Annotated in this window: 45 protein-coding genes (2 of these 45 only partly in view); 29 read left to right on the forward strand and 16 right to left on the reverse strand. The window is 45.3% G+C overall.

Features of this window, described 5'->3' with window-relative positions; genetic code table 11:
- On the forward strand, nt 1–478 hold the 3' portion of the coding sequence (locus ACFQ21_RS16430; protein WP_377580368.1) for a LysE family translocator. The gene continues 152 nt to the left of window position 1, outside the view; only the last 478 of its 630 coding nucleotides appear in the window; its start codon lies off the left edge, out of view; it ends in the stop codon at nt 476–478.
- 259 nt (nt 479–737) lie between these two features.
- Here the strand turns inward: ACFQ21_RS16430 and ACFQ21_RS16435 are convergent, their stop codons facing one another.
- Genes ACFQ21_RS16435 through ACFQ21_RS16445 form a run of 3 tightly spaced genes read right to left on the reverse strand, consistent with a single transcriptional unit; the run spans nt 738 to nt 3,596 of the window.
- Nucleotides 738–1,781, reverse strand: a complete 1,044-nt coding sequence (locus tag ACFQ21_RS16435) for a vWA domain-containing protein (protein ID WP_377580369.1) — start codon at nt 1,779–1,781, stop codon at nt 738–740.
- Nucleotides 1,774–2,697 carry a hypothetical protein gene (locus tag ACFQ21_RS16440; RefSeq protein ID WP_377580370.1) on the reverse strand — a complete coding sequence of 308 codons (924 nt, stop codon included), beginning with the start codon at nt 2,695–2,697 and terminating at the stop codon, nt 1,774–1,776. The genes ACFQ21_RS16435 and ACFQ21_RS16440 overlap by 8 nt, the downstream gene beginning before the upstream one ends.
- A 20-nt stretch (nt 2,698–2,717) precedes the next feature.
- Entirely contained in the window at nt 2,718–3,596 is an 879-nt protein-coding gene (locus tag ACFQ21_RS16445) for a DUF58 domain-containing protein (RefSeq protein WP_377580371.1), read from the reverse strand.
- A 240-nt stretch (nt 3,597–3,836) separates the two neighbouring features.
- Between ACFQ21_RS16445 and ACFQ21_RS16450 the strand changes: the two genes are divergently transcribed.
- Complete coding sequence (locus ACFQ21_RS16450) at nt 3,837–4,217, forward strand: DUF4296 domain-containing protein (protein WP_377580372.1); 381 nt, start codon at nt 3,837–3,839, stop codon at nt 4,215–4,217.
- Nucleotides 4,214–6,577 (forward strand): endonuclease MutS2, encoded by a 2,364-nt coding sequence (locus ACFQ21_RS16455; RefSeq protein ID WP_377580373.1) that lies wholly within the window; start codon nt 4,214–4,216, stop codon nt 6,575–6,577. The genes ACFQ21_RS16450 and ACFQ21_RS16455 overlap by 4 nt, the downstream gene beginning before the upstream one ends.
- 250 nt (nt 6,578–6,827) lie before the next feature.
- Here the strand turns inward: ACFQ21_RS16455 and ACFQ21_RS16460 are convergent, their stop codons facing one another.
- The 6 genes from ACFQ21_RS16460 to ACFQ21_RS16485 form a co-directional block, all read right to left on the reverse strand.
- The gene (locus tag ACFQ21_RS16460; RefSeq protein ID WP_377580374.1) at nt 6,828–7,331 is read right to left on the reverse strand and encodes a hypothetical protein; all 504 of its coding nucleotides are present in this window, start codon (nt 7,329–7,331) and stop codon (nt 6,828–6,830) included.
- 115 nt (nt 7,332–7,446) lie between these two features.
- A complete protein-coding gene (locus tag ACFQ21_RS16465) occupies nt 7,447–8,112 on the reverse strand; it encodes an ABC transporter ATP-binding protein (protein ID WP_377580375.1) in 666 nt (221 codons plus the stop codon).
- A gap of 78 nt (nt 8,113–8,190) precedes the next feature.
- The gene (gene lpxA / locus ACFQ21_RS16470) at nt 8,191–8,979 is read right to left on the reverse strand and encodes an acyl-ACP--UDP-N-acetylglucosamine O-acyltransferase (RefSeq protein ID WP_377580376.1); all 789 of its coding nucleotides are present in this window, start codon (nt 8,977–8,979) and stop codon (nt 8,191–8,193) included.
- Nucleotides 8,976–10,373: a bifunctional UDP-3-O-[3-hydroxymyristoyl] N-acetylglucosamine deacetylase/3-hydroxyacyl-ACP dehydratase gene (locus ACFQ21_RS16475; RefSeq protein WP_377580377.1), complete on the reverse strand. Its 1,398-nt coding sequence runs from the start codon at nt 10,371–10,373 to the stop codon at nt 8,976–8,978. Before ACFQ21_RS16475 ends, lpxA begins: the two co-directional genes overlap by 4 nt.
- A 124-nt stretch (nt 10,374–10,497) precedes the next feature.
- Nucleotides 10,498–11,544, reverse strand: coding sequence for a UDP-3-O-(3-hydroxymyristoyl)glucosamine N-acyltransferase (gene lpxD / locus ACFQ21_RS16480; protein WP_377580378.1), 1,047 nt, complete (start codon nt 11,542–11,544; stop codon nt 10,498–10,500).
- Nucleotides 11,545–11,672: 128 nt separating this feature from the next.
- Nucleotides 11,673–12,899 carry an HD domain-containing protein gene (locus ACFQ21_RS16485; protein ID WP_377580379.1) on the reverse strand — a complete coding sequence of 409 codons (1,227 nt, stop codon included), beginning with the start codon at nt 12,897–12,899 and terminating at the stop codon, nt 11,673–11,675.
- Between the two features lie 148 nt (nt 12,900–13,047).
- Here ACFQ21_RS16485 and porX point away from each other — a divergent pair, with 148 nt between their 5' ends.
- From porX to ACFQ21_RS16505, 4 genes are all read left to right on the forward strand, one after another.
- Nucleotides 13,048–14,607 (forward strand): T9SS response regulator signal transducer PorX, encoded by a 1,560-nt coding sequence (porX, locus tag ACFQ21_RS16490; protein ID WP_377580380.1) that lies wholly within the window; start codon nt 13,048–13,050, stop codon nt 14,605–14,607.
- A complete protein-coding gene (gene tsaE, locus ACFQ21_RS16495) occupies nt 14,604–15,062 on the forward strand; it encodes a tRNA (adenosine(37)-N6)-threonylcarbamoyltransferase complex ATPase subunit type 1 TsaE (protein ID WP_377580381.1) in 459 nt (152 codons plus the stop codon). The genes porX and tsaE overlap by 4 nt, the downstream gene beginning before the upstream one ends.
- Nucleotides 15,034–16,257 (forward strand): alanine dehydrogenase, encoded by a 1,224-nt coding sequence (locus ACFQ21_RS16500; protein ID WP_377580382.1) that lies wholly within the window; start codon nt 15,034–15,036, stop codon nt 16,255–16,257. Before tsaE ends, ACFQ21_RS16500 begins: the two co-directional genes overlap by 29 nt.
- A 139-nt stretch (nt 16,258–16,396) precedes the next feature.
- Nucleotides 16,397–17,143 carry a hypothetical protein gene (locus ACFQ21_RS16505; protein ID WP_377580383.1) on the forward strand — a complete coding sequence of 249 codons (747 nt, stop codon included), beginning with the start codon at nt 16,397–16,399 and terminating at the stop codon, nt 17,141–17,143.
- Here the strand turns inward: ACFQ21_RS16505 and ACFQ21_RS16510 are convergent.
- Both ACFQ21_RS16510 and ACFQ21_RS16515 read right to left on the reverse strand, forming a co-directional pair.
- Nucleotides 17,140–19,791 (reverse strand): valine--tRNA ligase, encoded by a 2,652-nt coding sequence (locus ACFQ21_RS16510; RefSeq protein WP_377580384.1) that lies wholly within the window; start codon nt 19,789–19,791, stop codon nt 17,140–17,142. The genes ACFQ21_RS16505 and ACFQ21_RS16510 overlap by 4 nt on opposite strands.
- Before the next feature lie 268 nt (nt 19,792–20,059).
- Nucleotides 20,060–21,424, reverse strand: coding sequence for a methyltransferase RsmF C-terminal domain-like protein (locus ACFQ21_RS16515; RefSeq protein WP_377580385.1), 1,365 nt, complete (start codon nt 21,422–21,424; stop codon nt 20,060–20,062).
- Between the two features lie 90 nt (nt 21,425–21,514).
- On the opposite strand from ACFQ21_RS16515, the gene fahA reads away from it, so the two are divergent.
- The 14 genes from fahA (at nt 21,515) to ACFQ21_RS16585 (ending at nt 41,523) form a co-directional block, all read left to right on the forward strand.
- A complete protein-coding gene (fahA, locus tag ACFQ21_RS16520) occupies nt 21,515–22,786 on the forward strand; it encodes a fumarylacetoacetase (protein WP_377580386.1) in 1,272 nt (423 codons plus the stop codon).
- A gap of 28 nt (nt 22,787–22,814) precedes the next feature.
- Nucleotides 22,815–23,291 carry a hypothetical protein gene (locus ACFQ21_RS16525; protein ID WP_377580387.1) on the forward strand — a complete coding sequence of 159 codons (477 nt, stop codon included), beginning with the start codon at nt 22,815–22,817 and terminating at the stop codon, nt 23,289–23,291.
- A complete protein-coding gene (locus ACFQ21_RS16530; protein WP_377580388.1) occupies nt 23,291–24,166 on the forward strand; it encodes a flavin reductase family protein in 876 nt (291 codons plus the stop codon). Before ACFQ21_RS16525 ends, ACFQ21_RS16530 begins: the two co-directional genes overlap by 1 nt.
- Nucleotides 24,167–24,290: 124 nt before the next feature.
- Nucleotides 24,291–25,802, forward strand: a complete 1,512-nt coding sequence (locus ACFQ21_RS16535; RefSeq protein WP_377580389.1) for a choice-of-anchor I family protein — start codon at nt 24,291–24,293, stop codon at nt 25,800–25,802.
- A gap of 276 nt (nt 25,803–26,078) precedes the next feature.
- Complete coding sequence (locus ACFQ21_RS16540) at nt 26,079–26,813, forward strand: (Fe-S)-binding protein (protein ID WP_377580390.1); 735 nt, start codon at nt 26,079–26,081, stop codon at nt 26,811–26,813.
- Nucleotides 26,813–28,204, forward strand: a complete 1,392-nt coding sequence (locus ACFQ21_RS16545; protein ID WP_377580391.1) for a lactate utilization protein B — start codon at nt 26,813–26,815, stop codon at nt 28,202–28,204. The genes ACFQ21_RS16540 and ACFQ21_RS16545 overlap by 1 nt, the downstream gene beginning before the upstream one ends.
- Nucleotides 28,188–28,778 (forward strand): LutC/YkgG family protein, encoded by a 591-nt coding sequence (locus ACFQ21_RS16550; protein ID WP_377580392.1) that lies wholly within the window; start codon nt 28,188–28,190, stop codon nt 28,776–28,778. The genes ACFQ21_RS16545 and ACFQ21_RS16550 overlap by 17 nt, the downstream gene beginning before the upstream one ends.
- Nucleotides 28,779–28,975: 197 nt before the next feature.
- Nucleotides 28,976–29,290 carry an L-rhamnose mutarotase gene (rhaM, locus tag ACFQ21_RS16555; RefSeq protein ID WP_377580393.1) on the forward strand — a complete coding sequence of 105 codons (315 nt, stop codon included), beginning with the start codon at nt 28,976–28,978 and terminating at the stop codon, nt 29,288–29,290.
- Nucleotides 29,291–29,296: 6 nt separating this feature from the next.
- Complete coding sequence (locus tag ACFQ21_RS16560; RefSeq protein WP_377580394.1) at nt 29,297–30,841, forward strand: sialate O-acetylesterase; 1,545 nt, start codon at nt 29,297–29,299, stop codon at nt 30,839–30,841.
- Between the two features lie 30 nt (nt 30,842–30,871).
- On the forward strand, nt 30,872–33,811 hold the full coding sequence (locus tag ACFQ21_RS16565) for a glycosyl hydrolase (RefSeq protein ID WP_377580395.1): 2,940 nt from the start codon (nt 30,872–30,874) through the stop codon (nt 33,809–33,811).
- Nucleotides 33,812–33,931: 120 nt separating this feature from the next.
- Entirely contained in the window at nt 33,932–37,267 is a 3,336-nt protein-coding gene (locus ACFQ21_RS16570) for a SusC/RagA family TonB-linked outer membrane protein (RefSeq protein ID WP_377580396.1), read from the forward strand.
- Between the two features lie 29 nt (nt 37,268–37,296).
- Nucleotides 37,297–39,138, forward strand: a complete 1,842-nt coding sequence (locus ACFQ21_RS16575; protein WP_377580397.1) for a RagB/SusD family nutrient uptake outer membrane protein — start codon at nt 37,297–37,299, stop codon at nt 39,136–39,138.
- Nucleotides 39,139–39,271: 133 nt separating this feature from the next.
- Nucleotides 39,272–39,601 (forward strand): outer membrane protein assembly factor BamB family protein, encoded by a 330-nt coding sequence (locus ACFQ21_RS16580; RefSeq protein ID WP_377580398.1) that lies wholly within the window; start codon nt 39,272–39,274, stop codon nt 39,599–39,601.
- Nucleotides 39,602–40,395: 794 nt separating this feature from the next.
- Nucleotides 40,396–41,523, forward strand: a complete 1,128-nt coding sequence (locus ACFQ21_RS16585) for a GAF domain-containing protein (RefSeq protein ID WP_377580399.1) — start codon at nt 40,396–40,398, stop codon at nt 41,521–41,523.
- Between the two features lie 110 nt (nt 41,524–41,633).
- Here the strand turns inward: ACFQ21_RS16585 and ACFQ21_RS16590 are convergent, their stop codons facing one another.
- Nucleotides 41,634–43,499, reverse strand: a complete 1,866-nt coding sequence (locus tag ACFQ21_RS16590) for a RagB/SusD family nutrient uptake outer membrane protein (RefSeq protein ID WP_377580400.1) — start codon at nt 43,497–43,499, stop codon at nt 41,634–41,636.
- A gap of 54 nt (nt 43,500–43,553) precedes the next feature.
- The gene (locus tag ACFQ21_RS16595) at nt 43,554–46,766 is read right to left on the reverse strand and encodes a SusC/RagA family TonB-linked outer membrane protein (protein ID WP_377580401.1); all 3,213 of its coding nucleotides are present in this window, start codon (nt 46,764–46,766) and stop codon (nt 43,554–43,556) included.
- A 244-nt stretch (nt 46,767–47,010) separates the two neighbouring features.
- Between ACFQ21_RS16595 and ACFQ21_RS16600 the strand changes: the two genes are divergently transcribed.
- Nucleotides 47,011–47,283 carry a hypothetical protein gene (locus tag ACFQ21_RS16600; RefSeq protein ID WP_377580402.1) on the forward strand — a complete coding sequence of 91 codons (273 nt, stop codon included), beginning with the start codon at nt 47,011–47,013 and terminating at the stop codon, nt 47,281–47,283.
- 142 nt (nt 47,284–47,425) lie between these two features.
- On the opposite strand, the gene ACFQ21_RS16605 is transcribed toward ACFQ21_RS16600, so the two are convergent.
- Both ACFQ21_RS16605 and ruvC read right to left on the reverse strand, forming a co-directional pair.
- Nucleotides 47,426–48,271, reverse strand: coding sequence for a Calx-beta domain-containing protein (locus ACFQ21_RS16605; RefSeq protein WP_377580403.1), 846 nt, complete (start codon nt 48,269–48,271; stop codon nt 47,426–47,428).
- 236 nt (nt 48,272–48,507) lie between these two features.
- On the reverse strand, nt 48,508–49,104 hold the full coding sequence (gene ruvC / locus ACFQ21_RS16610; protein WP_377582029.1) for a crossover junction endodeoxyribonuclease RuvC: 597 nt from the start codon (nt 49,102–49,104) through the stop codon (nt 48,508–48,510).
- A gap of 2 nt (nt 49,105–49,106) precedes the next feature.
- Here ruvC and ACFQ21_RS16615 point away from each other — a divergent pair, with 2 nt between their 5' ends.
- The 7 genes from ACFQ21_RS16615 (at nt 49,107) to ACFQ21_RS16645 (ending at nt 56,031) form a co-directional block, all read left to right on the forward strand.
- On the forward strand, nt 49,107–50,207 hold the full coding sequence (locus tag ACFQ21_RS16615; protein WP_377580404.1) for a glycosyltransferase: 1,101 nt from the start codon (nt 49,107–49,109) through the stop codon (nt 50,205–50,207).
- Between the two features lie 82 nt (nt 50,208–50,289).
- A complete protein-coding gene (locus ACFQ21_RS16620) occupies nt 50,290–51,516 on the forward strand; it encodes a PP2C family protein-serine/threonine phosphatase (protein ID WP_377580405.1) in 1,227 nt (408 codons plus the stop codon).
- Nucleotides 51,513–52,166 (forward strand): polysaccharide deacetylase family protein, encoded by a 654-nt coding sequence (locus ACFQ21_RS16625; protein ID WP_377580406.1) that lies wholly within the window; start codon nt 51,513–51,515, stop codon nt 52,164–52,166. Before ACFQ21_RS16620 ends, ACFQ21_RS16625 begins: the two co-directional genes overlap by 4 nt.
- Complete coding sequence (locus ACFQ21_RS16630) at nt 52,163–53,239, forward strand: glycosyltransferase (RefSeq protein WP_377580407.1); 1,077 nt, start codon at nt 52,163–52,165, stop codon at nt 53,237–53,239. The genes ACFQ21_RS16625 and ACFQ21_RS16630 overlap by 4 nt, the downstream gene beginning before the upstream one ends.
- Complete coding sequence (locus ACFQ21_RS16635; protein ID WP_377580408.1) at nt 53,236–53,583, forward strand: diacylglycerol kinase family protein; 348 nt, start codon at nt 53,236–53,238, stop codon at nt 53,581–53,583. Before ACFQ21_RS16630 ends, ACFQ21_RS16635 begins: the two co-directional genes overlap by 4 nt.
- 235 nt (nt 53,584–53,818) lie before the next feature.
- Nucleotides 53,819–54,619 (forward strand): hypothetical protein, encoded by an 801-nt coding sequence (locus ACFQ21_RS16640; protein WP_377580409.1) that lies wholly within the window; start codon nt 53,819–53,821, stop codon nt 54,617–54,619.
- Between the two features lie 56 nt (nt 54,620–54,675).
- Nucleotides 54,676–56,031 carry a neutral/alkaline non-lysosomal ceramidase N-terminal domain-containing protein gene (locus ACFQ21_RS16645; protein WP_377580410.1) on the forward strand — a complete coding sequence of 452 codons (1,356 nt, stop codon included), beginning with the start codon at nt 54,676–54,678 and terminating at the stop codon, nt 56,029–56,031.
- A 201-nt stretch (nt 56,032–56,232) separates the two neighbouring features.
- Here the strand turns inward: ACFQ21_RS16645 and ACFQ21_RS16650 are convergent, their stop codons facing one another.
- Nucleotides 56,233–57,671 carry the 3' portion of a hypothetical protein gene (locus ACFQ21_RS16650; protein ID WP_377580411.1) on the reverse strand. It continues 1,261 nt past the right edge of the window, so the window shows 1,439 of its 2,700 coding nt (coding positions 1,262–2,700); the start codon falls outside the window, past its right edge; the stop codon is at nt 56,233–56,235.

A 57,671-nucleotide genomic window follows, 5' to 3' on the forward strand; every position in this document is an offset into this window, starting at 1 on the left:
TATATTCGTTTCGTATCTCGGTCTTGTCCAGTTCATGGAGACTGAAAATTTCAGACACTACCTTGCATACGGTGGTGGTATAGTATTACTCTTGTTCGGACTATATTACTTATTGATCAAGAGTAAAAAACTGGCGCACTACGATCCAAAAAAAATAGAAGCCCGCAGCTGGCTGCGACTGGCAGCAAAAGGATTTATCATCAACGGACTTAGTCCCATGGTACTCTTCTTCTGGATTGCCACGGTAGGTGTAGCTACTACACAGCTGAATTACAACACCAACCACGAAGCATTTGTATTCTTCGCTTCCATTGTAGGCACCGTATTCATCACCGACCTGATCAAAGCAAAACTAGCCGACAAACTACGCCTGCTCATGACCCCCGTGGTAATCCGCATCATGAATATAGTGTTAGGCATCGTGTTGGTGATCTTCGCCGGAAGACTGATTCTTTTTCCTGATAACATTCCACATTGAGAGCAGGGCTGCTGGCTTCAAGCTGCTGGCTGCTGGAGGATTTCGTTTAGGCCAGGATTACGGCATGAAGATGATAGCGCGAAAATAGCTGCGAGCTTCGAGCTGCGAGAAATACAAAAGGCTACAGGTGGCTGGCTGCTGGAGGATTTCGTCTATAGATACTATATCTTATATAAACTATAGCTATAGCAATCGCCTTAGTTACGCAAACGCTGCTATACCCAAAACAAACTGGCCGCTAGAGGCTAGCTGCTCTTTCTCAGTCTTGCAGGACGTTGGTAATAAAAGTAGACTTCAGCAAGAGCCAAAGCAGGAAAAGCCCCATCGCCCACTGCAGGTATATAACGTAATAGTCGGAGGTGTCTTTGAAGCGGGTTTCTTTGATTTCGGCTTTTTCGTACTTGTTGATGCGGGCAAATACTTGTTCAAGGGCTTGATTGTCGGTGGCGCGGAAGAATTGTCCGCCACCTATATCGGCCATCTTGCGCATGGTGGTTTCGTCAATGGTATTCTCAATCATCTGCGGACGGCCAAAGAAATCTTTGCCATACGGAACCATACCTTCTTTACCCACAACGATAGTATATATCTTGATGCCGTATGCACTGGCGAGTTCAGCCGCGGTGATCGGGTCAATGTTACCCGATGTATTCTCGCCATCACTCAACAGTATACATACTTTTGATTTTGTTTCGGATTCGCTCATGCGATTGGTAACAACAGCCATGGCGCTTCCTATAGCAGTACCTTTTGCTTCAATCATTTCGAATGATATATCATCGAGGTAGGAGCGAAGCAGCTCATAGTCGGTTGTGAGTGGTGATAATGAAAAAGCATCTCCGGCAAATACAACGAGTCCGATCCGATCCTGCACGCGACCGTTAATAAAATTACGCGCCACTTCTTTTGCGGCTTCAAGACGATTGGGAGTAAAGTCTTCAATCATCATTGACTGCGATATATCCAGCGCAATCATGATATCGATACCCTCTGTCCACTGCTCTACTTTTTCATTTGTTTTTTGTGGTCGCGCAAGTCCCATTAATATCAGGGCGAGCACCAGCATCAACAAAATCTCCGGCAGTAACCTTATCAGATTGATAGGCGATACATGAAGATCTTTCTGTGTGATGGCAATCGGTAACTTCTGGTTAAATCTATACCGCAGTAGCCACCGTACGATAAACAAAATCGGCACAGCAATGATGAGGTATAAAAATAGCGGGTGTTCCCAGGTAAACGAGCGCAGTGTAGAAGGTGTAAACCAATCCAGCGAGTACCAGGCTGTAAGATCCTTATCCATGTTTTACCTCCTGTAATTTGGTTTGGAAGCGTTGATCGGCCACGGCTTTGAGACTCTCCAACGGTTCGATCACATTCACGCTGTGTCCATAGATAGCTCCGTCAATGGTCTGGAGATTTCGGATAAGCGTTTCATCCTGGAAGAAATTCCGCGCCTCGCGTGTTGTCAGTTTGGTATAGGGGCGTGCTTCGAGTTGCTCCATATATAGTTTCCAGTGCGCCAGGGCCGTCTCCGTTGTAACGGCAGAAAAAGCCTGGCGAAGATTGCCGACTTCGCGCGTATAGCTTTCAACAAACTTACGGTGCGCTTCAAGCATACTCTTGATGCGGAAGTACCTGCGTATACGTTTGCCGAACACAAAGAACACAATAAGGGCAATCACCAATATAGAAACTGCCACAATCGTAAATATAGGCCAGTTAAATTGTCCGGGTACATCGTGATATGCTACACTTAACTTCATTGGTAACTTATCAATGGCAATGGTATCGACACTGAAATTTACCAGTTGAGTAACGAGAATAGTATCTTGTTCTGACTGAAAGGTTGTGCTGTCTTTTTCATTGATCTGAAATACCGGTAGACTCAGGTATTGCTCGCGATCGATTTCAAATGTAGTCACGTAGTATATTACACTATCGTAGCTGATGCCATCTTCTGTATCCGTAGCAAAGTAATCTTTACTTTCAAATTCAAATGGAGTATAGGTATGCGAAGAATCCGGGAACACCATGTTGAGTTTCTGCGGATAGCGTGCAGTAAGGTAGAACCGTACCGGCTTGCCTATATATAAACTGTCTTCAACAAATCCTGCTGTTACTTTTACTTCTGCCTTCGGTTTTTCCTGCGCGCATGCAACGTTCGGTACCAATGTACAGCATACAAGCAGTAAACTATAGATTACTGAAATCCTCATCGTCTTTACAAAACTACCGTTCATGTTGTCTTCATGGATTTGTTCCGTACTTTAAATAATCGCAGCAACTTCGGTACATAGTCTTCATCGGTATCGAGCGAGATAAAATTTACTTCATGCTTGCGACTGAACTTCTGCAGTTCATCTTTGCGCATATCATGCCGCTTGCTGATCTTCTGTCTGAAATCTCCAAACGAAGTATTGATCCACAGTGTTCGCTGACTTTCCTTATCAACCACTGGAATTATACCCAGCTTGGGCAAACGTGTTTCGCGCTTGTCGCTGATGTGGATCACTACAAGATCGTGCCTTTTGGCCAGCGCACGTAAATTGTCGGTATACCCTTCATCAATAAAATCAGAGATCAGAATAACAACACTTCTTCTGCGAATAGCATTGAGCGCAAAAGATATAGCTTTGGATAAATTCGTTTTAAGCGACTTGGGTTTCAGGTTCGCGAGCGTGCTGATAATTTCATACGCCTGTGAGTGTCCTTTGATCGGCTTGATAAATTTCTCACGTATATCCGAGAAACAGATCAGTCCAACGTGGCTGGACTCTTTTACTGCCGAGAGTGTAAGCACGCCACAAATCTCTTTGCCAATATCGGCCTTTGTTTTACCGGGGCTCCCTATATCTTCGGAGGCACTCACATCGAGTATAAAGAATACCGTTTGTTCCTTCTCTTCCCGGTAGGTCTTCACAAATGTACCGTGACCTTTCGCAGAGACATTCCAATGTATCGTGCGCACATCGTCACCATACTGATACGGCCTTACATCATCGAACTCCAGACCTGTGCCTTTAAAAACAGAATGGAAATCTCCCTGCATCTGGCTGTTGATGGCCTTGCGTATCTGGATCTCGTATCTCCGTAGTTTTTTTAACAGGTCCTTCATTCCTTATCGTGAATCTGTATCCGTTAATAGTTAATTGTTATCCGTTAATCGTTAATGGTTATCCGTATTGTAAGGAACGGATAACCATTAACCAATAACGAATAACGGTACTCCGTGGCAAAGTTATTGTTACACGTTAAAGAGGTTCACGAATAAACGCGAACCCATTAGCGATAGCTCCAAAAATAGAACAATTATGATTATTTTGCCCCACCTAAAGCAGGGGATGGCCATTAAAAGATGTTGAGAGGTTTAAAATATTATACAGTTGCTTCCGTGCTGGTATTGATCCTGGCAGGTGTATTTTCTTCATGTTCAAAAAAAGAGAAACCACCGGAAGGCATCCTCGGCAAGGAGGAAATGGTTAAGACCATACAGGAAGTATTGCTGGCCGAAGAGAAAGTGAACCGGCTGCGGCTTTCCACCGATTCGTCAAAGAAAGTATTTACCGCTATACGTGGAAAAGTTTTCGAGAAGGCCGGTGTGCCCGATTCTGTTTTTAATAACTCCGTGAACTATTACATGGATCACCCCAAAGAACTGGAACAAATTTATACAGCGCTTGTTGACTCTTTAAATCTTAAAGAACAAAAAGCATCCGTCCGTCCGACACCAAAATGATTTACCCAAACGAGTTTGAAGATAAGTTAGGCTTTGTGCAGATACGTCAGAAGCTGAAAGGTTATTGCCTTTCGGATGCCGGAGCCGCCTGGGTTGACCGTATGCGTTTTAGCACCGAGGTCGACTTTATAAGAATTCTGTTGAAGCAGAGTCTTGAATTTTTGCAGATACTGGAGAAAGGCGAACCCTTTCCGTCACGGTATTTTTTTGATCCTGCCGAATGGATCCAGAAGATAACACTGGAAGGAAACTGGCTTGAAGCCGATGAGTTTCTGAATCTGGCGTATTCGCTGGAGACGATTATAGCGTGCAAGACTTTTCTGAACAAGGCGCGCGAAATATACCCGGAACTATATAAACTGGCTGAACCTGTAGCAGTAACCAGTGCGTTGGCTCAATCTGTTTTTGTAAAGATTGATGACAAGGCGCAGGTGCGCGACTCGGCAAGCCCTGACCTGGGCCGTATACGAAAGCGACTTCGCGAAGAACAAACACGCCTTCGTAAAATTGCTGACCAGATATTTCGCACGGCCGTGGAGGAGAAGTGGGTGCCCGAAGGAGCACTACCGACTATTCGCGAAGGGCGTGTCGTGATACCGATACAAGCTGAACACAAGCGCAAGCTGAAAGGATTTATACTCGATGAATCCGCTACCGGCCAAACTGTTTTTATGGAACCAACGGAGATGCTGGACGCCAACAACGAGATACGCGACCTTGAACACTCCGAGAAACGCGAAGTAGTTCGTATACTCAAAGAGCTTACGGACGAATTCAGACAACAGCTCCCGGTGCTTCGCACCGCATTTCAGTTTCTGGCACAGATCGATTTTATACGCGCCAAAGCGAAGTTCTCACAGGAGATCAATGCCGAACATCCGGTGATTGAAAAGCAACCGGAGATGGTATGGTATAATGCGAAGCACCCGTTGCTGTACCTGAGTTTGAAAGGCAAACGTGAAATTGTGCCGCTCAATATAGAGCTTGATCAGCAGGATCGCTTACTACTGGTTTCCGGACCGAATGCCGGAGGTAAATCGGTTTGTCTCAAAACGGTTGGACTACTGCAATACATGGTGCAGTGCGGCTTGCTGATACCGGTATCGGAGCGATCGCGTGTCGGTATATTTCAGAATATACTCTTGGATATTGGCGATCAGCAGTCCATCGAAAATGACTTGAGTACCTATAGCAGTCACCTGCGGAATATGAAGACCTTCATCGAGCACGCCAATAGTAAATCGCTGGTGCTGATGGATGAATTGGGGTCAGGTACCGATCCGAACTTTGGTGGTGCTATAGCCCAGGCTATATTGGAAGAACTGCTGCGCAAGCACGTGTGGGGTTTAGCCACCACGCACTACTATAATTTGAAATTATTTGCCGGTCAACGACAAGGTATACGCAACGCAGCGATGCGCTTTGACGATATGAACCTGGTGCCACTATATATACTCGACATTGGTAAACCCGGAAGTTCATTTGCGCTGGAGATTGCCCGTAAAATAGGACTGCCTCAACAAACTTTGCAGGAAGCTGAAAAGCTGGTAGGTAAAGATCTTGCCGGGTTCGAGAAGCTGGTGCGTTCACTCGAAAAAGAAAAACAACTGCTGAGTGAGAAAACCAAAAAGCTTGAGCGACAGGAGGGAGAGATGAAGCAGGCACTCGCCAAGTATCAGACACTCTCTACCGATATTGAGACACGTAAGAAGGAGATCATTAACAAGGCAAAAGAAGAAGCTTCGAACCTGTTGAAAGATACCAACCGTGAAATTGAAAAAACAATTCGTCATATACGGGCGAACCAGGCGCACAAACTGGAGACACAGAAGGTGCGCAAGAATCTTCAGAACCTCACACAGCGTGTAGAGCCTGTAGTGAAAGAAGAGAAGCGTTCACCGGATGAATTGAAAGAAGGCGATCGCGTGCGCATCATCGGGCAGGACAGCAGCGGTGTTATACTAAGTATACAAGGTAAAAATGCTACGGTGCAGTTTGGTGAGTTGAAGTCGGTGGCGAAGGTTGATAAGCTTGAGAAGATCACCGGTGCCATCGAAAAGGAAATGGCTTCACGTCTGCGCACATCAGGTATAAATGTATACGAGAAGCGCTCCAACTTCAGCGACACACTGGATGTACGCGGCAAACGTGTTGACGAAGTAATTCCCTTGCTCGATCAGTTTATGGACACGGCTATACTTTTAGGACAAGGTGAGTTAAAGATCCTTCACGGTAAAGGAGAAGGCGTGCTGCGCAAAGTAGTTCGCGACCATCTGAAACGCTATAAAGAAGTAGCCTCGATGAATGATGAACATGTGGAGCGAGGCGGAGACGGCATTACAATTGTCGTTTTGAAATAGCTGCGGGTTGCCAGCTTCAAGCCACGAGGGAAAGTGGCTGGCTACAGGTTTGTTTGGTGGTTGGGTACGTTCCCGTAGCTAATTGATTTGAAATACATATAGTTTATGAAAGATGCAGGCACTGAGTATATATATAGTTGTCTTCAGTGGTCATCTGTGCAGTATTGATCTGTATAAATCTGCCAGTTCTGCGGGCAAAAAAAAAGCCCTCCATGCGGAGAGCCTTTCTTATTATACTATATATAATCGCTTACTTTGTAAATACAAATTCCCAGGCTCCTTCAACAGATTCTGTTCTGCCTACAACATATCCTGCACCCGCGTATGTAAACTGCACGGTAAGAGTTTTAGCATCCGCTGATAAAGCATACGTGATCGTAACATCGTCAGAACCATCAAGCTGTTTGTCGAGGCGAACGATGCTGCTGGTAACTGGTGAACCGAATTTCCAGGATCCGCCAGAAGGCCAAGGGCTGGCCGTTACTTGTTTGCTGGATGTAACAGCATAGCTATACGTTCCACCGGCACTATAATTACCAGAGAAGGTAAGTTTCAGGGCAGAGCCATCGAAACGATCATCGCCTGATCCGGCAAACTGTACAGATGATTCCGTCAGTGTCCAGGTACCCTTCAATTTATCCAACTGGGTTTCTTCTTCCGTCTTTTCATTACCATCATCGCCTCCGCAGTTTGCTAACAGGATAGCTGCGCTAACGAGCACTGCGAGTGATAAAAGTCTTGCTAAATGTTTCATGTTAAAATTGTTATAGTTACGAATATGAGCGTAAAATTCTTAAAATCAAAAACTCGTTTCCGGGAGTTTCATTCGTTATAAGTCTTAATCGTTTCTGCTCTTCGCTAGTAACCACTCACTTATACATCATGATATCGATTTTCTGAGCAGTGGAGGGATATTCCTGCGGTTGGTTGCTGGCTACGATTACTGTACAATGTTTGGGCAGCGCGTTCAATTCTTTCAAGTACCAGTCAAACGCCTGGTGGTCGAGGTTGGTGCCGGGTTCATCCAGAAACACGAGATCAGCCTCTGTAAAAAACGCCAGTGCCAGTTTAACACGCTGACGCATCCCCGAAGAAAAATTGGATATATACTTGTGCCGGGCCGGTGTAAGATACATGCGTTCGATCATCTCTGCGATGGAGAGATGATTCCTGCTTCGCTTCAATTTAAAATGAAACTCAAGTTGCTCTTCGAGTGTGAACTCTTCAATCAGGTCCATATAGGGCGTTGCAATTGCTATATGGTTGAATATAGTTTCGGGGTGAATCTCCGTTCCACCATGCGTATAGCGAAGTGTTCCTTTACTCGGAGGCATCTGTCCCCACAGCACTTGTAGCAACGTAGATTTACCAGAGCCGTTGGCGCCTGTTATAGCATATATATTTCCCGGATCGAACGAATAGTTTAGTCCGCGAAAGATCCATTCGCGGTTGAAACGTTTTCCCAGATTTTCAACATGAATCGTGAGCGACTGCGTGGCGATTGAAGATGTGTTCGTTGCCGGAGATTGTGTCATCGCTCGTATAGGCTTGTCTCAAAGAAAAACAGCGTTACAGACTTGTGTGTATAAACATCAGCCTGTAACGCCTGTCGTTTAGTCATTGCCACCGTATCCCTTCATTATACCGCGCTCAGAGTTGCGTATAAAGTCAAGGATATAATCACGCTCGGTGCTTGGAGCGATTTCTTTTTCAACCAGGTCTATCGCTTTGGAATTGTTCAGTCCCTTCAGAAAAATGAAGCGGTATATTTCCTGGATCTCGTTGATCTTTTCAGAAGTAAAACCACGTCTGCGTAAACCAACGGTGTTGATACCCGCATACGAAAGAGGCTCGCGCGCTGCCTTGGTATAGGGCGGTACATCTTTACGAACCAATGAGCCTCCACCGATATAGGCGTGCGCTCCGATCTTCGAGAACTGCTGCACAGCGCAGGCACCACCAAAGATGGCGAAGTCATCAATCACTACGTGACCCGCCAACTGCACCGTGTTGCCGAGTATACAATGATTCCCTACAATGCAGTCGTGCCCCAGGTGGGCATACGCCATGATGAGACAATCGGTACCTACTACGGTTTTATACTTGTCTACCGTTCCACGGTTAATGGTTACGCATTCGCGGATGGTGCTGCGATCACCAATCTCGGTAGTTGTTTTTTCGCCTTTGAATTTCAGGTCCTGCGGTATACCGGAGATAACAGCTCCCGGAAATATCTTGCAGTCTTTTCCAATGCGTGCACCGTCCATGATCACAGCGTTCGGACCAATCCAGGTTCCGTCACCGATCTCAACATCTTCGTGAACTGTGGCAAAAGGCTCGATGATAACATTGTTACCAATTTTGGCCTTGGGATGTACGTTGGCTAATGGATATAGGCTCATGAATCTTTACGGACTATGCTGGCAGTCATTGTTCCCTCACATACAAGCGTGTTCCCTACGAAGCCACGTCCGTACATCTTGGCAATACCTCGTTTAATAGGCGCTACCAGATCGCATTGAATAACGATCGTATCGCCCGGTAATACCATTTTTCTGAATTTGAAATTTTCTATACCCAGGAAGTATGTCCAGTAATTTTCCGGATCAGGAACGGTATTCAATACCAGTATACCACCGATCTGTGCCATAGCTTCGATCTCCAGTACGCCTGGGAAAACCGGGTTGCCCGGGAAGTGTCCCTGGAAGAATGGTTCGTTTATCGTCACATTCTTCACACCGGCCACGGTTTCATTGTCCAGATAAATGATCTTGTCGATGAGCAAAAACGGGTAGCGGTGTTTCAGGATAGTAGATATCTTGTTGATATCCATTACAGGAGGCAGGTTCGGATTATACCGTGGTCTGCCTTTTTTGTCGGCTTCCTGCATCGCCTTCTTCAGCTTCTTCGCGAATGCTACGTTGGCTGCGTGACCAGGTCTTGCTGCAAGCACCTGCGCTTTCAACGGACGACCTGCCAGTGTCAAATCACCAACAATGTCCAGCAACTTGTGTCGTGCCGGTTCATTCTTGTAGCGAAGCTCAATGTTATTCAATATGCCTTCCTGCTTAACCGCAACTTTTGGTTTGCCGAGCATCTTGGCAATGTTATCCAGTTCATCATCCTGCACGATACGATCAACAATAACAATCGCATTGTTCAGATCGCCACCGCGAATCAGGTTGTTCTTGTACAGCATTTCAAGTTCATGCAGGAAGCAGAACGTTCTGCATGAAGCTATTTCTTTTTCAAACTGACGGATGTCGGTGATGGAAGCATGCTGACTGCCCAGTACAGGCGAATTGTAATCGATCATTACCGTTACGCGGTAATCATCCAGTGGAAGCGCAGCAATCTCTACATTGCGTGCTGCTTCACGATAGAAGAGAGGCTCCTGTACTTCGAAGAAATCGCGCAGTGCGTTTTGTTCTTCGGTACCTGCCCCTTTCAATACTTCTACAAACTGAATGGAGCTTCCATCCATGATCGGACACTCGGGGCCGTCAAGTTGTATCAGTACGTTATCTATTTCGAGGCCGGTAAGGGCTGCGAGTGTATGTTCTATCGTGCTTACTTTAGCACCGCTTTGTTCGATGGTTGTACCGCGCGACACATCGGTAACATTATCACAGTCGGCATCGATGATCGGTGAACCCGGCAGATCGATGCGCTGAAATTTCACGCCGTGGTTTGGCTTCGCTGGCAGAAACGTCATGTTTGTTTGAACGCCTGTGTGCAAGCCAACCCCTGAAAGGGTCACGGACTTTTGAATTGTTTGCTGTTTAATATTAAGCATGGTCTGGAAAAGTGGGCAAAGTTAATTCCATTATCCAGATATTCCAATTTTGGAATATAATAGCCGTTCTTCACCGGATTTCGGCGAAAAGAAGCAAACGTATCAAGATGGAAGTGGTTGATTTCTACTGTTCTACCTTCGACATGACCTTTTTCTCGAGTTCACGAAGACGCTCGTTAAGGTCTGGTAATTTCTTGAAGACAGCGTATGATTTGAAATACTCCTTAACATCGAAGGCCGGGGAACCTATCATTTTCATACCTTCATCTTTGATTGATTTAGATATACCAGCCTGAGCACCGAAGCTTGTGTTGTTAGCGATGATAAGATGTCCTGCGAGACCAACCTGTCCTGCAAGAACACAATTGTCTCCAATCTTGGTAGAGCCTGATACACCGGTCTGTGCAGCGATCACCGTATTCTTACCGATCTCTACGTTGTGCGCGATCTGAATCAGGTTATCGAGTTTAACACCCTGGTGGATGATGGTGGAGTCACCAAACAACGTGGCACAATCAATAACGGTATTGGCACCAATGGTAATGTTGTCTTCGAGAATAACATTACCAAGTTGAGGTATCGTTTTATAGGTGCCATCTTCCTGCGGAGCAAAACCAAATCCATCGCTTCCCAGCACAGCTCCCGAGTGAAGTACACAATTGTTACCGATGCGGGTACCCGAATAGATCTTTACACCGGCATGTATAATTGAATTGCTTCCAATCACTACATCATCGCCTATATACACATGTGGATGTATCTTTACATTATCACCGATCTTTACTTTACTGCCGATATAGGAGAAAGCACCGCGATAAATATTATTACCGGTTACGGAGTTTTCGCCAATATAGCTCGGTTGTTCAATGCCTGTTTTCTGGAAGTTGATCATTTTATGATACTCCTCCAGTAAAGAAGTAAAGCCGATATATGGATCATCTACCAATATAAGATTCGTAGAGATCTCTTTACGGGGCACGAAATCTTTCTTTACAATAACAACAGACGCCTGCGTAGTATAGATATACTGTTCGTATTTAGGATTCGATAAAAATGCCAGTTGTCCTTTTCTGGCATCCTGAATCTTCGCGAGCATATTTATCTTCTCATTGCCATCTCCCTGCACCTGGCCACCCAGCATGGCAGCTATCTGATTTATAGTAAATTCCATGTGTCTCGTTTAGTCGTGGTGGTTTATTGGTTAATCGTCAGTAGTCTCCGTTTTTGCCGGGTCAGAATGTTATGCGTAAACTTTCTGTGCAAACAAGTAACGGTTCAGCCGGTAACAAATAACGAATCTCACAAAGATACATTTTTGGGCCAGCACAGATAGTTTTTTTTCACGATTTTGCTAATGGCTTTGATGTTCGGAAGATCCGATGCATGCGCGATGTCCAGCAGCTCGCCACTCTTCATCAGTATATTGATCTGTTGTCCTTCGGTATAGGCCTCGTTGGTAACGGTGCCGTAGGAGTATAAATAGGATGTCTCAGCCCGCAGTGTTTTATACTCGCTGGCAATACCCTCGCGTATTTTTTCGATGGCACTTTTGTCGATCGGCTCCTGGCTCAGACGAATCTGAAAGAGATTACGCGTGAGTAACATTTCAGATAACAGCGAGAGTATTTCATCCGGGTGGTTACGCCAGCATTTCATCGCTCCCCATATATCATTGTCATCGAGTTGTCCGAATAACCGAAGAAGCTTGTCGCCTTCCTGGAAGTCGGCCAGCGTATAGTCATGTTGCAGGAAAGAAGATAGCGCTTCGCTCGCATATAGGTTCTCACCGGCATGCATCAGCGTCTGTGCTCTGCGAATGGTATTTACCAGCATACGTTCGGCACTTACCGATACCTTGTGCAGATATACCTGCCAGTACATAAACCTGCGCGCATTCAGAAAATTCTCGATGTTAAGTATACCTTTCTCTTCTACCACCAGTTCATCGTTATGTATACGCAGCATCGCGATGATGCGCTCTACACCAATGTTACCTTCATGCACACCGGTAAAGAAGCAATCCCGCTTCAGGTAATCAAGACGATCTATATCCAGCTGACTCGAAACCAGTTGATGAAAGAACTTACGGCTATAGCTGTTCCTGAAAATTTTCAGCGTAAGATCAAGTGCACCGTTAAAGGCTTCGTTGAGATTTTCCATGAAGAGGTACGAGAGACTCTCATGCTTTACACCCGGCAGTAATGAATACTCCAGCGCATGCGAGAAAGGGCCGTGCCCTATATCATGTAGTAATACCGCAAGTTGGGCGGCCTCAAATTCTTCGGCAGATATATCGGCACCTTTACTGCGCAGGGTGTCCAATACTTTGCCCATCAGGTGCATAGCCCCTAAAGCATGCTGAAAGCGCGAGTGATGTGCCGCCGGATAAACAAACTCTGTCAAGCCGAGCTGTTTGATATGGCGCAATCGTTGAAAATAGGGGTGAGAGATTATATCGAAAACAAGTTCGCTGGGTATAGTAATAAATCCGTATACCGGATCGTTAATTATCTTCTTCTTATTCATGAGCGTGCACTCCGCGGTTGTCAGTATTTACCCGTTGGTATAAAAAATTAGTTATTACCCGCTAGTTTATAAAAAACATACAACGAATAACGATTAACGGATAACCTGTAACGGTATAATCCGTAACTTCCGAAAAAATATTCAGATCATGCAAAGATATAGCATTTTGTGGGCGGACGATGAGATTGATTTACTGAAACCACACATCCTTTTCCTGGAGCAACGCGGATACGATATAACACCGGTAAACAATGCTTCGGATGCCGTGGAGATGAGCGATGAAAAACACTTTGACGTTGTTTTCCTGGACGAGCACATGCCGGGCATGTCGGGACTGGAAGCACTGAGTATCATAAAGACCAACAAGCCGAATCTTCCCGTGGTAATGATCACGAAGAATGAGGAGGAACATATCATGGAAGAAGCGATCGGTTCCAAGATTGCCGATTACCTGATCAAGCCGCTTAATCCGAGCCAGATATTACTCTCTGTAAAAAAGATACTGGATAACAAACGCCTCGTGATTGAGAAGACAAACCTGAACTATCAGCAGGAGTTTCGCAAGATCAGCATGGCCTTTATGGATGAAATGAACCACGAGCAGTGGGCTGATATCTATAAGAAACTTGTTCATTGGGAACTTCAGATGGATCAACCCGATAACCAGGAGATGGGCGATGTACTCGATATGCAGAAGACCGAAGCGAACGCTAACTTTTCCAAGTTCATTACGCGTAATTATGAGTCGTGGCTTAACAACCCGAACGCAGATAAACCTTTACTCTCGCATCAGCTCATGAAGCGTAAGGTATTTCCCGAGCTTGGCGGTAAACCTATATTCTTTGTATTGATAGATAACCTGCGTGTTGATCAGTGGAAAGTGATTGAGCCGATCATTGCCGAATATTTTACGATTGATAAAGAGGAAACATATTACTCCATTCTTCCTACAACAACCGCGTATGCGCGCAATGCTATATTTTCAGGACAACTTCCTTCGGAGATGGCTAAGACGCATCCGGACCTGTGGGTAGGCGAAGATGAAGAGGAGGGCAAGAATAATTTTGAAGATGAATTCCTCGCCAAGCAATTGAGACGAAACAATCTCAACATCAAAATGTCTTATCACAAGATCAAGAACATGGAAGAAGGCCGAAGCCTGGCCGACACCGTGAACAATCTTTTCAAGAACGATCTGAATGTTATAGTATATAACTTCGTGGATATGCTCTCGCACGCGCGCACCGATATGGCGATGATACGCGAGCTGGCTCCCGATGAATCTGCGTATCGCTCTATAACACGTTCGTGGTTTTTACACTCGCCTTTGTTCGATATACTCAAGAAGATATCGGAGAAAGATGTGAAGGTTGTGATCACCACGGACCACGGCACCATCCGCGTGAAGCGTGCCTTTAAAATTATAGGCGACCGGAATGTGAACACCAACCTGCGTTACAAGCAAGGCAAGAATCTCGGCTTTGATGGCGATAAGGTGATGCACGTTACCAAACCTGAAAAATTATTTTTGCCGAAGCCGAATGTTTCAACATCCTACGTTTTTGCCACAGAAGACCAGTTTTTTGCATACCCGAATAACTTTAACTACTACGTTAACTTCTATAATGATACCTTTCAGCACGGGGGTATAAGTCTGGAAGAGATGATCATTCCTATAATTTTCTTAACTTCGAAAAATGTGTCATGATCAAAGAAGGATTGGTTTACCGGCAGGTAGACCTTGAAGCGTTGGATGCAGTAGCAGAGGAGATCGTGAAGACATTATCCGGAACTCCGGTGTGGTTATTCCACGGTGAGATGGGAGCGGGGAAAACAACGTTCATCAAAGCCATTTGCAACCAGTTGAAAGTAACGGATGTGATGAGCAGCCCTACCTTTTCGATCGTGAATGAATACGAGACCGAAGGCGGAGAAAAAGTTTATCACTTCGATTTTTATAGAATAAAAAATGAGGCGGAGGCATGGGATATCGGAACGGAAGAATATTTTTACTCCGGATATCTCTGTTTGGTGGAGTGGCCGGAAAAAATACCTTCTCTGATTCCGGCAGCGCATGCTGCTATTGCCTTAACGATCGAAAATAATACACAACGAACTATAGCCATTTCTGTTCATGACGGAAAAGAAGAAAACCGGATTTGAGGCGCTAGCCAAAACCAGTCTGGCGACACAGGAGCAAATGCTGGAGGTACGAAAACGCAGACATGCATTTTTTCTTGGATTACCGAAAGAGATCTCGTTACAAGAGAACCGTATCAGTCTTACACCCGATGCCGTTGCATTACTGGTAAACAACGGTCACGATGTTTGGGTTGAAACTAAAGCCGGACTCGGATCTAAATTCACCGATAAAGATTACAGCGATGCCGGTGCCAAAATAGTATACTCGCCACAGGAAGTATACCAGGCCGATGTTATACTCAAGATCGAACCACCCACGATGGAGGAGATCGAACTCATGCACTCGGGGCAGACACTCATATCTGCTTTACAGCTGGGACACCTCAAGGTAGAGTGCCTGCAGGCATTACTCAAAAAGAAAGTAACAGCACTTGCTTACGAATTCATAGAAGATAAAGTAGGCGGTATGCCGATCATCCGCGCAATGAGTGAGATTGCCGGCAGCACAGTGATGCTGATTGCTTCTGAATATTTAAGCACTGCCAACAATGGTAAAGGAATTATACTCGGTGGTATAACCGGAGTGCCGCCCACCAAAGTGGTAATTATAGGTGCCGGTACAGTAGCCGAGTACGGTGCACGCGCAGCGCTGGGGCTCGGTGCTGAAGTACAGATATTCGACAACCATATATATAAGCTTCGCAGAATTAAACACCTGCTCGGCATGCAGGTATATACTTCAACGATTGATACCATTACACTAAGCCATACATTGAAATCGGCCGATGTAGTAATTGGAGCGTTGCGTGCAGAGAAGGGAAGAGCCCGCCATGTAATCACAGAAGAAATGGTAAGTCAGATGAAACCGGATTCACTCATCATCGACCTCAGCATCGATCAGGGCGGCTGCGTAGAGACATCCGAGATCACCAACCTGAGCAAACCGGTATTCCGCAAATACGATGTTATCCATTACTGTGTACCCAACGTAGCATCGCGTGTAGCGCACACCGCTACAACAGCGCTCAGCAATATATTTACCCCAACCATACTGCGTGCAGCAGAAGAAGGAGGCGTAGAAGCCATGATCTTCTCACACAAGTGGTTCATGAAAGGCGTATATACCTACAAAGGCGGACTCACCAACGAACACGTAGCCCGCAAATTCAACCTGAAATACAAGAATATAGAGCTTTTGTTAGCAGCAAGGTTTTAACGTGTTTATGTTGCTACGTGTGTACGTGTTTACGTTCTGTATTTAACGTACCCACGTGCACACGTAAACACCTAAACACGTAAGCTGGGGGATTGCATTCCCATGCCAGGCAATGTAAATTCGTTGGAGGCTAAATTCTATGCAGGTTTGCTATAGCTATAGCGTGCTGGTGTTGTGTTTGATCGCAATATCAACGTCTGCCCAGACGGTGGTGCCGCCTAATATTCGGGCCAGTAATACCATTGAGAAACTTACGGATTTTCGCGGACTGGAAACAGGGGAGATGCTGTTCGGTATACCGTTGCCCGAAGGTAAAGTCATTGGCGATACGTATCTCGATACAAAATGGAAGACAGGTTCCATCATGCTTTATGATAAAGAGAAACTCATTGAACGGTATCCCATCCGGTATGATATATATACCAACGAGGTCGATATAAAAGCCGGACAACAGGTAAAGGTGATTGCCGGTAACAAGATCAAAAGTTTTTCGTGGATTGATTCAAGTTACACCGAACCGGTATATTTTATAAATGCCCGCGACTTTAAAAACGAAGAAGGGACACAATTCAGTGGGTTTTTTCAAGTGCTGGTAGATGGTCCGTTGCCGCTGTTGAGTAAAACAGATATCGTGGTGCGCAAGGCTGACTATAATGTGCAAATGAACGTTGGCAGCAAAGACGATAAGATCCTCAAGAAGGAAAAATACTATTACCTGAAAGATGGTAAAGCATTGGAAGTGCCGGGTGGTAAAAAGAAAATGCTCGCCTTGTTTGGCGAGCATGCTATAACAATTGAAACGTATATTAAAGACAATCGAAGTTCATCGCGGGAGGACGAACTTCTGTTGGCGTTCGATCAGTACAGGAAACTTGTCAGGAACTAAAGTCTTGACAAGCTCTCTTCCAGTGACTTTATCTTCGCTTCAGCGTCTGCTTTTTTCTTGCGTTCGTTTTCAATTACTTGTGGAGGCGCACTGTTGACAAATTTTTCATTTGATAGTTTCTTGTCAACCATCACGAGGAAGCCCTTTTGATACTCGAGGTCTTTTAATATACCTTCTCTTTCTTTTGCGGCATCGACATTTTTCTTCTCGACATGCCATGTCATGTCTCCAAAGAATCCAGTCTCACCGCTCACACCGGTGCTTATCTTGGAGAATGATAATTTTTCAATAAAGAACTTTAATCTCTCTATAGCTGCATCGCCGAGTTTTCCACTGTCGATAGATACCGACAACGTGTCTGAATATTTTAATCCTTGTTCCTGCCTTTTCTGTCTAATGAATGTAATGCCTTGTTTGACACTTTCAAACACAGATAATTTTATTTTAGGAGGCATTTTGGAGAGAAGATCATCCTTAGTCTCCGTAGTAGCTACCTTCGGCCAAGGTGCTACAATTATGCAATCATCCGATTTACGCTCTTTCAATTCATGCCACAATTCCTCAGTGATAAATGGCATAAATGGATGGAGTGATTTTAATAGTATTTCAAAAAAATCGATCGTCTTATTATACGTACTTATGTCGATAGGCTTACCATATTCAGGTTTTATCATCTCTAAATACCAGGAGCAAAAGTCATCCCATACTAGCTTATATATAGTATGCAATGCATCTGAAATTCTGAACTTGTTCAGATGATCATTAAATTCTACCAGAGATTCGTGAAGCCGCAATTCAAACCATTCAATGGCAGCGTCATTCTCAGTTGAGACTATCGTTTCGGAAGCCGTCCATCCTTTTACTAATCGGAAAGCGTTCCATATCTTATTGGCAAAATTTCTTCCCTGCTCAACAAGCTTCTCGTCATACAGTAAATCATTACCGGCGGGAGAGCTGAACAACATACCGGTGCGAACAGCATCAGCACCGAAGTTAGCAATCAGGTCCAGCGGATCAGGCGAGTTACCCAGTGACTTCGACATCTTGCGTCCTTGCTTATCGCGAACTATACCGGTGAGATATACATTCTTGAATGGCTTCTCGCCACGGTATTCATACCCGGCAATGATCATGCGCGCTACCCAGAAGAAAAGAATCTCCGGAGCCGTAACCAGGTCGTTGGTAGGGTAGAAGTAATTCAGGTCTTCGTTGCCTTTATTACCATCTTTAAATATAGTGGTATCAAACACAGCAGTCGGCCACAACCAGCTGGAGAACCAGGTGTCCATTACATCGGTCTCCTGTGTAACCTTTATATTTTTAGCATTCGGATTTTTACGCTTGAACAATTCAATCGCTTCCTGTTCCGTCTTGGCTACAACATAATCACCAGCTTCATCAAACCAGGCCGGTATACGATGTCCCCACCACAGCTGACGAGATATACACCAGTCGCGTACGTTGCTCATCCAGTGGTTATACGTATTCTTGAACTTCGGTGGAATGAGTTGGATATCATCGTTCATTACGTGCTCCAGTGCCGGCTTTGTGATGGTATCCATCTTCAAAAACCATTGTAACGACAAGCGCGGTTCTATCACAGCATCGGTACGCTCCGAGAAACCAACGTTGCTGCTATAGTCTTCCGTCTTGGCGAGATATTCTTTTGCTTCCAGTTCTTTTGCAATCTTCTTACGCGCAATGAAGCGATCATCACCAACAAAGATCTGTGCTTTGTCGTTGAGCGTTCCATCCTCATTGAGTATATCGATTACTTCGAGGTTATGCTTCTGTCCGAGCTGATAGTCGTTCATGTCGTGAGCCGGAGTAACTTTCAGACAGCCCGTACCGAAGTCCATCGTTACATACTCATCTTCAATGATCGGTATAGCACGATTGATCAATGGAATGATAGCACGTTTACCTTTCAGGTGTTTATAGCGTTCATCGTTCGGGTTTACGCATATAGCAGCATCTGCCATAATCGTTTCCGGACGAACCGTAGCGATGGTAACAAACTCGCTTTCATTTCCTTCAATAGCATACTTGATATAGTATAGCTTCGACTGTACATCGCGGTGTATAACTTCATCATCACTCAGGGCAGTCTTGCCCAGCGGATCCCAGTTCACCATGCGGAGTCCGCGGTATATATAGCCTTTCTTGTGGAGATCGATAAATACATCGAGAACCGCGTCATAATAGTCAGGGTCCATGGTAAATTTAGTACGGTCCCAATCGCAGGAAGCACCGAGTTTCTTCAGTTGCTCCAGAATTATACCGCCATACTTTTCTTTCCATTCCCACGCATACTTCAAAAAGTCTTCGCGCGAAAGATCAGACTTTTTGATACCGCGCTCACGCAGCATCGCTACCACCTTTGCTTCCGTTGCAATAGAGGCGTGATCCGTACCCGGCACCCAGCAGGCTTCTTTACCTTCCATGCGTGCCTTGCGCACCAGCACATCCTGAATAGTGTTGTTGAGCATGTGTCCCATGTGAAGCACACCCGTTACGTTGGGAGGCGGGATCACAATAGTATACGGCTCTTTTGCAGGATTAGGCCTGGCATGAAAAAATCCCTTTTCCATCCAGTACTGGTACCATTTTCCTTCTACTTCAGACGGATTGTATTTGGTTGATAGCATATCTTTTGTCTTTGGCCGTTAATCGTTATCTGTTATCCGTTAATCGTTACTCAAAATCCGGAGAGCCTGGTACTTTGTGTAACTCTGTGTCTTCTTTGCGATCTTTGTGTAATGGATTTCTGCATTCACCACGGTACCCGTTATCAGTTTGATTCTCAACACTGTAACGATTAACCGCTAACGAATAACGATTCACAATTCTCGGGTCGCAAAAATAAGGAAAATGAGCAAATGGGGAGGCGAACTTTGGAATTTTACTGGCGGCAGATTACGACATCCTTATCCGCCACTCCGCAGGATATAAATTATTAATCCGGTTAGGCAGTACGTTGCCCCAGCCTATAGGTATATTTTGATAGAGCATGAGTGTGAAGCCCATTTGATCAGGCGTTATGCTCAACGTTTCTTTACGCAGGTAGCGAAGGGCATCATCAACATTTAAATCAAGAACAGAAAAATGTTCACGGTTTAGCCTAACTGAAAGCGCCATGGCATGTTCCGGGATAAGTTTATCATGCTTAACGGTAGCAGCAAATGTACCGGCCGATACAAGTCGCAGGTTTTTGGCGAGAATATCAATCGCCTGGCTTAACGTTGATGGGAAAAACTGAACAAGATCTTCGCGTTGTATAAAGGCTATATTTCCGGCATCAACAACCCAGCGCTGCAACTGCTCCAGTATCTTCTTCGAAGGACTCTGAAAATTACTTCGCGCATTCTTTACACGAAGCGTTTCTTCACTTTCTTTCTTGCGAATCACACTGATAAAAAATCCTTCGCCCTTTACTTTGTGCGGATAAAAATGATATCCCTTAATTCCATCCTGTTCAACTTCAACTGCGCCCCATACATTATCAATCTTTAACTTCAAAAACTCAACATCACGTTCCTGCTTTAGCCATTGAAGATTTTCTTCATTCTCTTCCGGGTTATAAGTACATGTAGAGTATATCAGGATTCCGTTTTCCTTTAGCGAACTCCATACATCACTTACAATTCTTCGTTGTCGCTTGCTGCAAAGTATAACATTGTCTTCCGACCACTCGTGCATGGCATCGGCATCTTTACGAAAGAGCCCTTCGCCTGAGCACGGTGCATCAATTACCATAACATCGAAGAACCCGGGCAGTCGTTTAAAGTCTTCGGGATCATTATTCGTAACCACCACGTTGTTGCTTCCCCACTTCTGTATATTCTCCGAAAGGATGGAGGCCCGTGAACGAATTACTTCATTGGACACCAGCAGACTTTCAGCATGAATAAGACTCGCCAGGTGTGTTGACTTTCCGCCGGGTGCTGCGCACAGATCGAGTACATATAGCGGCTGACTGACATCAACACATTGTTTGATAGCCTGTTCCAAAAACATGGAGCTGGCTTCCTGCACATAATAAGCACCACCGTGAAAGGCCGGATCCAGTGTAAACACAGGTCGCTCCGGTAAATATCTTCCATGCGTAGTCCAGGGTACAAAGGTTGTACCCTCAACATGAAAATGCTTTTCAGGATTAAGACGAATGCTTACGGGAGGTTGCTCCTGTAAACTTTTAATGAAATCAGGAAAGGCATCTTTCAACTGATCTTGCATTTTTTGTACGAACGGTGCGGGCAGATTTTCCACTTGAATCGGCATGGTGCGAAAGTAATCACAAAGTGTTTCTTTCTGAAGTAACTTTTCTTCAGGAAGCTTTTACTTTGCCGGCAAGCTTGTTAGGTTTACCCTATGATAAAGGCGAATGATCCTACATTGAAAAGCTGGGTGAACGTTCCGAAAGGTTCTGACTTTCCGATTCAGAATCTCCCGTTCGGAATTTTCAAAGCCCATAACCATTCGCCTGCAGCAGGCGTTGCCATTGGCGATCACGTTCTTGACCTGGTATATCTGCAACAACATGGCTACCTGAACGAACTTGATTTACCTGGCGGTATCTTTGACCAGAAATATCTCAACGACTTCTTTGCTTTAGGAAAGCAGAAGATACGTGCCGTGCGCGAACGTATATCAGAATTACTTCGCGATGATAATGATACTTTGAAAGGCCACAAGACCGATCGAGAAGCAGCATTGAAATCGTTGCGGGATGTGCAGATGCAGTTGCCCGTGCGCATCGGAAATTATACCGACTTTTATAGCAGCGAAGAACATGCAACCAACGTAGGGTCTATGTTTCGCGATCCTAAAAATGCATTGCTGCCCAACTGGAAACATTTACCGGTGGCGTATCACGGTCGGGCTTCATCGATTGTTGTTTCGGGTACAGCTATACATCGTCCGAAAGGACAGATAAAATTACCCGACAGCGAACAACCGGTATATTGTCCTTCGCGCAAACTCGACTTCGAACTGGAAGTTGCCTTTATTACCTGCCGTGAAACACAACTCGGTCAATCTATACATACACACCAGGCTGAAGACTATATAGCAGGCTTTGTGCTTTTCAACGATTGGTCTGCACGCGATATACAGCAATGGGAATATGTACCCCTCGGTCCGTTTCTCGGAAAGAACTTTGGCTCCACTATATCTCCGTGGATAGTAACGCTCGATGCCCTAGAACCTTTTCGTGTACAAGGTCCGGAACAATACCCGCACGTGCTTCCATATCTTTCGTATGAAGGCGACAAAAACTTTGATATCGTATTGGAAGTGTTGATGAAGTCAGAACATGCTGATGAGACAACGGTGTGCCGCTCCAACTTCAAGTATATGTATTGGAACGTCAACCAGCAGCTGGCGCATCATACGGTGAACGGTTGTAATATACAGGTTGGTGATCTATATGCATCCGGAACGATCAGCGGTCCTTCGCCCGGTTCGTATGGTTCGTTACTGGAGCTTACGTGGAATGGCCAGCGAACACTTCACATGGCCGATGGAACCGAACGCACCTTTATACAGGATGGTGACACCGTTATCATGCGGGGCCATGCTGAAAAGAATGGCGTGCGCATTGGCTTCGGAGATTGCTCCGGGAAAATTATAGCAGCGTACTGATACATTTTATCCTGAACCGAAATATAGCATGAAGTCGCGCATCAACTTTTATTTGTTTATAGCAGCAATGGTGGTGTTAGACAGCGTGTTACTGCGCAGTCCAAATCTATTGGGCAAGATCGGGCTCATCATCTATAAATATCATTACCTTCGAACTTTTCCAAAAGCATTGCTAACGGTATCATTAGTGGTTTCAGGAGCAGTGATATTGGCAGAAGGTGTACGGTTTATGGTGAAGCAGGAGATACTGAAACGAATTACAGGCAAAGTGATTTTAGTATTCTTTATGCTTGCTGTTGCCGGTATATTGGCCAAGACTGCGATTGATTTTACTGCGTGGAGTTACAGCCATACCGGGTTACGTTTCAGAATTGGTGCGCATTTATTACCGGTAATTCTGATGCTCGTGTTTGCCTATGCATTCATCACTTTGCCAAAAACAACTTTACTTTTTCCGCCTTCACCTTCCAATGAGGAGGAGGCCAACAAAACGATTATTTCCTGATGCTGACGGTTAACCCCAAAGAAATACCCTCTTCACAACTCCATGGCTACCTGCTGGGATCGGTAACTCCGCGACCGATCGCTTTTGCCAGTACAATTGATAAAGACGGAAATGTAAACCTGAGTCCTTTCAGTTTCTTCAATTGCTTTGGATATAACCCTCCTTTGTTGATTTTTTCTCCGGCCCGCAGAGGTCGCGACAACACAACCAAACATACCTACGAGAATGTGCTCGAAGTACAGGAAGTTGTGATCAACATGGTAAGCTATAGCATGGTGCAGCAGATGTCGCTGGCCAGTACCGAGTATCCGAAAGGTATAAATGAATTTCAGAAAGCAGGCTTTACAGAGGTCGCTTCTACACTTATTAAACCACCGCGTGTAGCAGAAGCTCCCGTGTCGATGGAATGTAGCGTACTACAGATTGTACCGACTGGTACAGAAGGGGGCGCGGGCAACCTGGTGATCTGCGAAGTTATACTCATGCACATCAAAGAAGAAGTACTGGATGCTCAGGGCAAGATCGATCCGTTCAAACTGGATGCTGTAGCACGTTTGGGAGGCGATTGGTATTGCCGTGTGCAAGGCGATGCTATATTTAAAGTACCCAAGCCTCTGGATCGTCTCGGTATAGGTGTAGACAGTATACCCGCACCGATACGCTATAGTAAAGTACTTACGGGCAATGATCTCGGGTTACTTGGAAATATAGAGCGTCTGCCTGACATCACGAATGTGCAGGACTTCTTTTCGAAGTACCCGATCGAGCAGGCATTGCAGGCGGGAGAAGATGCAGTGCATACCATGGCACGTATATTCCTGAGTGAAGGTAAAACAGAAGAAGCCTGGAAGGTCCTGCTGCTCTCGCTGCGATAGTATCTTTACCATTTGACTCTGATATAAGCCGGGTATATATTCATAATATATACTTAAACTTCGCTTAACCTTTGCCACGCCCATACTTCCTTTTATTTGCGGTTTATTTAAACCCAAATCCCTTATGTTTAAAAAATGGAAGTATGCCGCTGCATTGCTGGTCGTGGTAATGGCCGTGTCGTGTGATGACAACGATGAGACAACGATCAACGAAGATCCGGGAACATTCAAAGAACTGGATGACATTGAGCTAACCGAAGGAGAAGCTGCAGCAGAGATCTCAGCCTACGATCCTGCCACCAAGCAATTATTTGTTGTAAACAATGCCAGCGGATCGGTTGTAGATGTGATTGATGTCTCTACGCCAACGGCACTGATATATGTAAAGAGTATAGATGTAGCACAATATGGCGGAGGTGTAAACAGTGTAGCCGTAAAGAACGGATTGCTGGCCGCAGCCATTGAAGCTGATACCAAAACAGATAACGGTAAAATAGTTGTATTCGATACAAAGACATTAACGGAGAAGGCTGTTGTAAATGTAGGTGCATTGCCGGATATGGTAACGTTCAGTCCGGATGGTAAATATATACTTTCAGCCAACGAAGGTGAACCCAGCGATGACTATACGGCTGATCCGGTGGGCTCGGTATCCATCATAACCGTAAGTACATTTGCGGCCACTACGCTTGACTTCGCTGGCTTTGCCGGACAGGCAGATGCACTCCAGGCGAAAGGACTTCGTGTATTCGGTAAGAATGCATCTTTCGCACAAGACATGGAGCCTGAATATGTAGCCATATCAGCTGATTCGAAACTGGCATGGGCTACGTTACAGGAGAACAACGCGATCGCCTATATCAACCTGGAATCAAAAACAGTTACGGGTATATTTCCGCTGGGTTTTAAAAATCACAGCATGGCTGAAAATGTGTTGGATGCAAGTGATAAAGACAACAGCGTTACCTTCACCAGCTATCCTATATTTGGTATGTATCTTCCGGATGCTATAGCATCATTCAATCAGAATGGAACGAACTATGTGATTACCGTAAACGAAGGTGATGTGCGTGAATATAGTGCACTGAAGGAAAACGTACGCATCAAAGATGTTATACTCGATGCAACTGCATTCCCGGATGGTGCTGCGTTGAAAGCGGATGCTAAACTCGGAAGACTATACGTCACAAATACCATGGGTGATACCGATGGTGATGGCGACTACGACAAACTCTATAATTTTGGCGGTCGTTCTTTTACAATCTGGAATGGCAGCACAGGCGAGCTTGTTCACGACAGTGGCAGCAAACTTGAAAAAGATGTGATCGAAAAAAATGCAGCGCTATACGATGACGCCCGCAGTGATGACAAAGGTGTTGAACCGGAAGGTGTAACCATCGGTAAGATGGGTAATCGTACCCTTGCATTCGTTGGTCTTGAGCGTGCTGATGCTGTGGTGATCTACGATATTACAAACATGTCGTCACCAACACTTGTGCAGGTGTTGCAGACAGGCGATGCTCCGGAAGGGGTTCTCTTTATACCGGCTAACGAAAGCCCCAACGGAAAAAGTTTGCTCGTGGTAAGCTCCGAAGGTGATGGAAAAGTAAAAGTATTCCAGCCGGATACACTTTAGCGATTATTCAGATTCAGTATAAAGAGCGCATGTCTTCGGGCTTGCGCTCTTTGTTTTAGCGTTGTGCTGCAGGATACCGCAAGACAGTTGGGAGCGATTCGTTGGTGTTCTTCGATGTGTTGTAAAGAATGTTTTTTTATTTAGCGTTTGCAGAATTATTTTAGCGCGCCAATCAATCCCCGGATACTTACTAAAGATTCCTCTCAGGTATATTATGCCTGCACACGCACACACTTGCTGCGGCTAAAACGCCTGCAGATATTTAATGATTTACCAATGAAAGTAGCCTTATTCGTTCCGTGTTATGTCGATCAGTTTTATCCCCAGGTTGCGATTGCTACCCTGGAGTTACTGGAGAAGTTGGGAGTAGATGTAGCATACCCGGAATCACAAACCTGTTGTGGCCAGCCCATGGCAAACTCCGGCTTCGAGCACCTTACACACGGATGCAATGATAATTTTGTGAAGAATTTCTCCGGATATGATTATATAGTTTGCCCTTCGGGAAGTTGTACACTGCACGTAAAAGATCACTTGCACGCTACCGATGAAAAAGCTGCAGCCAGTATACGCAGTAAAGTATATGAGCTGGTGGAATTTTTAACCGATATACTCAAGGTGGAAGAACTCACCTCCAGTTTTCAATATAAAGTAGGATTACACCAAAGTTGTCATGGACAGCGCGGATTGAAGATCTCGCAGATGAGTGAGCTCGTTTCTGCACCTTTTTCAAAAACCGAAAAATTGCTGCACATGGTGAAGGGGCTTGAGTTGATCAAGCTCTCGCGTACAGACGAATGCTGCGGGTTTGGCGGTACATTCTGTGTCGCAGAAGAAGCTGTTTCGGTAAAGATGGGTATTGATCGGGTGGCTGATCATGTGGCACACGGTGCAACCTACATAACCGGTAATGATATGTCATGCCTCATGCACCTCGAAGGTATATTAAGGCGGCAGCAGAGTCCGGTGAAAGTGATCCATATAGCAGAGATTCTAAACGCAGCACAGTAATGGAGCAGAAGATATACGATCACGCAGTACTGGCCGATAAGTTTAATAAAGATGCATCGCGTGTAGACTGGCATGATAAAACGCTGTGGTTTATCCGCGAGAAGCGCGACAAGGCTGCCTGGCAGATTGCAGAATGGGAAGAGCTTCGCGAGGCAGCATCACAGGTAAAAAACAATGTGCTAGACAACCTGCACGATTACTTGCTGGAGTTTGAAAAGCAGGCGCAGCAAAATGGAGTAACCGTTCATTGGGCTGCGAACGCAGAAGAGCACAATCGCATCGTGCATGCTATTATCAAGGAGCATGGCGTTTCGGATATCGTGAAGAGTAAGTCCATGCTTACCGAAGAGTGTCACCTCAACGAATACCTGCAACAACAAGGTATAACCGTTGTCGATACTGACTTAGGAGAGCGCATTGTCCAATTGGCTGGCGAACCTCCGAGCCACATTGTATTACCTTGTATACATTGGAAGAAAGAAGAGATCGGAGAGTTGTTCCATCAGCATTTGGGCACACCGAAAGGGAATGCTGACCCGCAGTTTCTCACCGCTGCGGCACGCGAACATTTACGCCAGCGCTTCATGACGAGTCGCGTAGCGATTACAGGGGTAAATTTCGCAGTAGCAGAAACCGGTGAAGTAGTAGTATGTACCAACGAAGGTAATGCAGATCTAGGCGTACAACTTGCCGAAGTACATATAGCCTGCATGGGCATCGAGAAAATTATACCGCAGCGTAAGCACCTGGGTATATTTCTCCGTCTGCTGGCACGTAGTGCCACAGGACAACCGGTTACTACGTATTCAAGTCACTTCCGGAAACCTCGTCCGGGGCAGGCAATGCATATCGTACTAGTTGACAACGGGAGAAGTGAACGTCTGCAGCAGGAGAGTTTTCGAAACGCACTGAAATGTATACGGTGTGGCGCTTGTATGAATACCTGCCCGGTATACCGGAGAAGCGGAGGCCACAGCTATCAATATGCCATAGCAGGACCGATCGGATCGATACTCGCTCCCGGCCTTGACATGAAGCAACATGCAGATTTACCGTTTGCTTCTACATTATGCGGATCGTGCAGCAACGTTTGCCCCGTAAAAATAAATATACACGAGCAGCTATACGAGTGGCGCCAGGTATTAGTGAAGAGTGGACACGTGAGTCCGGTAAAGAAAGCCGGCATATCCGGAATGGCGGCTGTACTGGAGCGCCCCGGTATATATAAATTTTCAGGTGCCGTTGGCCGATGGTTTATGAAATATATACCAGTATTGGTAAACAATAAATTGAACCCGTGGTATAAACAACGCGAGATGCCCGCAGTACCCAGACAATCCTTTAATGAGTGGTATCGTCAAAACCGGAAACAGAATGGAAAGCAGAGCTAAGATATTACAGGCACTCAGTAAAAAGTTTACCGATAGTCCCGCACCACTGCCGGAAGTGAAAGTATTTCCGCCCGCGGCTGGCGAACCCGTTGATAAATTTGAATTTATACTTCGTGGTATAGGAGGAAGAACCGTACGTGTAAACAGCTATAGCGAGATCAACGATTTTATAGCGAAAGAGTATACCTCCAACGCGCGCATCATATCCCTGGTAAAAGAAGTTTCCGGTTCTGCGATCACACCCGACATCGATCCGCATACATTTGAAAATGTTGACCTCGTAATTCTTCAGCCACATTTTGGCGTAGCCGAGAACGGAGCTGCATGGATCACGTCTGACCGTATGGGTGACCGCGCATTACCCTTCATATCACAACACATTGCTCTCGTCATTACAACGGACAGCATACTGCACAACATGCACGAAGCCTACGACCGCATCGGCAATACTAATCAGCCCTTCGGTACCTTTATAGCCGGCCCTTCGAAGACCGCTGATATTGAGCAGTCACTCGTACTCGGAGCGCATGGGCCGAAGAGTATGACGGTATTCTTGCTATCAGTGAATCGTTAATTGTGAATCGTGGATTAAATCCAGGGGCATAAAAATCACGAAGGAGAGACGAAGTTGCAAAGGTAAGGCTCCAGCCTTTTTATCCCAGAAGCCAGTAACCAATTACGGATAACGATTCACGATTAACGGCTAGCCGATACTACAGGACACACTTTCCCACTATATATTCATAGATTGGTTAACCAATCGGACTGTCTATGAAACGAGCAGCTTTTAAAATGAAACTCAAGCCCGGCTATCGGGAAGAGTATAAGAAAAGGCACGATGCCATCTGGCCCGAATTGAAGAAGCTGTTGCAGGATGCAGGCATCCACGACTATTCCATTTTTCTTGACGAAGAAACCGATACACTTTTTGCCGTTCAGAAAATAGATGGCAAGGCCGGCTCGCAGGATCTTGGCAAAACTGAAATCGTACAACGCTGGTGGGCCTATATGGCCGATATCATGGAAACCAATCCGGATAATTCTCCTGTGTCGATAGCGCTTCCTGAAGTTTTTTACCTCGACTAATTACCGATGCGGTTCGTTATTACCTTCTGCTATATAGTATATACCGCTGTTGCCTGTGCGCAGGTAAAGCCTGCGAGTGTATTTGGTAATCACATGGTGTTGCAACGCGATATGCCCGTGCCGGTGTGGGGTACAGCAAAGGCAGAAGAAAAGATTACACTTGAATTGAATGGCCAGAAGTTAAAAACGAAAGCCGATGGTTCGGGTAGGTGGTCCGTTGTATTTACCCCGATGGCAGCCGGAGGCCCCTATACATTAAAGGTGTCGGGTAAAAATACAATTACGTTTACAGATATATACATGGGTGAAGTATGGCTCTGCTCGGGACAGTCGAACATGGACATGACGGTAGCACGCGAAGATCGTTACTGGTGTGGCGTATACAATGAGCAGGAAGAAGTAACGAACGCAAACTACCCGCTCATCAGAGTCTTTGATGTCGACTTCAATCCGGAAGATGAACCGCAGATGGAAGTGAATGGCAAGTGGGAAATTGTATCACCTCAATCGATCGGACATTTATCAGCTACTGCCTATTTTTTCGCGCGCGATATATTCAACAAGTATAAAATTCCGATCGGGTTGATCACTACAGCGTACGGTGCCAGCACGGCAGAGGCGTGGATTAGTCGCCCGGCATTGCAAAGTCATCCGCAGCTTTCATTTTTATTGGAGGACTACGCGAAGAAATGCGCGGCATACGATACGAGCTATACTGCTAAAAAGAAATATACCGAAGCGTATACTGCCTGGAAAATAGCGGCAGATAAAGCTGTAGAAGATGGAAAAGACAAACCACGCGAACCTAAAAATCCTGATCCCCATCGTGATCAGCATAACCCGGCTGTATTGTATAATGGTATGATTGCTCCGCTGGTTCCGTATGCTATACGCGGTGCGATCTGGTACCAGGGTGAATCGAACGGCCCAACGGCAAGGCTATACGGCACACTTATGGAGACACTCATCACTACGTGGCGCAAAGACTGGAAGCATGGCGATTTTCCTTTTCTCTATGTTCAGATTGCTAATCATCAGGAACAGGTAAAGGAGCCGGTTAAAGATGATCCAATGGTGTGGGTGCGTGATGCCCAGCTTCGGAATCTCTCTATCCCTAACACGGGTATGGCAGTTGCGATAGATAACGCCAATCCCGAGAATCCCAACGACATCCATCCGAAAAACAAACAAGCCATTGGTAAACGTCTTGCGCTTATCGCACGGGCAAAAGTATATGGCGAAAAAGAAATGGAATATTCCGGTCCGCTATATTCCAGAATGAAAGTAGAGGGTAACGCGATACGTATATATTTCGTTCATGGTAAGTCACTAAAGATTCATGGTGATGAACTTCACGGGTTTGCCATTGCCGGCAGCGATAAACAATTTGTATGGGCAACAGCCCGTGTGGATGGTAACTCTGTGATAGTATATAGTCCGGAAGTAAACGAACCTGTTGCCGTACGGTATAACTGGAGCAAAAATCCTCCGGGTAATTTATATAACGAAGCGGATTTACCGGCATCGCCATTTCGAACAGATTCAGAGTAAACAGCAATTAAATCTTAAGTATACCTCTATATGGTTTGCGCACGTGTTATATTTCTTTTGTGGATTGTGATAGGAGCTGCATCCTGCTCGAAAGAAGTAGCTGTAAAGCCCGGGTGGCCGACAGCAACGCAAGAGAATAAACCGTGGAGTCGTTGGTGGTGGGAGGGAAACGCTCTCACGAAAGAAGGCATCACCGCGGAAATGGAAGCTTATAAAAAAGCAGGTATTGGCGGATTGGAGATTACACCTATATATGGTGTTCATGGTTATGAAAAACATTTCATTGATTTTCTGTCACCGCAGTGGATGGAGTTATTTCTGCATACGTTGAAAGAGGCCGAGCGATTGGACATGGGCATTGATATGGCTACCGGCACAGGCTGGCCCTTTGGCGGACCATGGGTTAGTGACGAGTATGCCTGTCGAAATATGTATCACCAGGTGTACGAAGTAAAAGGAGGACAGAGTCTCCCGGAGAAAATTATATATATACAGCCTCCCTATCTGCGTGCTGTTGGAAACCAGGTATACGAGTTTAACGACAAGCCGACTCCTGAAAATACGATTGGACAGAGATCGATAAAAGAACCTGCTCCGCGAATTGATCCGAAGAAGATCGATATAAAGGATCTTGTTCAACCAATCGCTGCGAATAAAAATCTGCAGGCTCTGGCATTAGACCAGGTTCAGTTCGAGCGATCCATTCCACTGCAAGTGTTAATGGCTTATAGCGATGAAGGTAAATCGATCGATCTCACCCGTCAGGTAGATGCTAATGGGAAACTCAACTGGACAGCCCCGGCCGGTAACTGGAAACTATATGCTGTATTTGCGGGCTGGCATGGTAAAATGGTAGAGCGTGCCGGACCCGGTGGTGAAGGAAATGTGATTGATCATTTTTCCGATGCAGCGCTCAAACATTACCTGCATCGTTTTGATAGTGCTTTTAAAGGTCATGATATAAAATCACTGCGATCATTTTTTAATGATTCGTACGAGGTAGACGATGCGCGCGGCAGTGCAGACTATACTTATACATTGTTTGAAGAATTTACCAAACGAAGAGGCTACGACCTGCGCGAGCATTTGCCTGAACTCTTCAATAAAGATCACGAAGATCACAAGCGTATACTCTGCGATTATCGTGAAACCGTTTCGGAGCTGGTGTTGAATAACTTTACACTGCCATGGAAAGCGTGGGCACATCAACATGGTGCGTTGATCCGTAACCAGGCGCACGGTTCGCCCTCCAATATACTTGACCTATATGCTGCAGTAGATATTCCGGAGATCGAAGGTATAGAACCGTTGCGTATTAAGATGGCTTCTTCAGCCGGAAATGTTACCGGTAAAAAACTGGTCTCATCCGAATCAGCAACGTGGCTCAACGAACACTTTGAATCAAACCTCAGCGATATAAAAATAGCAGTTGATCGCTTTTTACTGAATGGTGTCAATCATATTGTTTACCACGGCACGTGCTACTCGCCACCAAATGAGCCATGGCCGGGATGGCTTTTCTACGCTGCCGTACACATGAACCCGCGCAATAGCTTGTGGCATGATACTCCTGCATTGAATAACTATATAACGCGCTGTCAGTCGCTTTTGCAGAGCACGCGTGCCGATCACGATGTACTCTTATACTTTCCTATATACGATCGGTTTTCAACTCCGGGTAAAGAGATGATCGAGCATTTTGATGGCGTAGGTAAACAATTTGAAAACACAGCCTTCCGTGACGGTGCCGAGTATATGCAAGAGAACGGTTATGCTTTTGATTTCATATCTGATAAGCAGATTGAGAACAGCACGGTGGAGAATGGGGTGATCAAAACAGAAGGTAAAGCAACGTATAAAACTATTGTGATGCCGCATTCTGAATATATACCGCTGTGGACCTTCGCCAAGATCATTTCATTGGCAGAGGAAGGTGCGACCATCGTGGCGTATAAAGGTTTGCCAACGGCCATTGCCGGGTATGCCGATCGAACCGAAAAAGAAAACCAGTTTCACGGATTGATCGACAGGTTGAAAGTAGCAAAAAGTGAAAGTGGCGTGAGGGAAATGCAGGTTGGTAAAGGACGCATTGTTGTGGGCGATGATCTGGAGCAACTCCTTTCTTTTATTAAAGTACAGAATGAACCGATGGGTGAAAATGGTTTGCAATACCAACGCAAAAAAGATGTGGATGGGAATATAGTATATTTCATTTCCAACAATTCTGAAAAGACTATCAATGCCTGGATACCGCTTCAAGCTAAAGCGGGAAGTATAACATTGCTCGATCCAATGAGTGGTGAGGTAGGGAAGGCGCGCGTTAAAAGCGAGGCACAAACAACGCAGGTGTACCTGCAATTAACCGCGCACCAGACTATATTTGTTAAGCTATATCCTAGCTCAATAGACATGCCGGATTTCAGGTACTGGCAATCATCCAAAGATTCAGTCTCATTGAGTGGAACCTGGAAAGTAACGTTCACCCAGGGTGGTCCTTCGCTTCCTGCCGTTGTACAAACTGATACGTTGAAATCTTGGACACAATTCAACGGAGATATATACCCGATTTTTTCCGGAACGGCAACGTATACCCTCGAATTTAATAAGCCTGCTCAACAGCCACAGCAATGGTTGCTCAAACTCGGTAAAGTAAAAGAAACGGCTGCGGTATATCTTAACGGTAACTATATAGCTACACTCATCGGGCCGGCATACCAGGTTGCCATTGATCCAGTGATGCTGCAAAATAAAAATATACTCGAAGTGCGTGTGTCCAATCTCATGGCAAACCGCATTGCAGATCTGGACAAGCGAAAAGTCTTCTGGAAGAAATTTTACAATGTAAATTTTCCATCGCGAAAGGCCGAGAACCGTGTTAACGGAATCTTTGATGCTTCACACTGGAAGCCACACGAATCGGGGCTGATGGGCCCGGTAACACTTCAGGCTTTAGTCGCACAGCTGCCTTAAAACCTTATTTTTCCGGTAATTCAAACGTTTTAGATACGGTATAGTGCAGGATAGTTCCCGGCATAACAGGAGGTAAATTCATATTACGCGCAATCGATTGCATCACCAAATCAACCTCCTATGAAAAAATGTTTATCTATTCCGATCAGATCATTTCTCGATCTGTTTGTCGCATGCTTCCTCGTTTTCTGCGTGAGTATCTCTACTGCTCAGGCGTTCCAGACACGCGTGATCAAAGGGCAGATACTTTCATCAGATGACAACACTCCGCTGCCGGGTGTGAACGTACTTGTAAAAGGTACAGCCAATGGTACTGTTACCGATGGCGATGGTAATTATTCCATCGAAGTTCCCAATGCCGATGCTATACTTGTCTTCAGCTCCATCGGCTATGCCACTACTGAAATAACAGTAGGTGGACAATCATCCATAAACCTCTCACTCAACCCCGATGTTACTTCGTTAACAGAAGTGGTTGTTGTAGGATATGGTAGTGTCAAGAAGAGCGATGTAACCGGGGCGCTCTCGTCTGTATCGGCAGAACAGTTACGCGCTATACCCGTGCAAAGTATATCGCAGGCTATGCAGGGACGCGCGGCTGGTGTAGATATAGCACAGAACAGCTTTCGTCCGGGCGACAACCCGGTTATACGCATACGCGGTAACCGCTCGCTCATCGGTGGTAACGATCCGCTTATCGTGCTCGATGGTATACCGTTGCCCGAAGGATCAAGCATCAACGACTTTAGTCCGAGTGATGTAGAGTCAATCGAGATATTAAAGGATGCATCATCAACCGCTATATATGGTTCGCGCGGAGCCAACGGTGTTGTGCTGGTAACTTCGAAGAAAGGTAAAGCAGGTAAAGCTAAAATTACTTACGATGGTTATTATGGTGTATCTACTCCGTTGTCTGAGATCGATATGAAAACCGGTGGCCAGCATGCCGAGATGCGCAGAGAAGCTTTGCGTAACAATGCGGGCTTTGTATATACTGTACCATGGGCTGACGTTAACCAGGACTTCGCTGCGTTCAGTCCATCGGATGTAGAGATGTGGAACTCCGTTGCTGACGGTTACGAATGGCAGGATCGTCAGGCAAGAATACCGGTTATGCGTCCGGTGACAGCAGAGGAACGCGAAGACTTTGAAAGCTACTACGCACAGTATGCATATCGATATCCGGAAGGTACAGCTTCGCGAACAGCAGAGATACAAGCGAAGCTTGATAACCTGCGTGCGTTACTCGATGATCCTAACCTGCAGATACCGGTATATAATCCGGAGAAGGTTCGGTCAACGAATTGGGGTGACCTCGCATTGCGTACTGGTCGGAAACAAAGTCACCAGTTCAGTGTAGCCGGTGGAACTGAAAATATAGGGTTATTCTTTGGAGCCGGATACTACAATGAAGAAGGGATACAGAAAGGACAGGACTTCGAACGCTTCAATGCAAAAGTAGGACTCGACTACCAGGTAAATGATATACTCAAAGTAGGCGGTACCATTACCGGAACACTCTCGACACAGAACTACGGATCACCCCTATATTTCAGAGCGATTGGACAGTTGCCGCTGGCTATTCCATACGATGCGACCGGCAAGATCATTTTTCAACCCGGTGGCGATCCGCTGATATTTAGTCCGCTTAACGAGATCGATGACTTTATTGATGATCGGAGAACATCACGTGTATTCGGAAGTTACTATGCCGATCTCAAACTTTTCAAAGGACTTCGTTTCCATGTAAATCTAGGCACCGATTTGAAAGAATATAGAAGAGGTCGTTACCAGGGATCGTTTACTTCCGACAGGAGAGGTGGTACATCATGGGCTGAATATAACCAGGAGAACCGTTTCACCTGGGTAATGGAAAATCTGCTCTTCTATGATAAGCAGATCGGTGACAAACATACTATAGGTGTAACAGCTATGTATAGTATGCAGAAAGATCGCTTCGAGTCATCGCTCACAAACGTTGCTAACTTACCGTACGAGTCGCAGCTATACTATAATTTAGGATCGACCAACGCTTCCGGTCCGGATGCTTTTGCCAGCGATTTTTCCGAGAAAGTTATTCTGTCCTATATGGCGCGTGTAAATTACTCGTTGCTCGATCGCTACCTGTTGACATTGACGGGTCGTTATGATGGATTGTCTCCTTTGGCAAAAGGAAACAAATGGGGATTCTTCCCTTCGGCATCTATCGCCTGGAAGATACACCAGGAACCTTTCATGAGCAGTGTAACATTCGTGGATGAATTGAAACTGCGCATCGGTTACGGTGAAGTGGGTAACGCAGGTGTACCTCCATATCTTGCCAAAGGTAGATTAAATAAAGTTCCGTATGTGTGGGGTGAGACACCGGCATGGGGATATGCTCCGCTATATATACAGAATCCGAACCTGCGCTGGGAAGGAACGCGCTCGCTCAATGCCGGTATAGATTTCGGACTGATTGCAGGGAGAGTTACCGGTACATTCGAAGTATATCAGCAAACTACAGATGATCTGATGATGTGGCGACAACTGCCAACGGCCTCTGGTTTCTCTTCTATTCTTGAAAACATAGGGAAAGTAAGAAACTGTGGTATTGAAGTAGCCTTGAACACCGTAAATATAGATGCCGGTAATGGTTTCAAATGGGAAACAAGTATCATCTTCTCCAAGAATAAAGAAGAGTTGCTCGAGCTATATGGCGGAACCAACGATGATCTTGGAAACCGTTGGTTCATCGGACACCCTATAACAACCTATTATGATTGGCAACCGATCGGTGTATGGCAAACGAGCGAAGCCGATGCCGCTGCGGTGTATAAAAGAATTCCTGGACAAGGAAAGATCAAAGATCAGAGTACCGACAATGATGGTGATGGTATAAAAGATGGTCCCGATGGCGTGATCAATGCCAACGACCAGGTTATACGCGGGAACAACGTACCCGATTGGACCGGTAGCATCATGAACAAATTGTCCTATAAGAATTTTGAATTTTCTTTCATGCTCTATACCCGCCAGGGATCAACCATTGCGAGCGGTTATTACAGACCAGCGCTTGCCGGACGTTATCCTGAGCCTGCCCTGGTTGATTATTGGACACCTACCAATCCAACCAATATGTACCCGCGCCCTACAACAGACCAGGAGCGTATTGATTACCCCCAGGCGTATCTATACCAGGATGGTTCATTTGTAAAGATGCGTAACATCACACTGGGCTATACATTTCCGCGTAACATGATATCGAAATTCAGAATGGAGAGTCTGCGGTTGTATGTAACAGCTTATAACCCGTTCCTGTGGAGTGACTTTAAAGGAGGCGATCCTGAATTCTATGCAAACTCTACACGTGTTGATCGTGGTCTCAATGTACCGATCACGAACGTAGACGATCAACTCATCGGTAACAACCTGAGTGAACGAAGTGTAGTATTCGGATTGACCGTTGGATTCTAAGAACAGTGTCACGATTAAAAAATACAGGTATGAAAAAAATAGCAATACTTTTCTTTACAACTGTGGCACTCTTCTCATGCCATGACATGCTGGATGAAGAAGCCGTATCACAACCTACATACGATCTTTATAATTCGGAGGCCGGTGTTGAGCAACTGGTAAATGCGGCCTATAACACATTGCGTTTTCAGTTCAACGGTGAACAGAGCTTTACCATGTGGAACTATGGCGTGGATGAATATATACAGGCAGCCGATGGTCAGAATAAATTTGTAGACGCCTATACCAACCAGCTGAACTCTACTTTTACCATGTTCCACGATGTATGGACAGCCTACTACCAGGGTATAAATACATGTAACATGGCAATGAAACTTATTCCCGATGTAGTGGGTGAAGGTGGTGGACTTTCTACCGAACAGGGTAAAGCGAGACGAATTGCAGAGATGCGTTTTCTGCGTGGATATTATTACTTTGTGCTGGTACAGCAATTTGGAAGTATACCTGTATCGTTAACAGCAACCGAAGGTATAAATCTTGAATTTCCAAAGTCGCCCGTAGCCGATGTATATGACGTTATCATTGCTGACCTGCGTGCTGCTGAAGCCGTGCTGCCGCAAACACAAGGCGATCGGGGCCGCATCACGCAAGGTGCAGCGCGTCACTTTCTGGCAAAGGTATATCTCACCCGTGGCAGTGCTGTAACCGATGAGCGCGGACAAAAAGAAACCGATATCGACAGCGCTGCTTACTATGCTGATCTTGTAATCAACCAGGGTACATACGCACTCGTAAATAACTTTGCAGACCTGTGGAACGTAGCGAATGAAGCTAACAGTGAAGTAATTCTTTCGGCACAATTCAATAACAACCCGTTGTTGCTTGCTAACTCCGGTAATCGTGTTCATCTATACTATCAAATGGTATACGATGGCAAGCCAGGCATGGAGCGCGATATTACCTATGGACGTCCTTTCCGAAGATTGAAGCCTACACCGTATACAATTGAAGTATTCGATCGCAAGAATGATTCACGCTTCTATAAAAGTTTCAGAACGGTATACCTTAGCAACGATCGTACAGCACCGATCACCATTCCGAAATGGGAGCAGGCTGATGCCGATGCCGGGTATGTATCACAAGCCCTGGTTGGTAAAAATAAATTTAATGTAGGCGATACCGCTGTCATTGTTACCGTTGATAAAAACGTAAGCGATGCTGCTATCAAGTCTAAGTATTATTTGTGGATACCGCAAAACAAATGGAACAATGCAGACTTCCTTACACTGATAAAATGGATGGACCCGACTCGCCTGGATATAGGCACTGAGTTTGCCGGCAGAGATGGTTTGATCGCGCGACTCGGAGAAACATACCTGATCGCAGCCGAAGCATACGGCCGCATGGGAGATTATACGACAGCCGCTAACTATATAAATGTACTCCGCGATCGTGCCGCCTATAAAGCAGGTGAAGTAAAACCGTTCCACTTCTACAAGACAGAGGGCGGTGCCTATGGTGATATCAACAGTACAGCGGCAGCACTACACATCGATGCAACCTATTGGGATAACAACGTTGCACTCGAGAAATACCCGGCATCAGCGAGCAGTACAGAAAGCAGATTTATACATTTTATACTTAACGAAAGAACACGCGAGTTACTCGGAGAGCTGCACCGTTGGAATGATCTTGTTCGTACTGAAACATTTTACGAACGTGTAAAACAATTCCATTCAATCGCAGCACCCAATGTGCAGCCGTTCCATAAACTGCGTCCTATACCACAGGCGCATCTGGAACGTGTATTTATAAATGGAAGACCACTCACAGGCGAAGAAAGACAACAACAACAAAACCCCGGATATTAACCCCTCTCATTGGTTTGGTGCTTGAAGAGGTTACCCGCAAGGGTAGCCTTTTCTTTTTTATTTTACTCAACAACTTTAAAGCACGGTGAGCGGTGCTATATCCTTTTTCCTATATTGTTGCCAATCTTTATACATGGAAAATGATATACTTATAATTGGCTCCAACGGTTACGTGTCAGCTATACAAACCAGTGATGGATGCGAGCTTTGGCGCACCAAACTACGCGAAGGCTTTTTCGGAGGTTCAGGAGGCTGCGATGTGAGTGTGCTGATCGAAGGTGACAAAATTTTCGCAGGCTGTGCCGGACGGATCTATGCACTCCGAACATCTGATGGAAAAATACTTTGGGACAATGACCTGAAAGGAATGGGCTATAACCAGGTGGCGCTGGCGAAAGAGGGTACAAGCATACAGTTTATTACGCGAATAGAGGGAACAGGGAGTAGCAGTAGTAACTCGTAACTACCCGGATAGTCCTTCCTAAAATTATAGTGAAAGTCTTACTGATTATTGATTTGTAATTCTAAATGGTTAGAGTGGCGCTTATGATTTTATAAAACCTGGAGACTCGATCATTAAGGATGTTAATAGTTTGGATCGAAATAACTATTTAATGAATACTATTCGAACCTATTACCAAAATGAATAAACTAAGATATAGTTTTGGGACTTTGATCGCTGTAAGTAACCAAATGAAATGCTACTCAGAATATACCGGAAAGAGCGTAGTTCGTTACGTACTAGGTTTAATGCTTTTAACAAGCTGCCATTTAATAGTCAGTATATAAATAGAGAGGGAGACAAAGTAGCTGCCGAGAATAACTTTAAAATTATTTGAAGCGTGCAAAAAAAATAGAATTGTGAATCGATATTGAGATTCTATAGTGACGTTTTTTTTGACGTTACTAACCAGGATCTGAAATGAGCAATCCATCTGCTGTTATTTACTTGTTTGTAGAAAGCTTTGGCAAGGCCAAGGTTATTATATACCTATACAGGACGCTTAATCGTCTTGCAAAACTTAATCACCAGCGGGGTTTCAGGAAAAAATGTATGACTATATCCGTGGGCAAGATTTCCCTATAACTATAAACGAGTATATAGTATTTATACTCAATTGAGGTTGCAACGTACAACATAACGGTTTGTTACTTGCACAAAAACATTCGTATTCGTATATTAATTACCAAGTCTAACTATTGGAGTTACGTCAAATATTGACCTGAAATGGTTGTCTAAATTAAAATATCGGAAACATGAACGATGAATTACGCATGAGGGAGTTGATGGAATATCACATCTTAGATACACCACCGGAAAAAGAGCTTGATGAAATTGCACAAATCGCTTCGATAGTATGCAATACCCCTATGTCCATGGTCACTTTTATCGATTCACATCGCCAATGGTACAAAGCAAAAAAAGGTGTCAGCATGAATGAAGTACATCGCGCAGACTCGTTTTGCCAGCATGCTTTAAATCGTCCGGAAGAATTACTCATTGTAGAAGATCCGAGCACGGATGACCGATTCAGGAATAACAGATACGTTTCGGGTGATCCTTATATCCGGTTCTACGCAGGTGCACCGTTGACCTCGCCTTCCGGCAATGTACTTGGTACCCTTTGTGTAATGGACAGCAAGCATCACGATATCACTGAAGATCAAAAGGAAGCGCTAAAGCTTCTCGCTGATAAGGCGATGCAGTATCTCAACATGCGCAAAACATTGATTGAGCAAGGACATTTCATAGAACATAGTGCCGAAAAACTCAAAAAACTAAGCGACTTAGCGCCAGGCGTTATGTTTCAAATTGAGGCAAAAACTGACGAAAAAATTAAGCTGGTTTTCGTAAGCCAGGGAGTTGAAAAAATGCATCCTGATTTTACAACCGAAACGATCACTGACAATCCTGAGACTTTCGTTAGCCTTATCCACGAAGGAGATCGTATACGAATAATAAAGAGCATTGAGCATTCCCTCGCTCATAAATCATCGTGGAGCGAACAGTTCAGGCTGATCAATCCAGAGGACGAATATACATGGTACTCAGTGAATGCAACCATCGAGCGTAAAGTTAACGGAGCAACTATATATGGATCGATACACAACATTTCAGCTTTAAAAGAATATGAAGCGTTACTTAACCAAGTTCTTCATGACGTGTCTCACGTTATGCGCCGGCCAATAACTTCAATGCTAGGGTTGGTTTCAGTAATGGAAACGGAGGTGTTTGATCGCATACAGGTGCAACAATACATGCAACATGTGAAATCAGTATTTACCGAACTCGATGCCTTCACACGAAACCTGAATATGGAATATACGGAAAAGATGAATAAATATGAGGACATGCATCGTCACTATTCAGCTGACTCAAGGTAAATCTCCAAACATACAGCATTACCGACTGATCTCATCAATAGTAATAAAGTAAAAGAAGCTGCTCAATGTTGAGACAGCTTCTTTTACAGTTTTACTTCATTAAATATATACTACCACCCCGGATTCTGCTCCGCTTGCTTCTCGTCTGCAGTTAATGGACGGCCATCTTTTTGTATAGTGTCGAGATGTCCTTGTGGTATAGGACGCAGCAGGTGCTTCTCCGATACGTTAGGTGCTGCTTCGGGGTTGAACGCTTTAGCACGTTCTACTAATGTTTTGGTGCGAGCGAGATCTACCCAGCGGTGAAATTCTCCCATCAGTTCGCGGGCGCGCTCATTGAGTATAAAGTGAATGAACAGTTGTTCTTTGGAAGTTGCTGATGCCGGGTATAATTCGCTGGCAGCTTCCGGTGTGCCCGATGTGAAATGATTTTCAGTTGCTACCATGGCTGTTTCGGTGCTGGTAGTTTCGCCCCAGGCAACATTTTCTGCAAGATAGTATACATTGCTTCGTGCTTCTCCTCCTTTGTAGGCGGCTCGCTTGCGCAGGGCGTTAATATACTCCAACGCTTTGGTATAATCTCCTTTACGACCGTATGCTTCGGCTGCAATCAGGTATGTTTCGCCAAGGCGCGCTAATATACCATCGCGTGTGCCTTTCTGATCGGATACATTCTGGCGAAGCGGATCTATATACTTGGACAATGATGGATATACACTCAAATTCCAATTCGTAACTTGTTTACCGGTTGCGTCATTATAGTATCTGATCTTGAACGTTTTTGCAGCTTTGTCAATATACTGCTGCGTAAAGCGTGTATCAGTCTTTTCGTTTATAATATATATAGCAGATGTATCACCAACGTTGAATTTGGTTTTACCGATCAGGTCTGCGCTCGGTGCATCAGCAGCAATCCATTTCGGCAGGGTAGCTGCGTTGTTCGCGATATAGGCAGTTTTGAAGCTCTTGTAGAAACGAGAGTCATTGGTGCGATCATATATATCGAGAGCATAATCTGTAGGACGCAAGCGCTGAAACTCGCGACCGTTCGCTACATCGCGAATCATGCCGGGTAAATTCTGATATATAGAAAGAAAATACAAATGTGTCTGGTTTCCGTAACGGCCCAGTTGACTTTGCGTATTATCGAACTGCGATGCGAGAATGATTTCTGCGTTCTGTTCATTCGCACCGTTCACAGCGGTATACTTGAAGAGATCGTTATAATCTGTTGCCAGCTTGCGCGTTGAATTAGAAACCACCTGGTCAGCATAATATATAGCGCTGTCCAGATCGGTTGATTTACTGAAATCTGCATACATTTCACTGGCCCGCGTAAGATATGCTTTTGCGAGAAAATGGTGAGCTGCATATTTGGCGATGCGTCCGTTTTGTGCAGCGGCTATAGGGAGCAGATCAGCAGAGCGTCTCAGGTCTGCGATCAACTGCCTGAAAACATCTTCTGCCGATGAACGCGAGAATTCGAGCTCCAGCCCCTCCGTTGGTTGAAGCTTGATCGGTACACCGCCAAACTGTGTAACAAGATTAAAATAGCTAAAGCCTCGAATGAAATATACTTCGCCTAAGCGTGTATTCAGTTTTTCTCCTGTCAATACTGAAGGCATGTTTACAATGCCACGATTACAGAGGTTGATCTGTCCATACATCGCATTCCAGTGTTGCGATAGTATAGATGTGTTCGTGGGATCCAGTGTGGCTACATACGTGTTCCAGATCACGAAATCCGTTCCGCCACCATTGGTAAATTCATCCGTACCATAATTCGTCATGGCGTATGCCCACTCGTAGTTGTGGTGAAACCGCAGGCCTTCGTAAGCACCGTTTACCAGTGCATCGAGTCCATCTTCTGTTTTGTAGTAATCCTGTGTAAGGGTTGCAACCATTTCTTCCTGCAGAAAGTCAGAGCAGGAGAGGAAGCACACCGAAAGTGTCAGTGTGAATAATATCTTTTTCATAATTCGTAGTAATTATAGTCTGTATATCCGTTCAACTTTATTCGCTTCATTTTTTCAGAAGGATACATTCAATCCGAACACAAGGCTTCGTGATGATATACCGGAGTTTATATCCGGATCGATGAACGAAGTTTTTGAATGCAGGAACGGATTCATAAGTTGTCCGTAGAGTCTCAATTCACTGATGTGTATTTTCTCCAGCATGCTATGCGGGAATACATAGGCGAGCGATATATAGCGAACCTTTACAAACGAACCATTCTGGTAGTTCATGGCGCTATAATGTACCGGTACACCACCGTTGCTATAGTCAGCACGAGGATATGCATTGGTAGGATTTTCAGGAGTCCAGTAATCAACTTTCCGGGCGGAGTAACGTCCCTGCATATCCACTGCACCACCTTCGATCGTGGCTCCCCAGCGTGCATATACAAATGCACTCAGTTCCAAGTTCTTATAACTGAAGGTATTGGTTATACCACCGTTCCACTGCGGATTGTTGGTGCCGAGTATCTGGCGGTCGTTGTTCTGATCGATCTTGTAATCACCATTTACATCTTCCACGCGTATATCACCGGCTTTATAGGTCGCACCATTCTCGTTGAATTTAGCCATCTCTTCCGCGTCTGCAGTCTGCCAGATACCAATCTTCTTATAGTCATAGTATACCTGCAACGGCTCACCGATAAACCATGATTTTGCAACATCATTAAACTTGCCATTGTATAGCTCTACAATTTTTCCACGGTTTCGTGTAAACGTTACGTTGCTGGCCCATTTGAAATCGCCCTGATCTATATTGATAGTTGATAAGGACACTTCAATACCTCTGTTCTGCGTTTTGCCAACGTTGAAATTTATACCACCATAACCCGTAACGTACGGAGTGGAGCGCGACATCAACAAGTCGTATGTATCCGCTATATAATAATCGATGGAGCCGGTAACGCGATCATTGAACAATCCGAAGTCGATACCGAAGTTCCATTGCTGTGTCTTTTCCCACCCCAGCTCGGGGTTCGGTATAGATCCCTGTTCATCGGCAGCAGCTTTTGGGTTGGAAGGTACATATCCGTTAGCGGCTGTACTTCCGAATACATACGGCACTTGTAGCAAACCTCCGGCAGTGTTGTAGGGATCAACGGCAGCATTACCAACGGTACCCATACCGATGCGTGGTTTCAGTTCACTGATCCAGTCAACACCCTGCAGGAACGATTCTTCATTCATCTTCCATGCGAAAGCAAACGAAGGGAAGAAGTCCCATTTGTTACCATTAGCCAATACAGAGGCACCGTCCCAGCGGCCTGAGACAGTCAGTAAATATTTATCGCGGAAGGTATAATTAACACGTCCCATATACGACATGAGTGTGCGCTTCGAGTAACTGGAGCCCCATCCATCCAATGCACCTTTGGTAGTAGATCTCAGATTATACCACAGCTGACTGTTATACGGAAGACTGGTAGCGGTCATGTCAGATCCTTCCTGTCTCCAGAGGGAAGAACTTTGCAACAGTGTTAAGCCGATCTTGTGATCACCGAATGTTTTATCATAGAATAACAGGTTCTCCCATGTCCACGATACTTGCTGATCTTGTCTATAGCGTGCATAGTTTGTAGAGGATGGCGCACCGCCACCGCGCAGTATAGATTCTTTATACTGGAACTCACCATTCTTATAGTTACGCAAGTCAGGACCAAAGTTTGTACGGAAGCGTAATCCTTCCGCTAGTTTAGCTTCTGCAAAGAAACTTCCTAAAATGCGCAGGGTGCTGCGCTCGTTGATAACGTATTCATCTTCGCGTATAGGGTTCACAATATTTATATCGCCACCCGGGTAGTATATATATTTACCAGCCGTGTCGTACGGTACAGCGAACGGCAACATGCCTTTCGCAGCTTCATAAATAGTGCGTGCTGCACGCGAGCCGGTGCCTGCATAGCCATAGTTTTGAATGGAATACGTTGTTGCCATAGAACCGCCAAACGTTAACCAGTCAACTGCACGGATCTCTAAATTTACTCTGCCGGTATAGCGTTTATAGTCTTGTCCTTTGCTGGTACCGGCTTGATTGAGATATCCGCCCGAGAAGAAAGCCTTCACGCGATCGGTACCCATGCTCACATTTACATTGTGATCTTGTGTAACACCGGTTTGATTAACATAATCTGTCCAATCCGTTGTAGGTACTTTGCTCGCATCATATACAGGCACCTCGGTTACACCCCACTTGGTTTGTTCTTCGGCTGTGGCAGGACGCATGGCCGGAACCAGATTGTCTTTATCCACCCAGGTATATCCGGCTGCTATAGATTCCCACGCAAAGGCATCTGCACCGAGTATGCGTTTGTCGTCAACGGGATTGGGATAGGGTGTTGAATATTTTGTGGTACCTGTTACAGAACGATAGGCGTTTCTTCTATACTCTGCATATTCACCCGCATTGAACATGTCTTGCAGGTCATTGATGCGTTCAAAATATACCGAGCCGCTATAGCTCACCTGTGCTTTACCGGCTTTACCTTTTTTGGTTGTTACGAGTATAACACCGTTCGCGGCACGCGAGCCATATATAGCCGAAGCCGAAGCATCTTTCAATACTTCGATGGATTCAATGTCGGCCGGGTTAATGGCATCTATACCGCCTGATTGCATCGGTATACCATCCACGACATAGAGCGGATCATTGGTAGCGAGCAGTGAACGTGTACCGCGTATGCGAATCGTTCCGAGCTCACCGGGACGAGCATTCGAAGTAACATCTATACCGGCAGCGCGACCTTGCAGGGCCTGCAATGTATTTTGTACCGGCATGGCGATGATCTGATCGGAAGTCATTTTTACAACGGACCCGGTAACATCACTTTTCTTTACAGTTCCGTAGCCCACTACCACAACTTCAGAGAGCGATGTTACATCGGCTTCCAGTGTAACGTCAATAACCGATTGAGATCCGATCGGTACTTCGCGTGTAGCGTACCCGATGGCACTCACGAGAAGTATAGCATCGCCTGACGAAACTTCCAGTGAGTAATTACCTTCGCTGTCTGTAACGGTACCGGTGCTGGTCCCTTTTACAATTACGTTGGCACCGGGAAAGCCGAGGCCGTCATCAGCCGAAGTGACTTTACCACGGATGATCCGTTGCTGGACGCCATGGTCGTTGGTCGCGCTGTGAGCATACAACGGTATGCCTACCAGCAGGAGCATTCCTGCTATACTCCATAGCAGAAATCTTTTGCTTCCAGATAAAATTTGATGCATAGTTAAATTGTTTTCGATTGGCTAGTGATTTAGGTTGAGTATGCGCAATCGATTGCGCAATGAACATAAAATTATTCGTGACGATACGGCTCACTGTCCTGCACTATACCGTTTGAAGTGGCTGTGATAGCACTTTTGATGAGATGGAAGCATACCTGTACTGTGCTGTGCCGGAGGCTTTGCAGCGTGAATTGCGCGCTTCGTTTTCCGGGCACGCTTTTTTGGACGATGTAGTAAAAAGCGTATGCAGAATATATTGTATAACCTTAACAGTGTAGAAGAGTCCTATGGGGAAAGTACACTCACGGGAGTCATTCAGATACACGAACGCATCGCTGATATCGCGATGTATATCGATCTCAATTCAGGCTACCTGAATGATTATGAAAGAGAAGAAACGAAGGATCGGTTGAATAAACTCATCGATCTGAACCGGAAGATTCGTGCGGAGCTGGAGAAACAGGAGGAAGATCTGATGACGGCTGCTTCGAAGTTAATGCCGTTCGTGAAGAGTTAGCAGTACACGTTATCCGTGAATCGTTATCCGTTAAGAATACGTAAATCCAGTTGCACAAAAGAAATCACAAAGAAGACGCAGCAAAGAAAAATACCTCTGTGATTTCTTTTGTGCCTTCTTTGTGTTCTTCGCGCCTTTGAATTTAATCTTTCCAGCGAACGGAAGGATATATATAAGGCTTCGCCACTCGGCCATAACTGGTTCCGGATTTTGAGAGTGGTCCGTAGAAGACAGCATATCCTACATCACTTGATGAAAACGTACCGGTGGCCGAGTCGTTGCTATAGCCTGCGCCGTTGAGATTGATTTTATAGTCAACACTACCGCTGCCGGCATTGTAGGCCACTACAATATAGTAATCGCCATCGGGCGCATCAGAAGGCAATGTCAGCGATTCAAAGCCTGATTCATTTTCAGATCCGTCATACATATCGAAGTCTGTAATCGTTTCGTCACTGATCTCTACATTGTTGACTATATATAGATTCAAATCTTCATCGTCAATATTATCACCACCTCCGGAACCCCAGGTGAGATCGATCTGTACATCATCATTCTCAGGCGCGGTGTCGTTGTCGTTTATCGTCAGGGTAAATATATTTTTGGTGGTATCGCTGCTGAGTTCAATTCCGTTTCCGGCAGCCGTGAGCTGTACAATGACTGATTCAGTCGATTCAATGATGGCTTCGTCAATTACCTGTATGCTAATGGTTGCTGTGCTTGCACCGGCAGCAATTGTTACCGGTGAACTTGTTAAAAGTTTATAGTCACCATTCAATGATGCTGTGCCGGAGAGTTCGAAGTATAGCTGCGTAGAGGCACTCACCGTTTTGCCTAATGAAATCGAAACCTTCTGCGTGCCCGCGTTTTCCTCTACAGTTTGTTCGGTTGCATCCAGTGTAATCGTGCTGCTGCTGTCATCGTCATCACTGCCACAGGCTTGTAGCAGGATGATCATCATCCCTGCGATATACTTTGCTATTTTCATGTAATCTTTTTGATAGCAAAGGTTGATGAATGATTTCTCATCCATCAAAAAAAATCTACCACCTCATCTATTTCAGAGGCCATCCAAATTTTTCAGGCTATATCTTTTTCCATGAGAGTTCAGGTGAACAGATATGAGAAATATAGCATGTGGGCGGAGTGATTGCTACGATATACTATATTTTGGTGGCTATCGTGGATTTTGCCGCGATCAAAAGTGCTATCAGGAAGAATCAGTTAACGCAGTCGCTCCGGGTTATCCTTGAGAAAGGATTCCCATGATTTTGATTTGGATGCCGCATTTCCTTTTTGAAAATGATGACACACGGCAACTGCCAGGGCATCCGTTGCATCCAGCAGTTTGGGCAATTCTTTAATAGTAAACAACGTCATTAACATGCGCGCAACTTGTTCTTTAGAGGCGTTACCATTGCCGGTAACGGACTGCTTCACTTTTTTAGGTGCATACTCAACGATCGGTATATCGCGCGAAAGCGCAGCCGACATCGCAACACCCTGTGCACGGCCCAGCTTCAACATCGATTGAACGTTCTTGCCAAAGAAAGGAGCCTCCAGCGCAACTTCATCAGGTGCATACTCATCGATAAGACTGAGCACGCGATCGAATATCTTCTTTAGCTTTAATTCATGCCCCTCATACTTGCTCAGGTGAATAACGCCATATTGAAGAAGCGTAAGTTTTGTACCGCGCACTTCGATGAGGCCGTATCCCATAATGTTGGTTCCCGGGTCGAGCCCGAGAATAACTTTTTCCTTTACACTTTTTCCCACGGGCACAAGATAGGTAGCATCGGGAAATTTTTGAAATTGCAGCAATGCTTTACCTTCTTGTTTTATTTGGTTGCAGTTATGGACTTGGCGTGCTCGCGTTGTGGCGGGCATGGTCGAATCCCCCCGTAATACCAAGTAAACAGCAGGATATTGCTCCATTTATAACCGTATTGATTGCTGCCCGCAATGAAGCAAAAAATATACATGATTTGCTGGAAGACCTGTTGAAGCAAAATTATCCATCATACGAAGTCATTGTCGTGGATGATCATTCCGAAGACGACACCATAGAAATAGCAGCGCGCTTTACAAGAGAGTATACTTCGTTCAGAGTCATTCGCAGTGCAAAACCTGGAAAGAAGCTGGCATTAACGGAAGGTGTGAAACACGCGCAGGGTTCGATCATTGTCGCTACCGATGCCGATTGTCGCGTGCCAGAACATTGGCTTTCTGCCATCGCTATATATTTTCAACAACCGGAAGTAAAAATGGTTTTTGGTGGCGTGCGTATGCAGCAGGAAAATTTCTTTCACGACTTGCAGGCGATTGAGTTTAGCAGTCTCATCGGGTCAGGTGCAGCAACGGCAGCAATGGGTTATCCTACCATGTGCAACGGGGCAAATATAGCGTACTGTAAAGCTGTATTTGAAGAAGTGAATGGATATACTGGCAACGAACATGTGCCTTCCGGTGATGATGAGTTTTTAATGCGCAAGATCAAAGCGATTTATCCTGCCGGTATATATTTCATGAACGATGCACGCAGTGTTGTTATCACACAGCCGAATGAGACAGCGGGAGCGTTTATAAAACAGCGACTTCGCTGGGCAGGGAAGTGGCGATACAACTCATCAGCCTATACCATGTTGCTGGCTATTTATATCTTTTCTATACAAGTGATTACCGTGTTGTGCTGGGGACTGTTGTTTAACTCTGACGAACGATTGCAAGTCACCGCGTTATTGTGGCTGGCAGTAAAGGCGTTGCTGGAGTTTTTGTTTCTGAGCAGTGTGTGCCGTTTTTTAGGTTGTCGATGGAACGGTCTGGCTTTTATGATGTTGCAGGTTATCTACCCGTTGTATGTCATGAGCATCGGGTTGTTCGCCCATTTTATTCCCCAGCAGTGGAAGGGAAGAACGTTATAAATTCATCAAAGATTGTTAAAAATGACTATGCTTTTTTATGAGGCTGATAATTGAATTGTAATTACCTTTACGATATTCATCTATGCAGCAACTGGACGTTAAAAAGCAATTTGAAATAAAAGAACTGGAACTCAATGCTTTGCTTGAGATCACCCAGGCTATTAACAGCAATTTGCCGGAAGAGTCTTTATACAAGATCTATAACTTCACGCTGCGTTCGAATCTCAATATCAAAAAGCTGGCGTTGTTCGTTCTGGACGATGACTGGGCTTGCAAAGCTAACTTTGGTACGAAGCATCATTACAATAAAGTACGATTGCTGCCGGAGTTCAAAACTATTCAGGACATCACGCATCTGAGAGAGTTCGAGGAATGCGAGTTTACTGAATTCGATATCATCATTCCGGTAACACATAAAAGCACAACGCTTGCACTCGTATTTGTTGGCGGGCTGGATAAGTATGATGACAGTTACGAGAATGAAGATGGTATTCGCTTTATACAGGCGTTAAGCAATATCATTATTGTTGCCATTGAAAATAAGAAGCTGGCCCGCAAACAACTCGAGCAGGAGTCACTTCGCAAAGAGTTGGAGATTGCCCGCGATGTACAGCAGTTTCTCTTTCCTGAAAAACTTCCGAATACCGATCGTTTAAAAGTAGAGGCAAGTTACCTGCCGCACGATCGCATCGGTGGAGATTACTACGACTATATACCCATCAATAAAAATCAATTCCTGATCTGCGTTGCTGACGTGAGTGGTAAAGGTATACCCGCTGCGTTGATGATGTCTAACTTTCAGGCATCGTTACGTACACTGGTGCGACAAACGCCTAACCTTACCGATATAGTAGAAGCGTTGAACTACCAGGTACTTGAGAACACGAAAGGGGAGAAGTTCATTACATTCTTTGCCGCTATATATGACGTCCATCTCAAAACGATGGTATATGTAAATTCTGGCCATAATCCTCCTATATTGATAGACCGTGCGCACGGTTTGCGTTTACTGGAAGAGGGTTCAACGGTATTGGGTGCTATGCATCCGCTGCCGTTCCTGAACGAAGGTTTCGTTACCGACCTGGATGACTTTCTGATTTTTTGCTATACCGATGGCTTGACAGAGACTGTCAATGAAAAAGGAAGAGAATTTGGTGTGGAGGCATTGCTGAAATATTTTCAGGAAGACCGCACGTTTACAAAAGATCTGCGTACGATTCACGAAGATATTATTGTTGCGCTCGATGACTTTAAAGGTCGCAACGGTTATCATGATGATATAACGATACTTTCCTGTCGTGTAGGATGATGCTGACACCGCACCGTACACCGTTTTTTCTTCCCATGCTATATCCTTCACTGCTCTGGCGTATTCCTGCGCGGGCAGAAGAACTATATATTACGTTTGATGACGGACCGGTAAATGGGCCAACCGAATTTGTACTGGAATCACTCGCTACATTTTCAGCGAAGGCTACATTTTTTTGTATCGGTGACAACATCCGAAAGCACCCGGATATATTCAGACGCATCGTGAAGCAGGGACATGCTGTAGGGAATCACACCTTCAATCATCTGAACGGGTGGAAGAATGATACCCAACACTATATTCAAAATATACAGCAGTGCAAAGCTGAAATGCAGAAGCAGCTTGGTGTGAACGACACAACTTTTGTTACCGACCTGTTTCGTCCACCGTATGGAAGAATTACCAGGAAACAGATCAAACTACTCGAAGCAGACTATCGGATTGTAATGTGGGATGTTCTTTCGGTAGACTATAATAAACATCTATCCCCCGAAGCTTGCCTTCGTAATACCATTCGCGCTACACGCCCGGGTTCTATCATTGTGTTTCATGATAGTATAAAAGCCGAGAAGAACATGACGTATGTGTTGCCGCGCCTGCTTGATCACTTTACGGAAGAAGGGTATATATTCAAATCCCTGCACGGATGAGGCGGGTGCTCGTTACGCCACTCGACTGGGGCCTCGGGCACGCTACACGGTGTATACCGGTAATCCAGTTATTGCTAAAGTATAACTGCAAAGTATATATAGCCGGCAGTGGCGACTCGCTGCTTTTGCTACAAAAAGAATTTCCGCAGCTTCCTGCTTTCACAATCCCTGCCTATAAACCGGAATATCCTTCGGGTGGCTCTATGGTTTTTAAAATGGCGATGCAGCTTCCCAGGTTTATCCGAGTTATACGCGATGAGCATCTTGCGATTGAAGAGATTGTAGCACGCGAGCAGATTGATATTGTAATATCCGATAACCGCTATGGATGCTGGTCATCGCACGCGAAGAGTATATTTATTACTCATCAAAGTAATATACTCATGCCGGCACGTTTCGGGTGGCTGGCGCCTTTGGTGCGCAATGCAAATCATCGTATGATGCGAAGGTTTTCCGTATGCTGGATTCCCGACAGACCTGGCGATGAAAGTATAGCAGGAGATCTGATTTCGTTCGGTACATTTGATGATACAATAGCACACGCATATATAGGACCGCTCTCGCGATTTATACCTTCCGGAAAGCATACAATGCAGTATGACTTACTTTGTGTTTTTTCAGGGCCAGAGCCACAACGTACCCTGCTGGAGAATATCGTTGTACAGCAGGTGAACCGAACAACGCTGAAGACATTGATTGTGCGCGGCCTTCCCGGAAATATACCCGCTGCAGCACTGGAAACACATGCTACGGTGGTGCCTTTCATGAACAGTGTGGAATTGCAGCGAGCGATAGAAAGTTCAGAATGTATACTTGCACGCAGTGGCTTCAGTACGGTAATGGACCTGACACGATTAGGCGGGCATGTAATTTTTATACCTACTCCGGGACAAACGGAGCAGGAATACCTGGCGCAGCGACTGTTGCAAAAAGATATTGCATACTCCACCACACAAAGTACATTTGATTTACCAACGGCTTTGGAAAAAGCAAAACAGCTAAACGGTTTTACTCCGCTCAGGGAAGATAACCATTTGCTCGAAGAAGCCGTAACAAGCATATTGCAGGCATGAGTGCATTTATACGAAGCTTTGGTTATGCGATACGCGGCATTGTAGCCGCGGTGCGCGAACAACGGAATATCAAGATTCTGTTTGGTATAGCTTTGCTTGTTGTTGTAGCAGGTTTTTATTTTCAAGTGACAAACACGGAGTGGTGTATACTTTTACTTTGTATGGGTGTAGTTACCGCCAGTGAGATGCTAAACTCTGCTATTGAAAACCTCGTTGACCTGGTTACGCGTGAACGCATGCCACTCGCGGGTAAGATAAAAGATATAGCAGCGGGGGCGGTGTTACTATTGTCAACTATGTCGCTTGTTATTGGGGCGATTATCTTTTGGCCCTATATTTTTTAGGCCCGCAGAGCACACAGATTTGCGCCGATAGATTTACTTTCCTTTTGAAGTTCGTGTTAGAAAAACATCTCGCGGTAGGCGTACTGAATGGCTACGGACCCTTGCGTGCATTTATCTGCGATTTCTTTGCGGGCAACCCTTTGTCGGGAAAAAGGACTCCATAAACATGGGGTGACGCACATCCTTTCCAACCAAATTGCCGTTAAGGTTGTCTGAATATAAAAAGAACCTCTATATGAAATTCAAGCATACCCTTACCCGTTGGGCACTGCTGTTGCCTGCAATTCTGCTTTACAATTGTGATTCATCCGATGACGATCCGGTTCGCGAAACCGTTTATACGCCAGTGAAGATGGAAGCCGGTGATACGTCCGTTGAACTTCAATACAACACTGCCGGTGAACTCACGCATTCGGTAACAAAACAACAGGCGTTGAATGGTGTAGTGCTCACCAGTACGCTAGAGTATATCTATAAAGACAATAGAATAGACAGCGCTGCCAGTGATACCGGTTTCCGCGCCTCGTTCAAGTACGAGGGTGATAAAATCGTGCGAGCCGAAGAATATATCGATGCTACATGGGTACAGCGCCACACGTTCGCATACGATGCGAAAGGAAGATTAAAGGAGTCTGTCACGTTGCAGAATATACCGGAGGAAGGTGGAATAACACCGGTGTATAAAAGCACATACCTATATGACGAACATGATAATTTGATTGCGCATGACTATTATTACTATTCGCCCGGTAAGAAGGACTTTGTACTGCTTACGGTGTCGAGAATGAGTGACTACGACACACAGCCAAATGCTGAAGACTTTTTTTCAGCGCATCCGTTTAATCCGCTTGTAAAGTTCAGAAAAAACAATCCAGGGAAGATGGTTGTTTCCAACGCCGCCGGGCTCGGCAAATCAGAGTATACGTTTACCTATACATATAACGCAGGCGGCTACCCGGTAAAGAAAGATGCTTCCGTACTGTTCGATGGCGTGACAACAACTTCAGAGGTCCGGTACTTCTTCACAGAAGAATAACTCCGCCAGCGCAATAACTTCGTTATCATCAACGCAGAATCTGTATCTTGCACCGTATGGTGTTAAAGAAGATTCTGCGTTTTATTTTAATGGCACTCCTCTCGGTTGTTGTACTGCTGCTGGTGTTTGTGGGCATCAGCGTTGTTCCATTGAAGCGCACCCCGGTACAAGAGAAACCTGAGTATACCACCATGATGAACCGATTGGACAGTCTGCATCCAGAGATTGTCCAAAGCACAAAGGGTTTTTCAGTAGGCTTTGCCAAAGAGAGTATAACACCTGCCGCTCCGGCAGCGCTGGCCGGTTATGGAAATCGCCTGGGGAAAGTATATACTTCCATTCTCGATTCAATTTATGTACGCACGCTGGTAATTGACAATGGCGTACAGCGTGTGGCGGTTGTCAGTGCTGATTTGCTTATCATTCCTCCAACCGTTACGGCTTTGCTGGAGAAAGAATTAACCGCTATAGGTTTCTCGATCAACAATACATACCTGGGGGCTATACATACGCATAACAGTATTGGTAACTGGGGCGAAGGTGTAACGGGGGTCATGTATGGCGATTATGAAGATTCCATCGTTCATTTTATAACAGACAGAATCAAACGCAGTATAGTACGTGCTTCGGAAAATATACTACCCGCATCCATTCGAAAAGGATCTATACCGGTGCCCAATGCAGTGCGCAACCGACTGATTAAAACCGGTGGTATAGATTCATTGCTTCGTGTGATCGAAGTACAACGTAGCGACAGCTCGAAACTGTTGCTCATGAGCTATACCGCACATGCCACTTGTTTATTCTCACGCGATCTCGAATTGTCGCGCGACTATCCCGGGGAGTTGGTAGATGATATGGAAGCATCCGGGTACCGTTTTGCCATGTTTATGGCAGGAGCCGTGGGGAGTCATAAAAGTAATCCGCCCGAGTATGGTAAACCTTGCATTGACTGGATGGCAGATGAAATAAAATCAAAATATACCGCGCGACACAATATACTTCAGCCGGTAAAGGATTCAACCTTATTCATGTTACGTGTACCGCTGGAACTTCCGGATGCTGAAGCCAAGATCGCGAAAGACTGGCAGCTTCGTCCCTGGTTATTCAAGGCTGCTTTCGGTGAGTACCAAACCTATCTCACCGCGCTTCGTATAGGCGACATCATCATGATCGGTACGCCCTGCGATTACTCCGGAGAACTGACACCACCCCTCGATTCACTTGCTGCCCAAAAAGGTGTCAGCGTCATGGTAACTAGTTTCAACGGAGGATATATAGGTTACATCACCGCAGATCAATACTACGACCGCGATCACTACGAAACCCGCCTCATGAACTGGTATGGCCCCGGCAACGGAGACTATATGACGGAGTGCCTGGAGAAAATCGTTGAGATTTTCACGGAGTGAGAATGTGTTGAGGTGTTGGTGTGTTGAAGTGTTGATGTAGGTTGTGTGCTATGGTGAACATTCATCTTCCGGTACACCGACACGTTGCCCTAAAGAACATAGGCAGTACCAACGTACCCACCCAAACACGTTTAACCTCAACACGTCAACACATCAACACAAGAAACTGAACCTCTCATCTCCAGGTACCAACCTGGTTACCTAAGAGAATTGCTCGTTCCATGCTTTCGCTGCTCTCGCAAACCCATAGCGTACTCCTACATTCTCGAGGGTAATGTCATTGATGTCGGTTTCGACTGTGTATTGAAGAGCGGAGAAGTCTTTGGAGTATACATCGTAGCAGCACCACCAGGTATTGTCCTGTGTGTTGTGTACGATGCGCATGGTGGTGGCGTTTCGGAAATCATATAGACCAATCTGGCGACCTGCCTGGTCTTCCATCTCGAATGTCTCAAAGAATACCTGCTCGACTGTTTCACCGTGAATAACCAGCGAGTCGAATTTTACGGATTCATTTTTTTGAAGCTGCTCACTGGAAAATATAGCATTGAAGATTTCGGGGAGCTGTTGCGGAAGATCTGTATATAGACCGATAGCCGATACATCGACTGTACTTTTGTCGGCAACGAAGTATTCATATAGCTTCCCGCGATCGAGGTGACTGTTAACTCGTTTCTCACCCGGATCATAGCTATATAGCTCGTTCAGCAATACATGACGTATCGGGTGCGTAAGCGGAACCGGATGATCATGAAGTGTTTCTATACTTCCATCTTCTTCCGCAAACTGCATAATAGTTTTTATACAATGCGTATGTACGAGGAATCCGTTCGAAATCTTGCGGATATACATTTCAAAATCATCGGCAAAGACAAGGCTAACGTCTACTTCGTTGCAATGAAGCGATCCGTGATTGTAAAATCCATAGAGTAATTCACCCTGGATGCGATTGAAGTAGAATGCCGTTCCCGCCAGGTATATATTCTTGGCCAGTAGTGTTCCCTTTACAATCACGTAAGGAGAGAAGTCTGTATCGAAGCTCCAGAAGTAGGTATTTAGGTTGAGATCTTTCAGGAAGATAAAACCTGCAATCTGCCAGTCTTCTTCACCATCATTACTTAACTCGAATGCATCCATGGTTACATCGTCTTCAGCGAGCAGAAAGTATGTTTTATCATTGGAGTGTCCGTAGCCTATATCTTCCAGTAAAGTATAGGCAGGGTCTGACGTACCCGGTGTGAGTATATCTTTTACAAGTTCATCGGCTTGCCTGATTGTAATTACCCTGAACCTGCATCCGTTTAGTGTAAAATATTTATCGGTGAGGTCTTCCTGCTGCGCAAGTTCTTCGTAATACGATTCGGCATTGCCATCATCAAATTTACTCCCGAGAATGGAGCCGAGAACGTCTTCCGGATTTACAAATCTTTCGTTGTCATCGTAGATGTTCTTTTCGAATGTTTTCCAATACCGCAGCGCTTTCTCCAAATGGTCAACTTCATATACTTCGAGGTATCGGCTGCTGAAGTACGGTGATTCTCCGGAGTGGTTGTGTGGTTTGTATCGTACGCGCACATAGGGAGTTGTTGAGCTATCATCCGTTACCACATCAAACTGGTAGCCTTGCATATCGAAGTTAT

The sequence above is a fragment of the Ohtaekwangia kribbensis genome, from assembly GCF_042676245.1.
Classification (GTDB): Bacteria; Bacteroidota; Bacteroidia; order Cytophagales; family Cyclobacteriaceae; genus Ohtaekwangia; species Ohtaekwangia kribbensis.

What these genes read in the sequence shown, in the direction of transcription:
- ACFQ21_RS16540 (WP_377580390.1), top strand. Translation starts at nt 26,079, where the DNA reads ATGAAAGTAGCCTTATTCGTTCCGTGTTATGTCGATCAGTTTTATCCC.
- ACFQ21_RS16580 (WP_377580398.1), top strand. Translation starts at nt 39,272, where the DNA reads ATGGAAAATGATATACTTATAATTGGCTCCAACGGTTACGTGTCAGCT.
- porX (WP_377580380.1), top strand. Translation starts at nt 13,048, where the DNA reads ATGCAAAGATATAGCATTTTGTGGGCGGACGATGAGATTGATTTACTG.
- ACFQ21_RS16605 (WP_377580403.1), bottom strand. Translation starts at nt 48,271, where the DNA reads ATGAAAATAGCAAAGTATATCGCAGGGATGATGATCATCCTGCTACAA.
- ACFQ21_RS16635 (WP_377580408.1), top strand. Translation starts at nt 53,236, where the DNA reads ATGAGTGCATTTATACGAAGCTTTGGTTATGCGATACGCGGCATTGTA.
- ACFQ21_RS16530 (WP_377580388.1), top strand. Translation starts at nt 23,291, where the DNA reads ATGCTGACGGTTAACCCCAAAGAAATACCCTCTTCACAACTCCATGGC.
- ACFQ21_RS16645 (WP_377580410.1), top strand. Translation starts at nt 54,676, where the DNA reads ATGGTGTTAAAGAAGATTCTGCGTTTTATTTTAATGGCACTCCTCTCG.
- ACFQ21_RS16590 (WP_377580400.1), bottom strand. Translation starts at nt 43,499, where the DNA reads ATGAAAAAGATATTATTCACACTGACACTTTCGGTGTGCTTCCTCTCC.
- ACFQ21_RS16485 (WP_377580379.1), bottom strand. Translation starts at nt 12,899, where the DNA reads ATGAATAAGAAGAAGATAATTAACGATCCGGTATACGGATTTATTACT.
- tsaE (WP_377580381.1), top strand. Translation starts at nt 14,604, where the DNA reads ATGATCAAAGAAGGATTGGTTTACCGGCAGGTAGACCTTGAAGCGTTG.
- fahA (WP_377580386.1), top strand. Translation starts at nt 21,515, where the DNA reads ATGATAAAGGCGAATGATCCTACATTGAAAAGCTGGGTGAACGTTCCG.
- ACFQ21_RS16575 (WP_377580397.1), top strand. Translation starts at nt 37,297, where the DNA reads ATGAAAAAAATAGCAATACTTTTCTTTACAACTGTGGCACTCTTCTCA.
- ACFQ21_RS16595 (WP_377580401.1), bottom strand. Translation starts at nt 46,766, where the DNA reads ATGCATCAAATTTTATCTGGAAGCAAAAGATTTCTGCTATGGAGTATA.
- ACFQ21_RS16455 (WP_377580373.1), top strand. Translation starts at nt 4,214, where the DNA reads ATGATTTACCCAAACGAGTTTGAAGATAAGTTAGGCTTTGTGCAGATA.
- ACFQ21_RS16600 (WP_377580402.1), top strand. Translation starts at nt 47,011, where the DNA reads ATGCAGAATATATTGTATAACCTTAACAGTGTAGAAGAGTCCTATGGG.
- lpxD (WP_377580378.1), bottom strand. Translation starts at nt 11,544, where the DNA reads ATGGAATTTACTATAAATCAGATAGCTGCCATGCTGGGTGGCCAGGTG.
- ACFQ21_RS16640 (WP_377580409.1), top strand. Translation starts at nt 53,819, where the DNA reads ATGAAATTCAAGCATACCCTTACCCGTTGGGCACTGCTGTTGCCTGCA.
- ACFQ21_RS16560 (WP_377580394.1), top strand. Translation starts at nt 29,297, where the DNA reads ATGCGGTTCGTTATTACCTTCTGCTATATAGTATATACCGCTGTTGCC.
- lpxA (WP_377580376.1), bottom strand. Translation starts at nt 8,979, where the DNA reads ATGAGCCTATATCCATTAGCCAACGTACATCCCAAGGCCAAAATTGGT.
- ACFQ21_RS16615 (WP_377580404.1), top strand. Translation starts at nt 49,107, where the DNA reads ATGCTTTACCTTCTTGTTTTATTTGGTTGCAGTTATGGACTTGGCGTG.
- ACFQ21_RS16465 (WP_377580375.1), bottom strand. Translation starts at nt 8,112, where the DNA reads ATGACACAATCTCCGGCAACGAACACATCTTCAATCGCCACGCAGTCG.
- ACFQ21_RS16510 (WP_377580384.1), bottom strand. Translation starts at nt 19,791, where the DNA reads ATGCTATCAACCAAATACAATCCGTCTGAAGTAGAAGGAAAATGGTAC.
- ACFQ21_RS16440 (WP_377580370.1), bottom strand. Translation starts at nt 2,697, where the DNA reads ATGAGGATTTCAGTAATCTATAGTTTACTGCTTGTATGCTGTACATTG.
- rhaM (WP_377580393.1), top strand. Translation starts at nt 28,976, where the DNA reads ATGAAACGAGCAGCTTTTAAAATGAAACTCAAGCCCGGCTATCGGGAA.
- ACFQ21_RS16535 (WP_377580389.1), top strand. Translation starts at nt 24,291, where the DNA reads ATGTTTAAAAAATGGAAGTATGCCGCTGCATTGCTGGTCGTGGTAATG.
- ACFQ21_RS16500 (WP_377580382.1), top strand. Translation starts at nt 15,034, where the DNA reads ATGACGGAAAAGAAGAAAACCGGATTTGAGGCGCTAGCCAAAACCAGT.
- ACFQ21_RS16460 (WP_377580374.1), bottom strand. Translation starts at nt 7,331, where the DNA reads ATGAAACATTTAGCAAGACTTTTATCACTCGCAGTGCTCGTTAGCGCA.
- ACFQ21_RS16475 (WP_377580377.1), bottom strand. Translation starts at nt 10,373, where the DNA reads ATGCTTAATATTAAACAGCAAACAATTCAAAAGTCCGTGACCCTTTCA.
- ACFQ21_RS16525 (WP_377580387.1), top strand. Translation starts at nt 22,815, where the DNA reads ATGAAGTCGCGCATCAACTTTTATTTGTTTATAGCAGCAATGGTGGTG.
- ACFQ21_RS16585 (WP_377580399.1), top strand. Translation starts at nt 40,396, where the DNA reads ATGAACGATGAATTACGCATGAGGGAGTTGATGGAATATCACATCTTA.
- ACFQ21_RS16565 (WP_377580395.1), top strand. Translation starts at nt 30,872, where the DNA reads ATGGTTTGCGCACGTGTTATATTTCTTTTGTGGATTGTGATAGGAGCT.
- ACFQ21_RS16505 (WP_377580383.1), top strand. Translation starts at nt 16,397, where the DNA reads ATGCAGGTTTGCTATAGCTATAGCGTGCTGGTGTTGTGTTTGATCGCA.
- ACFQ21_RS16435 (WP_377580369.1), bottom strand. Translation starts at nt 1,781, where the DNA reads ATGGATAAGGATCTTACAGCCTGGTACTCGCTGGATTGGTTTACACCT.
- ACFQ21_RS16625 (WP_377580406.1), top strand. Translation starts at nt 51,513, where the DNA reads ATGATGCTGACACCGCACCGTACACCGTTTTTTCTTCCCATGCTATAT.
- ACFQ21_RS16450 (WP_377580372.1), top strand. Translation starts at nt 3,837, where the DNA reads ATGTTGAGAGGTTTAAAATATTATACAGTTGCTTCCGTGCTGGTATTG.
- ACFQ21_RS16620 (WP_377580405.1), top strand. Translation starts at nt 50,290, where the DNA reads ATGCAGCAACTGGACGTTAAAAAGCAATTTGAAATAAAAGAACTGGAA.
- ACFQ21_RS16445 (WP_377580371.1), bottom strand. Translation starts at nt 3,596, where the DNA reads ATGAAGGACCTGTTAAAAAAACTACGGAGATACGAGATCCAGATACGC.
- ACFQ21_RS16630 (WP_377580407.1), top strand. Translation starts at nt 52,163, where the DNA reads ATGAGGCGGGTGCTCGTTACGCCACTCGACTGGGGCCTCGGGCACGCT.
- ACFQ21_RS16515 (WP_377580385.1), bottom strand. Translation starts at nt 21,424, where the DNA reads ATGCCGATTCAAGTGGAAAATCTGCCCGCACCGTTCGTACAAAAAATG.
- ACFQ21_RS16570 (WP_377580396.1), top strand. Translation starts at nt 33,932, where the DNA reads ATGAAAAAATGTTTATCTATTCCGATCAGATCATTTCTCGATCTGTTT.
- ACFQ21_RS16545 (WP_377580391.1), top strand. Translation starts at nt 26,813, where the DNA reads ATGGAGCAGAAGATATACGATCACGCAGTACTGGCCGATAAGTTTAAT.
- ACFQ21_RS16550 (WP_377580392.1), top strand. Translation starts at nt 28,188, where the DNA reads ATGGAAAGCAGAGCTAAGATATTACAGGCACTCAGTAAAAAGTTTACC.